The organism is Haladaptatus sp. T7, from assembly GCF_026008575.1.
In the GTDB taxonomy this organism is placed as follows: Archaea; Halobacteriota; Halobacteria; order Halobacteriales; family Haladaptataceae; genus Haladaptatus; species Haladaptatus paucihalophilus.
The window spans coordinates 454314-508867 of record NZ_BROP01000001.1 but is presented as its reverse complement, the minus strand read 5'-3'; the positions used below and the strand labels follow the sequence as shown (position 1 = coordinate 508867).

At 63.9% G+C, this 54554-nt stretch carries 57 protein-coding genes and 1 tRNA gene (2 of these 58 cut by a window edge); 33 read left to right on the top strand and 25 right to left on the bottom strand.

Annotated elements, in window-relative coordinates; genetic code table 11:
- Positions 1–573 carry the 3' portion of a histidinol dehydrogenase gene (gene hisD / locus OPC11_RS02825; protein ID WP_264780944.1) on the top strand. 696 nt of this gene lie to the left of the window's left edge, so the window shows 573 of its 1269 coding nt (coding positions 697–1269); the start codon falls outside the window, past its left edge; it ends in the stop codon at positions 571–573.
- A gap of 23 nt (positions 574–596) precedes the next feature.
- Here hisD and OPC11_RS02820 read toward each other — a convergent pair whose 3' ends face one another.
- Complete coding sequence (locus OPC11_RS02820) at positions 597–1769, bottom strand: ABC transporter substrate-binding protein (protein WP_264780943.1); 1173 nt, start codon at positions 1767–1769, stop codon at positions 597–599.
- A 160-nt stretch (positions 1770–1929) separates the two neighbouring features.
- Between OPC11_RS02820 and OPC11_RS02815 the strand changes: the two genes are divergently transcribed.
- Entirely contained in the window at positions 1930–2970 is a 1041-nt protein-coding gene (locus tag OPC11_RS02815; RefSeq protein ID WP_264780942.1) for a DUF4352 domain-containing protein, read from the top strand.
- Between the two features lie 51 nt (positions 2971–3021).
- On the opposite strand, the gene OPC11_RS02810 is transcribed toward OPC11_RS02815, so the two are convergent.
- Complete coding sequence (locus tag OPC11_RS02810) at positions 3022–4206, bottom strand: alanine--glyoxylate aminotransferase family protein (protein ID WP_264780941.1); 1185 nt, start codon at positions 4204–4206, stop codon at positions 3022–3024.
- A 194-nt stretch (positions 4207–4400) separates the two neighbouring features.
- On the opposite strand from OPC11_RS02810, the gene OPC11_RS02805 reads away from it, so the two are divergent.
- The 6 genes from OPC11_RS02805 to OPC11_RS02780 all read left to right on the top strand — a co-directional run bounded on the left by OPC11_RS02805 (position 4401) and on the right by OPC11_RS02780 (position 8492).
- Positions 4401–5042, top strand: a complete 642-nt coding sequence (locus OPC11_RS02805) for a four-helix bundle copper-binding protein (protein ID WP_232423733.1) — start codon at positions 4401–4403, stop codon at positions 5040–5042.
- Between the two features lie 171 nt (positions 5043–5213).
- Positions 5214–5771: a hypothetical protein gene (locus OPC11_RS02800; RefSeq protein ID WP_264780940.1), complete on the top strand. Its 558-nt coding sequence runs from the start codon at positions 5214–5216 to the stop codon at positions 5769–5771.
- A gap of 116 nt (positions 5772–5887) precedes the next feature.
- Positions 5888–6847: a metal-dependent hydrolase gene (locus OPC11_RS02795; protein ID WP_026177754.1), complete on the top strand. Its 960-nt coding sequence runs from the start codon at positions 5888–5890 to the stop codon at positions 6845–6847.
- A gap of 87 nt (positions 6848–6934) precedes the next feature.
- Positions 6935–7546: a hypothetical protein gene (locus OPC11_RS02790; RefSeq protein WP_007977732.1), complete on the top strand. Its 612-nt coding sequence runs from the start codon at positions 6935–6937 to the stop codon at positions 7544–7546.
- Entirely contained in the window at positions 7543–8190 is a 648-nt protein-coding gene (locus OPC11_RS02785) for a hypothetical protein (protein ID WP_007977730.1), read from the top strand. Before OPC11_RS02790 ends, OPC11_RS02785 begins: the two co-directional genes overlap by 4 nt.
- A gap of 101 nt (positions 8191–8291) precedes the next feature.
- Complete coding sequence (locus OPC11_RS02780) at positions 8292–8492, top strand: dodecin (protein WP_007977727.1); 201 nt, start codon at positions 8292–8294, stop codon at positions 8490–8492.
- Between the two features lie 66 nt (positions 8493–8558).
- Here OPC11_RS02780 and OPC11_RS02775 read toward each other — a convergent pair whose 3' ends face one another.
- The 4 genes from OPC11_RS02775 to OPC11_RS02755 form a co-directional block, all read right to left on the bottom strand.
- A complete protein-coding gene (locus OPC11_RS02775; protein WP_007977725.1) occupies positions 8559–8927 on the bottom strand; it encodes an iron-sulfur cluster assembly accessory protein in 369 nt (122 codons plus the stop codon).
- A gap of 81 nt (positions 8928–9008) precedes the next feature.
- Complete coding sequence (locus tag OPC11_RS22095) at positions 9009–10469, bottom strand: PHB depolymerase family esterase (protein ID WP_306421001.1); 1461 nt, start codon at positions 10467–10469, stop codon at positions 9009–9011.
- Positions 10470–10477: 8 nt separating this feature from the next.
- Positions 10478–11470: a PHB depolymerase family esterase gene (locus OPC11_RS02760; protein WP_264780939.1), complete on the bottom strand. Its 993-nt coding sequence runs from the start codon at positions 11468–11470 to the stop codon at positions 10478–10480.
- A gap of 80 nt (positions 11471–11550) precedes the next feature.
- Complete coding sequence (locus tag OPC11_RS02755; protein ID WP_264780938.1) at positions 11551–12774, bottom strand: glycoside hydrolase family 18 protein; 1224 nt, start codon at positions 12772–12774, stop codon at positions 11551–11553.
- Positions 12775–12952: 178 nt separating this feature from the next.
- Between OPC11_RS02755 and OPC11_RS02750 the strand changes: the two genes are divergently transcribed.
- From OPC11_RS02750 to OPC11_RS02740, 3 genes are all read left to right on the top strand, one after another.
- Complete coding sequence (locus tag OPC11_RS02750) at positions 12953–14545, top strand: lipopolysaccharide biosynthesis protein (protein WP_264780937.1); 1593 nt, start codon at positions 12953–12955, stop codon at positions 14543–14545.
- Between the two features lie 192 nt (positions 14546–14737).
- Positions 14738–15013, top strand: coding sequence for a hypothetical protein (locus tag OPC11_RS02745; protein ID WP_264780936.1), 276 nt, complete (start codon positions 14738–14740; stop codon positions 15011–15013).
- Positions 15010–15438: a type II toxin-antitoxin system VapC family toxin gene (locus OPC11_RS02740; RefSeq protein ID WP_069450208.1), complete on the top strand. Its 429-nt coding sequence runs from the start codon at positions 15010–15012 to the stop codon at positions 15436–15438. The genes OPC11_RS02745 and OPC11_RS02740 overlap by 4 nt, the downstream gene beginning before the upstream one ends.
- A 718-nt stretch (positions 15439–16156) precedes the next feature.
- Here the strand turns inward: OPC11_RS02740 and OPC11_RS02735 are convergent.
- On the bottom strand, positions 16157–17524 hold the full coding sequence (locus OPC11_RS02735) for an NAD(P)/FAD-dependent oxidoreductase (RefSeq protein ID WP_264780935.1): 1368 nt from the start codon (positions 17522–17524) through the stop codon (positions 16157–16159).
- Positions 17525–17632: 108 nt separating this feature from the next.
- Here OPC11_RS02735 and OPC11_RS02730 point away from each other — a divergent pair, with 108 nt between their 5' ends.
- A complete protein-coding gene (locus tag OPC11_RS02730; RefSeq protein WP_264780934.1) occupies positions 17633–18412 on the top strand; it encodes an enoyl-CoA hydratase/isomerase family protein in 780 nt (259 codons plus the stop codon).
- A 147-nt stretch (positions 18413–18559) separates the two neighbouring features.
- Complete coding sequence (locus tag OPC11_RS02725; protein WP_264780933.1) at positions 18560–18748, top strand: hypothetical protein; 189 nt, start codon at positions 18560–18562, stop codon at positions 18746–18748.
- Positions 18749–19656: 908 nt separating this feature from the next.
- Here the strand turns inward: OPC11_RS02725 and msrB are convergent.
- Positions 19657–20058, bottom strand: a complete 402-nt coding sequence (gene msrB / locus OPC11_RS02720; RefSeq protein WP_264780932.1) for a peptide-methionine (R)-S-oxide reductase MsrB — start codon at positions 20056–20058, stop codon at positions 19657–19659.
- 97 nt (positions 20059–20155) lie between these two features.
- Between msrB and OPC11_RS02715 the strand changes: the two genes are divergently transcribed.
- Complete coding sequence (locus OPC11_RS02715; protein WP_175424075.1) at positions 20156–20308, top strand: HVO_A0556 family zinc finger protein; 153 nt, start codon at positions 20156–20158, stop codon at positions 20306–20308.
- 87 nt (positions 20309–20395) lie between these two features.
- Here the strand turns inward: OPC11_RS02715 and OPC11_RS02710 are convergent, their stop codons facing one another.
- A complete protein-coding gene (locus tag OPC11_RS02710; RefSeq protein WP_264780931.1) occupies positions 20396–21421 on the bottom strand; it encodes a D-2-hydroxyacid dehydrogenase in 1026 nt (341 codons plus the stop codon).
- 108 nt (positions 21422–21529) lie between these two features.
- The gene (locus OPC11_RS02705) at positions 21530–23320 is read right to left on the bottom strand and encodes an SLC13 family permease (protein ID WP_264780930.1); all 1791 of its coding nucleotides are present in this window, start codon (positions 23318–23320) and stop codon (positions 21530–21532) included.
- 247 nt (positions 23321–23567) lie between these two features.
- Between OPC11_RS02705 and OPC11_RS02700 the strand changes: the two genes are divergently transcribed.
- The 4 genes from OPC11_RS02700 to rqcH all read left to right on the top strand — a co-directional run bounded on the left by OPC11_RS02700 (position 23568) and on the right by rqcH (position 27586).
- Positions 23568–24434, top strand: coding sequence for a universal stress protein (locus tag OPC11_RS02700; RefSeq protein WP_264781326.1), 867 nt, complete (start codon positions 23568–23570; stop codon positions 24432–24434).
- A 43-nt stretch (positions 24435–24477) separates the two neighbouring features.
- A complete protein-coding gene (locus OPC11_RS02695) occupies positions 24478–25062 on the top strand; it encodes an SHOCT domain-containing protein (protein ID WP_264780929.1) in 585 nt (194 codons plus the stop codon).
- A gap of 119 nt (positions 25063–25181) precedes the next feature.
- On the top strand, positions 25182–25421 hold the full coding sequence (locus tag OPC11_RS02690) for a hypothetical protein (RefSeq protein ID WP_007977697.1): 240 nt from the start codon (positions 25182–25184) through the stop codon (positions 25419–25421).
- Positions 25422–25504: 83 nt separating this feature from the next.
- Positions 25505–27586 (top strand): ribosome rescue protein RqcH, encoded by a 2082-nt coding sequence (gene rqcH / locus OPC11_RS02685; protein ID WP_264780928.1) that lies wholly within the window; start codon positions 25505–25507, stop codon positions 27584–27586.
- Between the two features lie 2 nt (positions 27587–27588).
- On the opposite strand, the gene OPC11_RS02680 is transcribed toward rqcH, so the two are convergent.
- Positions 27589–28038 carry a hypothetical protein gene (locus tag OPC11_RS02680; protein WP_264780927.1) on the bottom strand — a complete coding sequence of 150 codons (450 nt, stop codon included), beginning with the start codon at positions 28036–28038 and terminating at the stop codon, positions 27589–27591.
- Between the two features lie 166 nt (positions 28039–28204).
- Here OPC11_RS02680 and OPC11_RS02675 point away from each other — a divergent pair, with 166 nt between their 5' ends.
- Positions 28205–28897 carry a DUF4013 domain-containing protein gene (locus OPC11_RS02675; protein WP_264780926.1) on the top strand — a complete coding sequence of 231 codons (693 nt, stop codon included), beginning with the start codon at positions 28205–28207 and terminating at the stop codon, positions 28895–28897.
- 72 nt (positions 28898–28969) lie between these two features.
- Here the strand turns inward: OPC11_RS02675 and OPC11_RS02670 are convergent, their stop codons facing one another.
- A complete protein-coding gene (locus OPC11_RS02670) occupies positions 28970–29476 on the bottom strand; it encodes an RDD family protein (protein WP_007977692.1) in 507 nt (168 codons plus the stop codon).
- A gap of 173 nt (positions 29477–29649) precedes the next feature.
- Here OPC11_RS02670 and OPC11_RS02665 point away from each other — a divergent pair, with 173 nt between their 5' ends.
- The gene (locus OPC11_RS02665; protein WP_007977691.1) at positions 29650–30735 is read left to right on the top strand and encodes an mRNA surveillance protein pelota; all 1086 of its coding nucleotides are present in this window, start codon (positions 29650–29652) and stop codon (positions 30733–30735) included.
- 73 nt (positions 30736–30808) lie between these two features.
- Complete coding sequence (locus OPC11_RS02660) at positions 30809–31345, top strand: hypothetical protein (protein ID WP_264780925.1); 537 nt, start codon at positions 30809–30811, stop codon at positions 31343–31345.
- A 15-nt stretch (positions 31346–31360) separates the two neighbouring features.
- Here OPC11_RS02660 and OPC11_RS02655 read toward each other — a convergent pair whose 3' ends face one another.
- Complete coding sequence (locus tag OPC11_RS02655) at positions 31361–32095, bottom strand: MBL fold metallo-hydrolase (protein WP_264780924.1); 735 nt, start codon at positions 32093–32095, stop codon at positions 31361–31363.
- 222 nt (positions 32096–32317) lie between these two features.
- On the opposite strand from OPC11_RS02655, the gene OPC11_RS02650 reads away from it, so the two are divergent.
- The 3 genes from OPC11_RS02650 to OPC11_RS02640 all read left to right on the top strand — a co-directional run bounded on the left by OPC11_RS02650 (position 32318) and on the right by OPC11_RS02640 (position 37543).
- Complete coding sequence (locus OPC11_RS02650) at positions 32318–32728, top strand: SRPBCC family protein (RefSeq protein ID WP_264780923.1); 411 nt, start codon at positions 32318–32320, stop codon at positions 32726–32728.
- A 73-nt stretch (positions 32729–32801) separates the two neighbouring features.
- Positions 32802–35510, top strand: a complete 2709-nt coding sequence (locus tag OPC11_RS02645) for an ATP-dependent helicase (RefSeq protein ID WP_264780922.1) — start codon at positions 32802–32804, stop codon at positions 35508–35510.
- Between the two features lie 410 nt (positions 35511–35920).
- On the top strand, positions 35921–37543 hold the full coding sequence (locus OPC11_RS02640) for an SLC13 family permease (protein WP_264780921.1): 1623 nt from the start codon (positions 35921–35923) through the stop codon (positions 37541–37543).
- Between the two features lie 19 nt (positions 37544–37562).
- Here OPC11_RS02640 and OPC11_RS02635 read toward each other — a convergent pair whose 3' ends face one another.
- Positions 37563–38792, bottom strand: a complete 1230-nt coding sequence (locus tag OPC11_RS02635; RefSeq protein WP_264780920.1) for a lactate racemase domain-containing protein — start codon at positions 38790–38792, stop codon at positions 37563–37565.
- 33 nt (positions 38793–38825) lie between these two features.
- The gene (locus OPC11_RS02630; RefSeq protein WP_264780919.1) at positions 38826–41633 is read right to left on the bottom strand and encodes an AAA domain-containing protein; all 2808 of its coding nucleotides are present in this window, start codon (positions 41631–41633) and stop codon (positions 38826–38828) included.
- A 162-nt stretch (positions 41634–41795) separates the two neighbouring features.
- Between OPC11_RS02630 and OPC11_RS02625 the strand changes: the two genes are divergently transcribed.
- On the top strand, positions 41796–43820 hold the full coding sequence (locus tag OPC11_RS02625; protein WP_264780918.1) for a prolyl oligopeptidase family serine peptidase: 2025 nt from the start codon (positions 41796–41798) through the stop codon (positions 43818–43820).
- A 1-nt stretch (position 43821) separates the two neighbouring features.
- On the opposite strand, the gene OPC11_RS02620 is transcribed toward OPC11_RS02625, so the two are convergent.
- Positions 43822–45012: a DHHA1 domain-containing protein gene (locus OPC11_RS02620; protein ID WP_007977680.1), complete on the bottom strand. Its 1191-nt coding sequence runs from the start codon at positions 45010–45012 to the stop codon at positions 43822–43824.
- Positions 45013–45044: 32 nt separating this feature from the next.
- The gene (locus OPC11_RS02615; RefSeq protein WP_007977679.1) at positions 45045–45560 is read right to left on the bottom strand and encodes a multiprotein-bridging factor 1 family protein; all 516 of its coding nucleotides are present in this window, start codon (positions 45558–45560) and stop codon (positions 45045–45047) included.
- A 108-nt stretch (positions 45561–45668) separates the two neighbouring features.
- Between OPC11_RS02615 and OPC11_RS02610 the strand changes: the two genes are divergently transcribed.
- Complete coding sequence (locus tag OPC11_RS02610; protein WP_007977678.1) at positions 45669–45872, top strand: TOBE domain-containing protein; 204 nt, start codon at positions 45669–45671, stop codon at positions 45870–45872.
- Between the two features lie 43 nt (positions 45873–45915).
- On the top strand, positions 45916–46269 hold the full coding sequence (locus OPC11_RS02605) for a VOC family protein (protein WP_264780917.1): 354 nt from the start codon (positions 45916–45918) through the stop codon (positions 46267–46269).
- 17 nt (positions 46270–46286) lie between these two features.
- Here OPC11_RS02605 and OPC11_RS02600 read toward each other — a convergent pair whose 3' ends face one another.
- A complete protein-coding gene (locus tag OPC11_RS02600; protein WP_264780916.1) occupies positions 46287–46481 on the bottom strand; it encodes a hypothetical protein in 195 nt (64 codons plus the stop codon).
- A 218-nt stretch (positions 46482–46699) separates the two neighbouring features.
- Between OPC11_RS02600 and OPC11_RS02595 the strand changes: the two genes are divergently transcribed.
- Positions 46700–47098 carry a thioesterase family protein gene (locus OPC11_RS02595; RefSeq protein WP_007977675.1) on the top strand — a complete coding sequence of 133 codons (399 nt, stop codon included), beginning with the start codon at positions 46700–46702 and terminating at the stop codon, positions 47096–47098.
- Between the two features lie 45 nt (positions 47099–47143).
- On the top strand, positions 47144–47479 hold the full coding sequence (locus OPC11_RS02590) for a DsrE family protein (protein WP_264780915.1): 336 nt from the start codon (positions 47144–47146) through the stop codon (positions 47477–47479).
- 130 nt (positions 47480–47609) lie between these two features.
- On the opposite strand, the gene OPC11_RS02585 is transcribed toward OPC11_RS02590, so the two are convergent.
- A tRNA-Leu gene (locus tag OPC11_RS02585) sits at positions 47610–47694 on the bottom strand.
- A gap of 310 nt (positions 47695–48004) precedes the next feature.
- Here OPC11_RS02585 and OPC11_RS02580 point away from each other — a divergent pair.
- Both OPC11_RS02580 and OPC11_RS02575 read left to right on the top strand, forming a co-directional pair.
- The gene (locus OPC11_RS02580) at positions 48005–48565 is read left to right on the top strand and encodes a DUF420 domain-containing protein (protein WP_007977670.1); all 561 of its coding nucleotides are present in this window, start codon (positions 48005–48007) and stop codon (positions 48563–48565) included.
- Positions 48566–48666: 101 nt separating this feature from the next.
- Positions 48667–48843, top strand: a complete 177-nt coding sequence (locus OPC11_RS02575; protein ID WP_007977669.1) for a hypothetical protein — start codon at positions 48667–48669, stop codon at positions 48841–48843.
- A 34-nt stretch (positions 48844–48877) separates the two neighbouring features.
- Here the strand turns inward: OPC11_RS02575 and OPC11_RS02570 are convergent, their stop codons facing one another.
- The 5 genes from OPC11_RS02570 to OPC11_RS02550 all read right to left on the bottom strand — a co-directional run bounded on the left by OPC11_RS02570 (position 48878) and on the right by OPC11_RS02550 (position 52598).
- Positions 48878–49429: a hypothetical protein gene (locus OPC11_RS02570; protein WP_264780914.1), complete on the bottom strand. Its 552-nt coding sequence runs from the start codon at positions 49427–49429 to the stop codon at positions 48878–48880.
- Between the two features lie 59 nt (positions 49430–49488).
- Entirely contained in the window at positions 49489–50952 is a 1464-nt protein-coding gene (gene purF / locus OPC11_RS02565) for an amidophosphoribosyltransferase (protein WP_264780913.1), read from the bottom strand.
- Positions 50953–51114: 162 nt separating this feature from the next.
- Positions 51115–51291, bottom strand: a complete 177-nt coding sequence (locus tag OPC11_RS02560; RefSeq protein ID WP_007977666.1) for a 50S ribosomal protein L37e — start codon at positions 51289–51291, stop codon at positions 51115–51117.
- A complete protein-coding gene (locus OPC11_RS02555; protein WP_007977665.1) occupies positions 51288–51470 on the bottom strand; it encodes an LSM domain-containing protein in 183 nt (60 codons plus the stop codon). Before OPC11_RS02555 ends, OPC11_RS02560 begins: the two co-directional genes overlap by 4 nt.
- A gap of 60 nt (positions 51471–51530) precedes the next feature.
- Positions 51531–52598: a M20/M25/M40 family metallo-hydrolase gene (locus tag OPC11_RS02550; protein ID WP_264780912.1), complete on the bottom strand. Its 1068-nt coding sequence runs from the start codon at positions 52596–52598 to the stop codon at positions 51531–51533.
- A gap of 112 nt (positions 52599–52710) precedes the next feature.
- Here OPC11_RS02550 and OPC11_RS02545 point away from each other — a divergent pair, with 112 nt between their 5' ends.
- Both OPC11_RS02545 and OPC11_RS02540 read left to right on the top strand, forming a co-directional pair.
- Entirely contained in the window at positions 52711–52938 is a 228-nt protein-coding gene (locus OPC11_RS02545; protein WP_264780911.1) for a hypothetical protein, read from the top strand.
- A 42-nt stretch (positions 52939–52980) separates the two neighbouring features.
- Positions 52981–53928 (top strand): zinc-dependent metalloprotease, encoded by a 948-nt coding sequence (locus OPC11_RS02540; RefSeq protein WP_007977661.1) that lies wholly within the window; start codon positions 52981–52983, stop codon positions 53926–53928.
- Between the two features lie 10 nt (positions 53929–53938).
- Here the strand turns inward: OPC11_RS02540 and OPC11_RS02535 are convergent, their stop codons facing one another.
- A protein-coding gene (locus tag OPC11_RS02535; protein WP_264780910.1) for a PfkB family carbohydrate kinase crosses the window boundary here: on the bottom strand, positions 53939–54554 show its 3' portion. The gene runs 401 nt beyond the window's last position; the window shows 616 of its 1017 coding nt (coding positions 402–1017); its start codon lies beyond the right edge, outside the window — the gene reads right to left on this strand; its stop codon occupies positions 53939–53941.

The following is a 54554-nucleotide window of genomic DNA, read 5'->3' as shown; positions in this document are numbered from 1 at the left end:
GTGCTGGCCGACGACTCGGCGGACCCGGCGTTCGTCGCCAGCGACGTGGTGGCACAGGCGGAACACGACGAGAACGCCTCGTCCGTCGCGGTGACGGACGACGCCGACTTCGCCGAACAGGTCGCGGAAGAGGTCGAGAAGCAGGCGGGCGAACGCGAACGCGAGGACGTGATTCGGGCGGCGCTCGACAACGACGCCAGCGGGGTGTTCGTCGCGCGCTCCATGAGCGAGGCGCTCCTCTTCGCCGAGGAGTACGCCGCGGAACACCTGTCGATTCAGGCCGAAAACGACGAGGACCTCCTCTCGCGCATCGACAGCGCAGGAAGCGTCTTCCTCGGACCCTACACGCCCGTCGCGGCGGGCGATTACGCCTCCGGGACGAATCACGTCCTGCCGACGACCGGCGCGGCGAAAATCACGGGCGGCCTATCCGTCGATACCTTCCTCCGCTCGACGACGGTCCAGCGGTTGGACGAGGACGCGCTCGATTCCCTCTCGGAGACCATCACGACGCTCGCGGAATCGGAAGGGTTGGACGCCCACGCGGAGAGCGTCCGCAAGCGATTCGAGTAGTCGATAATCGAATCTGAGGGGTTTCAGAAGTCGCCGTTGACGATATCCACGACGCGCTGGGAGTCGTAGAGCGGCTTTTCGACGCCGTACAGCAGTTTGGCGGTTCGCTGGGTAAGGACGAGATTCGTGATGGGGCCTTGGTACAGGCCACCGGCGCGGTAGACGTCCCCGTTTTTCACGGCGGTGAGTTTGCTGGCCGTGTTGTCGTTTTCGAGGAACTTGATGACCGTGTTCTCGAACTCCTTCCGGGTCTTGTCCTCGTAGCCGCGAAGCAGGAGGACTTCCGGGTCCACTTTCAGCAGCGTTTCGAGGTCGATGGCACCGCGGCTTCCGTGGAAGTCCTTCACGTCCGTTTTCGCCAGCGCGTCGCTGACGCCGAGGTCGTTCAGGTGTTTGAACCCGGTCCCCTTCCCGATGATGTAGGGGTAGAACTTCGTCGGTTGGTCGCCGACGCCCCAGACGACGGCCGCCGACGGGCGCTCGCTTTTCTTCGGAACGACGTCGGTGATGTTGGATTGGAAGTCGGCGTGGAGCTTCTCGAACGCCTCGTAGCGGTCGTGTCGCTTGAACACCTTCGACAGCTTTTCGAAGCCCTCCATGAGGGTGTAGTACCGGTAATCTTCGTGCCACGGATAGTGCTGGGCGTAGATGCAGTTGCCGAACAGCGGCGCGATGTTCTGCTTGATTTCGTCCACGTCCTTCTGTTCCCATCCCTTGAACCGGTTCATCAGGAAGTTGGGGTCCATCACGTGCACGTCGGCGTCGAGTTGGTAGAACAGCTCCTTGTTGACGCCATCTTGATACAGCGACTTGATGTCGCTTTTGTCCACCGAGAGGCCGTCGATGGCGTCGTAGTACTGCGTGTGGTATCGGCTCGCCATCCAGACGGCTTTCGGCGGTTCGAGGCCGAGCGCGATGCCCATGTCCGCCCAGCTGCCGTTGTTGGCGACCCACGTCTTCGGGACGCTCTCGAACTCCACCTCGCCGACCGGCGCCATCGAGACGGAGTACGGTCCGTCCGTCGTGGTCGTCTCCTCTGCCGCGGTCGTGGATTCGCCCTCGCTCCCGGTCGTCGTGTCCGTCGATGGAGATCCGGAGTCGCTGTCGCTGGTACAGCCAGCGAGGAGACCGCCTCCCAGAACCGCTCCAGTTCCTTTGATAACCGTGCGCCGCGTGCGTCCTTCGTTCCGATCCATGGTTTTAGGCTCGCCTAAACCATTATAGTCGTTTCGAAATTTAGGCAGGCCTAAATGCAGAGGAGGTCGCATCCGGGAGTCCGACGGGCGCTCGTGTCGCTTCGGAACGTGTCGTCTCGATAGCGCGTCCTTTTAACGGGCGAGACGCGGGTTCACTCTCATGGAGAAACGAAGTCTCGTCGGACGACGCTCGTTCATCGCGTCGAGCGCGATGGCGGCGCTCGCCGGCTGTGCTAGCGAAGGACGCGACAAAACGGATACGACCACTTCGTCGCGCGACGGGACCGACCGGTCGAAGACGGGGGCGTCCACGGGTGCCGAAATGGGGTCGGAAGACGGAACGGAGGAACCCGGAAAGACGACGACCGTTCCGGTCGGTACGGTCGTGAAGGACGACTCCCTTGCGATGGTCGTCCGCGGGGTGAAACGGGAGGAGAAACGGAGCGAGTTCCGCGAGGCACGGAACGGTCACACGTTCGCCGTCGTCCGGATGGCGGTCAAAAATACGAGCGGCACGTACGTGGGTCTCGACGACTTCCTCCACGCGACCCTCGAGAGCGGGTCGGGCGAGAGTTACGACCCCTCGTTCAGTTCCCCCCGACATCCGATGAAGACCGGCGTCCTCGCGCCCGGTGAAGTCGTCCGTGGCGATGTCGTCTTCGAAGTGCCGAAAAGCGCGGCGAGGTTGTCGCTTCGCTTCGACTTCGAGGCGTTCAGTCGCTTCGAGTTCGAACGAATCACCGTCTCACTCGCGGAAACGGCGGACTCGGTCGCAGATCTGAAACAGTCGCTCGGCGACGCCGTGCTGTCGCAGGGAACGGAAGCGTCACGCGACGGCGTTTCCGTCGTCGTTCACAGCGTCCGAACGACGAAGAAACTGGACGAGTTCATCGAGGCCGACGACGGGTACGAGTTCGTGGTCCCGGACATCGAAATAACGAACGACGGGGACGAACGACTGTTCGTCTCGACGCTCCTCCAGATGCGCGCGAAGACGGGAACCGGCCTCGCGTACACGGCCGACATCAGCGCGAGTTCGGCGCTGAAACGTCCGGTCAACGAGAATTCCGACATCGAAGCCGGGGCTTCTCATCGCGGCGAACTCGCCTATCAGGTCGAGACGGGGACGGCACCGCTCCGGTGGGTGTTCAATTTCCTCGACGCCGAGACCGCGTACAAGGCGTTGTGGAACCTTCGCTAAGCGGCGGCTGGTCGTTCCGACCGGCCGCGATACAAAGCGGTTTCGTCGGGCCTACCGTCCGAGCGCTTCGCTGGTCGCCGCCAGTCCGGCCTCCACGTCCACGTCCGCACCGTGTTCCCGGAGCGCGTCGCCGAGCGCGCTCACGAGATACGAGACGGTTTCGGGGCGGGCGGAGTAGCCCATACAGCCGATGCGGAAGATTTCGCCGTCCAAATCGCCCAGTCCGGTGGCGATTTCGAGGTCGTACTGGTCGAGCAGATAGCTCGTGATGTCGGTATCCGTGACGCCCTCGGGGACGCGAACGGCGTTGAGGCTGGGGAGCCAGTACTCCTCGGGCGCGTTCATTTCGAGTCCCATCGCCTCGACACCCGCCTTGAGCGCGCCCGCGATTTCGCGGTGGCGCTCCCAGCGCGCTTCGATGCCCTCTTCGCTGACGAGGCGAAGCGCCTCGCGGAGCGCGTAGACGTTCGTGATGGGTGCCGTGTGGTGATACGCCCGGTCGTCGCCCCAGTAGCCTTCGAGGAGGGAGAGGTCGAGGTACCACGAACGCGGGGCTTCCTCGCGGGAGAGCACCTTCTCCATCGCGCGGTCGTTGAGCGTCAGCGGACTCGCACCCGGCGGACAGGAAAGACACTTCTGCGGCCCGGAGTAGGCCACGTCGATGTCCCATTCGTCCACCTTCAACTCGACGCCGCCGAGCGACGTGACCGAATCGGCGATGACGTACGCGTCGTGGCCGTGAGCGATGCTCGTCAGTTCGGAAACGTCGGGTTGAACCACCCCGGTGCTCGTCTCCGCGTGGACGAAGCCGAAGATATCGGGTTGGTATTCCTCGAACGCCAGCTGCACGTCGGCGGGGTCGAGGGGTTCGCCCCACGGCGCATCGACGTGGACGACCTCCCCGCCCGCTCGCTCCGCCATCGACTCCATCCGACCGCCGAAGTAGCCGTTAGTCGGAACCAACATCGTGTCGCCGGGTTCCACCAGATTGCCGATAGCGGCCTCCATGGAGGCGGAACCGGTCCCCGACACGGGAATGGTCCATTGATTCTCCGTTCTGAAGGTGTATCGAAGGAGGTCCTGAACCTCGTTCATGATGTCGATGAACGACGGGTCTAAATGGCCGACCAACGGCGTGCTCATCGCCCGGAGCACGCGCGGGTGCACTTCGCTCGGGCCGGGACCCATCAGCGTTCTGTCTGGCGGTGTCAACTCGCCTACCGTGGGGTTCTCCATGTCGCCCCGTAGCACTCGGGGTGACAAAAATCCCGCCTTCGCGGCATCCCGTACCCAACGACCCGTTGATTCGCGCAACGGGGCGTTTCTCGCAACAAATACTTCTCGAACGGTCGAAACGGTCGCCTCTGTTTATTCGGTCTATCGCTGTATGCGGGGATAGCCCAGTTCGTTGCTGGGTGGAGGAATACATAATGACACAACAGGGACCCATGGAGCACTCGCAAGCGGGAATCAGTGGCGGTCGGTACGGACAATCACAGGAGTACGGACGAATGGGCGCCCGCCAGCGGGGCGGGATTCCACCGCAACGCGGCCAGCAGACTGCCCCACAGGAGTATGGCCAACAGGGAATCTCCCAGCAGGGAGTCGGCCAGCAGATGGGGCAGGGAACGAGCACGAGCGGCGGCCAGCAAATGACACAACCTGGCGGCCAGTTCGACGATCAGTTGCCCGGCGAGATGCGCGTCGCACTCGAAGACTTCGAGAAGGCCGCGAAAGTCTGTGATTGGTGTGCCGACCAGTGTATCGACGAGGGACCGCAGATGGCCGAGTGTATTCGGCTCTGTCGGGACGTTGCCGACCTCGGAACGCTGAACACGAAGCTCATCGCCCGCGATTCCGTCTTCGGACCGGAACTCGCGGAAGTGTTCGCGACCGCGGCCGAGGAGTGTGCGAGTGAGTGTATGCGACACCAGAACGCACACTGTCAAGAGTGTGCGTCCGTTCTTTCCCGAGCCGTCGATTCTACCTACCGATTGCTCGACAAACTCCAGACGACGGAGGGGGGAGTCTCGACCCAGCAGGGGATTCCCACGCAGCAATCGCAGTTCTAACTCGCACTTCTCGGTCGTCGCAAGGGTGTGTTCCCGAGCCGAAACGGACCATACCCGGCACCAATTCCACCTTTCTCGAACGGTCGGGCGTGGTCGCCTTCGAACGGTCGGTCCGGTTTATCCCGACGACGAGTGAAGGGCAATTGCTCCGACGGGGAGCGAGGAACGACCATGACACAACGGTATCGACGACCACGAGAGGAATCGTTCGAACGGGGACCGCGACCGTCCGGTGGGCCCCACGTCCGACGGCAGCGACCGCCACGGTCGCACGGGACGATGGGCCAGCAACCGCGAACCCGACAGGGGACGAGTCAACGGTCCGAACGCCGCCGAATGGGAGGGGAAGTCGGTCCGAAGTCGGAGTTCGAGGACCTCCTCACGAGCGAAGTCCAGATGGTCCTCCACGACTTCCAGAAGCTCGAAACGACCGCCGAATGGTGTGCCAACGAGTGCATCGAGCGCGGATCGGAGTTGGCGACGTGCGCGCGGACCTGTCGAGATATCGCCGACATCGCGCACCTCGGCGTCCAACTGCTGTCGCGGAACCCGTACCGACGCACCGACGTGGGGGACGCGATTCTGAACGCCTTCCTCGACGCGCGTGATGAGCTGCAACGGTATCGTTATCCTCCCGTGATGGACACCGTTCAGGCCCTCGACCGGGCGGTAGAGTCCCTCTCGAAGGCTATCGAAACCGTCCAACGACGAGGCGCGGGAACCCAGTGAGGAGACGCTCGCCGTCCGGAAGGGCCGGTGAGCCGCGATTTCATGATATAGGTTAACATCAGCCATTATCGGAGTCGGGAAGAAGCTTATGAGGACTGAACGCGAAGTTGCGTTCGATGATGGTCGGCCACGCGCTGCTCGCCTTCGGGCTCGCGGCGCTCGTCGCCCAGCGATTTTGGTCCACGGAGCGCGCGCTGGCGTTCGGGGTCGTCGCGGGCGTCTTCGCTACGGTTCCGGACGTCGATATGACCTACGCGGTCATCGGCCTCGCACAGGCGGGGTTCGGCGGCGTCTGGGAGATGACCGCCGCGTTCTGGGGTAGTTCACACCTCGTCCATCGCGCCGTGACTCACTCGCTCGTCGTCGCCGCTATCGCCGGTCCCGCGTTCGTCCTGGCGACGCGGAACTGGTGGCAGAAGTCGCTTTCCGCGGGCCTGCTTTCGGCGCTCGTCTGGGTTTCCTTCGTAACGAGCGGCTTCCTCGGCGCGGGCGTCATGCTCGTCTTCGTCGTCGTCGGGACGGTCGCCGCGCTCGTCGCCGACTCGCGCACCGACCTCGGTCCGGGTGCGTTGTTGCTCGCCGTCGTCTTCGGACTCGCGTCCCATCCCTTCGGCGACGTGTTCACGGGGGCGCCGCCGCAGTTTTTCTATCCGCTCGACGTGACGTTGCTTCACTCCCGAATCACGTTGCTCCCGGACCCGACGCTGAACCTGCTCGCCATCTTCGGGTTGGAACTGGTGCTTGCGTGGTTCGCCGTTTCGGTGTACTTCCACCTTCGCGTCGGAGACGTTCGGAAGCAGTTGCGCGAACACGTCCATCCCCGCGCCGCGTTGGGTGCCGGGTACGCGCTTGCCGCGCTGGTGATTCCCGCACCGACGCTCTCGGTGTCCTACCAGTTCGTGTTCTCGGTGCTCGCGGTCGGTGCCGTCGGCGTCGGCCCGCAACTCCACCCCGAACGACCGTTTCCACCTGTGCGCTTCCGCCCCGTGCGCACCCCCGCCGCGTGGTTGTGTACCGGCATGGCCGCGGTGACGCTCGGGGTCGTCGCGTACGCCGGAATGTATCTCTTCGCTTAATCGCTGTTCACCTGACTGTCGCGTTCCGCAACCAGTGAGCCCTTCGTGACCTATCCATTCTTACGGCCCCCGACCGTACCCCCTCGCATGGCACAGCGGGTCAGTCAGTTGGACGCGCTCGTCGAGGACAAGCGAGTCAACGCCGGACTGGCGTGGCTACTCGTCGGATTCCTGCTCATCGTCGCGGCCGGAAGCCTGTTGCAGGACGACCTGTTGTGGGCGCTGTTCGCCGGGGCCGTCGCGGCGCTCGCGCTCGTCCCACCCGTGTCGTACCGGAACACAGAGGCGATGCTTCCGTGGGAGGTGCTCGTGCTCGCCGCCCTCCCCGTCCTCGGGCGGGAACTCGCAACCCTCGCGCTCACGACGCGAGTCGCGACCTATCTGTCGGTGGCCGCGCTGGCGCTCATCGTCGCCGTCGAGTTGCACGTCTTCACGCCCGTTCGGATGACACACTGGTTCGCCGTCCTCTTCGTCGTCATCGCCACGATAGCGACGGCGGGCGTCTGGGCGGTCGTTCAGTGGCTTTCGGACGTGTACCTCGGAACCCAGTTCCTCGGCAGCGAGTACCGACTGATGTGGGATTTCGTCTACGCGACGGTCGTCGGCGCGTTCGCCGGAATCGTTTTCGAGCTGTACTTCCGACGGGTCATCCCGGCGGAGGAGCGCTTGCCCATCGACGTTCAGGAGCAGCTCCGATGAGAATCCGCGAACGACTCGGCATCTCCGAGCACAGCCAACGGCAGTTGACCCGACTGATGGAGTTGAGCCTCATCGGCATCTTCTTCGTCGGGATGGACCGAGGGAACCTCGGAATCATGATAAATAGCGCGCTGGCGTTCGCCATCACGCTCGTCCCCGCCGTACTCAAACGCGACTACCAGATTCCGATGGACGCGGGACTGACGCTGTGGATTACCACCGCCGTCTTCCTGCACGCGGTCGGTACCCTCGGACCCTACCAGAACGTCTGGTGGTGGGACCACGTGACCCACATGCTCTCCGCGTCCCTCGTCGCCGGAGTCGGATATGCGACCGTTCGCGCGCTCGACGCATACAATCCCGACGTGTACCTCCCGCCCCGCTTCATGTTCGTCTTCATCCTCATGTTCGTCGTCGCGTTCGGCGTCATCTGGGAAGTGACCGAGTTCGCGGTGAGCGGTTTGGGAAGCATCCTCGGCGGGAGGGCCGTCCTCACCCAGTACGGTCTTGAAGACACGATGCTCGACCTGCTGTTCGACACCGCGGGCGGCCTCATCACGGCGGTGTGGGGAACCGCGTATCTCACCGACGTCACCGGTGCGCTCGCCGACCGACTCGACACCCGGATGCAAGGCTCGGAGTAGACCGGTCGAAATCGTCGCGTCGACGACCGCGCGCACCTACCGAAACCGCCCCGCAACGGCCGATGCGATTTTTACCGGTGACGGGGTATCACAGAGACGTCATGGTGTTCAAGAAGATCACCCTCATCGGAACGAGCGACGAGAGTTTCGACGCGGCCACCGAAAACGCAATCGACCGAGCGGAGGAAACCATCGATAACGTCAAATGGGTCGAAGTGGACACCCTCGGCGTCGAAGTCGCCTCGGTCGAAGGACGCGAATATCAGGCCGAAGTAACCGTCGCGTTCGAACTCGAAGAGTAACGGGAAGCGAAAAGAAGCGAGACCGCCGGAAAACGGACGAAAAACGGATTTTCTTTCTTCCTCGAATCAGGTTCGGAAGCTCTCTCCACAGCCACATTCCGACACCACGTTGGGGTTCTCGACGTGGAAGCCCGCACCCTGCAGGCCGGTCTCGTAATCAACGACGCTTCCCTCGATGTAGTTCATGCTCGCCGGGTCCACGAACACGCGCAAGCCGTAGTGTGTGAAAATCGTGTCGTCGGATTCCGGTTCGTCGTCGAATCGCATGCCGTACGAAAGTCCCGCACAGCCGCCCTGCTGAACGAACAGGCGGAGACCGGCGACCGAACTGTCGAGTCCTTCGCTGTCCAACAGGGATAGCGCTTGCTCGGCCGCGTCCTCCGTCACCTCGATTTGCGGGCCGTCCTTCCCGTTCGGTGCGGCATCAGTACTCATGCGTATCGGTTGTCGTCCGAGCCTCATTAACGTTGGCCTGCCCGAAAAAGACGGGGGGTTGTCCGAACGCCCGGAACCGCGTCAACACGAACTGACGGTCTCGTAGTACCCCTCCGAGGTCTCCTTCAGCGTGCTGGTGTAGGCCGGGAAGCCGAGGTAGTCGTCGGAGCCGACGGCGTAGTAGGCACCCGTCGAGGTGTCCTGATACGCCCTGCCTGCGTCCCCGTGCTCGTAGTTGTACGCCGTGCCACAGTACCCGGAGAAGCCGGACCCGACCGTGACGGTCACCGAGTCGGTCGCCGTGGCTCCGTCGTCGTCGGTGACGGTTACCGTGACCGTATACTCGCCCGACGACCCGTAACTGTGGGTTACCGTCGCGCCGCTCGCGCTCGCGCCGTCTCCGAAGGCCCAATCGTAGCTCGCGATCGAGCCGTCCGAATCGCTCGACTGGCTCGCGTCGAACGTGACCGTCTCGCCGACGGCTGGCGAACTCGGGGTCGCACCGGCGGCGGCGGTCGGTGCGGTGTTTCCGTCACCACCGCCGCCACCGTCGCCACCGCCGTCGCGCGGATGGTCCGCGAAGAAGTTCCAGATGATTTGGCTGGCGTCCGGACCGCCGGGAGCGGTGTACGAACCGCCCTGTGCGCCGCCCGACCACGCGTGGCCCATGCTATCGACCGTCCACTTTTCGACGACGGTGTTCCCGTTTTCGTCGTGGTACTCCGAAACGGTGTAGCTCAGGCTCTCGGCCTGCCCGTCGCGCGTGGCGTCGGCGGTGTAGTCGATGCCGTCGTCGTCCGCCCCGTCGGCGGCGAGGTCGTTGGTCTGGGTGGCCTGCTCCGCGGCCTGCTCTCCGTTCTCGGGGTAGACGGTGTAGTCGCTGGTGCCGTGGAAGACGATGGTCGGAATCGTGTCGGTGACGCCGTTCGATTCCATGGCCTGATACGCCGCGGTCCCCTGCTGCTGTGGGTCCGGGCCGCCCTGCGTCATGGCGGTCGTTCCGCCGGTCACGCTGTCGGCGGCGTCGTACTCCAACCCGGAGTGGACCGCACCCGCGGCGTACACGTCGGGATAGGCGGCGAGCAAGTTGGGAACCATGCCCGCTCCGGCGGAGAACCCGGCGAGGAAGACCCTGCTCTCGTCCACCGCGTTCGTCGCCATCACGTCCCGTGCCATCCCGGTGATGAGTGCGGCTTCGCCGTTGCCCCGCGTCGTGTTCGCGTCCTCGAACCAGTTCCAACACTCGTTGGCGTTCGCGCTCGTCGTCTGGTCTGGGTAGATGGCGATGAACGTCTCGCTTTCGGCCACCTCGTTCATCTTCGTCTCGTCCTTGAACTGGTCGGGACTCTGGGTACAGCCGTGGAGCATGACGACGAGCGGAATCGCCGACCCGTCCGCGCCAGTCGGGACGTACTTCGTGTAGGTCCGCCCGCTGTACGTTTCCGACGTGTACGACCCCGCGGCCGCGCTGCTCGCACCCGAGAGCAGCGCACCCGCGCCGACCGTCGCGCCGACGGATTTCAGAAGCGTGCGTCGTTTCATCGTCACGCTCACTCACCCCTCGTGTATCCCGAGACGAAATCCCAGATGATCTGGCTGGCGTCCGGACCGCCGGGGGCGGTGAACTCGCCGCCCGAAACGCCGCCGGACCACGCGTGGTCCATCCCGTCCACGGTCCAGTGCTCGACGAGCGAGTTTCCGTTTTCGTCGTGGTACTCCGAGACGGTGTAGTCCAAACTCGGTCCCTGCCCGCTGTACGTGCGGTCGGCGGTCGTGTCCACGTCGTCGTCGTTCGATCCGTCCGAGGCGAGGTCGTTGGTCTGAATCGCCTGTATCGTGGCTTGCTCGCCGTTTATCGGATAGACGGTGGTGTCGGCCGTGCCGTGGAAGACGATGGTCGGCAGTTCGCTCGTGATGCCGTAGGACTCCATCGCGTCGTAGGCGTCGATTCCCTTCTCGTAGGGGTCCGGCCCGCCGTACGTCATGGCCGTCGTTCCACCCGTCGCGGTGTCGGCGGCGTCGTACTCCAACCCGGAGTGGACTCCGCCCGCCGCGTACACGTCGGCGTACTCCGCGAGCAGGTTCGGGACCATCGCGGCACCCGCCGAAAGCCCGGCGACGTAGACGCGCTCGGGGTCACAGCCCTCGGCGTCGATGGTCGTTTGGGTCATTCCGGCGATGACGGCCGCTTCGCCGTAGTCCCGCATCGTGTTCGCGTCGTAAAACCAGTTCCAGCACTCGGCCGCGTTCCGCGCGTTGTACTGGTCGGGGTAGATGACGACGAACCCCTCGCGGTCCGCCACGTCGTTCATCCGCGTCTCCTCGCGGAACTGGTCCGCGTTCTGTGAACAGCCGTGGAGCATCACCACGAGCGGGGGGTTCGACCCCGCGGAGTCCGGGACGTACTTCCAGTAATCGAAGCCGTCGTAGTAGTGATTCGTGTAGCTACCCGCCGCCGCAGCGGTCCCCGCGCTTCCCAGTACGCCCGCCGTCGCAACCGTTCCACCCACGGAACGCAGGAGCGTTCGCCTGTCAAGTTTCATGCTATGACGTGACGTACCAATGTCTTCGAACAAAATCTAACGACGGGTTAATATGTAAATATATTCTGCTGGGGCGGAAATTATGGCCGGTGCGAGCAGCCGAGTACGGCGTGAATCGAACTGATGAGTGTGTTGCTGGGGTCGTGGGAGAGTTCCCAACACATCATCCCGCCGAAGTCGTTGTCTCGGACGTACCGCGACTTCTCCATGACCGAGTGTCTGTCGTCGTAGGTGACGAAGACGTCGTCCGCTCCGGAGTACAACCACGGGACGCGCGCCTCGTGATGCCAGTGGTACTGGTAGTGCGGTTCGGTCTTGAGCCGTCGGATGTCGTCGTACGATTTGGTGTCCGCGCCGTCGAACGGTTGAAAGAGGCCCCGGTTCTCGTTCTCGACGTTTTCGAAGGCGAAGCCGTAAAACGGCGTGCCGAGGACGAGCTTGTCCCGCGAAATCGGCTGGTCGGCCCAGTACCGCATCGCATTGTCCACCGTCAGGAGCTGTTGCCAGTACGTCGGGTCCTCGTAGGGGGCGTACAGCGGCGCGTTGAAGTTCGTCGCGGAACTCCAACTCCCGTAGAAGTTGTAGTTCATCACGTTGACGAAATCCAGATAGTCCGCGATTTTCTCCACTTCCAGCGGGTCGATGTTCGACGGAATCGGTGCCGCCGCCATGCTGAGTTCGTAGTACCGGCCGTCCGCCGCCCCCGCTTCGTCCAGTTTGCTACGCAGTTCCTCCAACAGCAACGTGAAGTTCTCCGGGTCGTCCTCGCGGACCGACCCGTCCGGGTACTCCCAGTCGATGTCGATGCCGTCGAAGTTGTACCGTCGGAGCTGTTCGACGGCGGTTCGCGCGAACCGCTCGCGGGCGTCGGCGCTCGCGGCGACGGCGGACATGTTGCTCCCGAAGTCCGCGATGGAGAGCATGAACGACGTGTGCTGTCGTTCGTGGGTTATCGCCTCGAACTCCGCGAGTACTTCGGGGGCCGAGTCCCCTGTGACGGCGAGTTTGACCTCGCCGTTCGCCTCCGTTTCGAGGAAGGCGTAGTTCAGGTGGGTCAGTTTGTGGTACGGCACGTCGTGGGGCGTATAGTCGCCCGCCCACGAGGGGTAGTAGCCGACGATTCGCTTGTCGGGTCGCCGTCCGTGATGGTGATGCTGGTCATCCCCTCGGCTCTGATGGCGATGTCCGCGGTGGTCCCGCTCGCTCGCTTCGGCCGTGTTTCCGAGCAACGCCATCGTCGTCAGTGCGCCCGCGCCTCGAAGGTATCGTCGCCGTCCCACGCTGCTATTTTGGAGTCTCATCATCGTAGCAATAATTAGTACAATAGATAAATACATACTCTAGTTTTGTAATTCGAGCGTATTACTGTCGGAACGAATCTCGCCACACCGTCGGTACCCCCACGGATTTTAGCCACGGAACCGGACCACACGAACCTCACGGTCGCGGCCATCGGCGGGGAGAATCAGGCGACTTATCGGCGTGCAACGAGCAGACAGTGACGCGACGATGGTCTCCGAGACATCCAACGACGGGATTCCCGAAGACGAGCGCGAGGCGCTGTTGACCATCGGTCACGGTGCGGTCGTTACTTCCGGCGGACAGTCCCTCCAGCAGGTGCTGAAGGCGGCGACCGAGTACGCGCTCGCACAGGGACTCGGCCCGGTCGTCTACGGCGTCTACGCCTTCGCGTGGCGAATCACCCAGTTGCTGTTTCGACTCGTGAACTTCGGGTCGGTTCAGACGCTCCAACGGTACCTTTCCGCCTACAGTGGCGATTCGGACCGGCAGGGCCGAGTGGTTGGACTGGCGTACCTGACGACGCTCGTCGTCGGCCTCGGACTCGCCGGTGGGATGATTTTCGGCAGCGAGTGGCTCAACAGCGCGACGGTCTCGCATCCCGACTTCCCGCCGACGATACGGCTGTTCGCGGCCCTAATCGTCCTCGTCGGACTGGTCAGGGTTCACGCCGGAGTCCTCAGAGCGGTGCGGTCGGCCCAAGGAGAGGTGTTGTTCAATCGCGTGCTCCGCCCGGCCGTTACGCTGGCGGGTGCCGTGGGTGCGATGGCACTGGGATACTCGGTGGTCGGCGTCGCCGGCTCGTTCGTCGTCGGGATGGCCGGACTCGTGCTCGTAGGGTTCCCGATTGTCGTCTCGACGACCGGTATCCGGCCTCGCTTGGGCGGCGTCCGTTCGGAGGCCCGGCGGTTCTACAACCACTCGGGCCCCATCGCGCTGAGCAGCCTCGGCAAGGTGTTCCAGAACCGCGTGGACGTGATGCTCGTGGGCTTCCTGCTGACCGCGAGCGCGGCGGGGGTCTACAACGTCGTGCTCGTTTTGGTGGCGCTGGCGTGGATTCCGCTCCTCTCGTTCAACATGCTCCTGCCGCCGGTCGCGTCGGGACTGTACGCCGACGACGAGATGGAGACGCTCAACGCGGTGTACACGGCGGTGACGCGGCTCATCGTCACCTGCGTCGTCCCGATTCTCGCCGTGCTGGTCGTCTACGGTCGGACGATTCTGTCCGCTTTCGGCCCGAACTTCACGGCGGGTTACGTTCCGCTCGTGGTCTATCTCGGCGGCGTCTTGGTCGGCAGCGCCGTCGGTGCGACGGGTTGGCTGCTCATGATGACCGACCACCAGTACGCCCGGATGGCGCTGGACTGGCTGCTGGCCGTGCTGAACACGCTGCTCACGTTCGCGTTCATCCGAGCGTTCGGCCTGCCCGGAGCGGCACTCGGCACGGCCGTCGCCATTGCCGTCCAGAACTCCATCCAAGTCGTCCTCCTCCGGCACTTCGAGGGATTGTGGCCCTTCGACGCGACGTTTCTCAAACCCCTCGGGGCTGGCACCGCGACGATAGGTGTCATGGTTCTCGTCCGCGAGACGCTCACCGGGGTCGATGCGGTCGCAGTCGGCCTCGCGCTGGGCGCTGTGACGTACGTCGGCACCCTCGTTTCGCTCGGCGTCAACGACCGCGACCGCCTCGTGGTGACGACGCTGGCCGCCCGATACCGCCGCGGTATAACCGCGACCATCGACGAACGTCGCTCCGAACGGTCCGGAGACGGGTAGGACGTTCTGGCAGGCGTCTTCGCGGTCGCTCGGACGAAGCGCGCCGTCGATACACTGAGACGTATCTTCTACGACGGTAGAATGTACGCCCGGAACGCTACCGCCCGAGTTTCTACTAGTAAAACGGAAGCGACCAATCTGGTCGATATTTCGGTAGTAAACGTTATCCAGTAGAAGATTCTACCCACGATTATGGCAACGTCGGTGAAGATGGACGACGACACTAAATCTCGTCTCGAACGATTACAGGCCGAAATTCGGCTGAAAACTGGGCGCAAAGTGACCCAGCAGGAGATATTAGCACGACTCGTCGAGAACGCCATCGAATCGAAAACAGATCTCGTAGATTCGTTCCGGGAAAAACGTGTTCCCATCTCACAAACCGAGCGAGAGACGTTTCACGGGGGAATGGTTTCGTCCGGCACCACCACATCCGAAGAAGACATCGACGACGTACTGTACGGATGAGCGTCTTCGTGGACACCGGTGTCCTCTTTGCGCACCACGATACGGACGCAGAGCGCCACGAGCAAGCAGTTGCCGCGTTCGACGAGCTGCTGGACGGTACGTATGGGCAGCCGTACACGAGCGACTACGTACTGGACGAGACGGTGACACTCACACGCGTTCGAACGGACTCGTTCGAGGCCGCGGACACCGTTGCCAGTCGGATTCTCGGCGAGGATCCGTTCCCAAACGTTTTGGAACTGCTCCATGTCGAACCTGACGACGTCAGTGCCTCACTAGAGACGTTTCGCCGATATAGCGACCAAAACCTCAGTTTCACGGACGCGACCATCATCTATCTGTGCGAGTCTCGCGGTATCGATGCAGTGTTGAGTTTTGACGACGACTTCGACGGCCTCATTGAGCGAATCGCACCAAGCCGCTGAGTAGGGACTACCAGAATGTGAGGATATACGTCCGGTACCGGACGAGTTTCGATTAGTAGGCTCGGTAGAAGTAGAGTCGGCAAGCGTTCGGCGACCGAGAGGTCCGAAGGACCCGTCGGTCGCCGATTCGCTCGCGCGAACGGACGTGAGTGAGAGGCCGACGAGCGACCGATGCGAGGCGCGAAGCGGCTTGGTAGGCGAACGGTAGTGTGCCGTGAGCTAAGGGAGCGAGAAGTGCTTTTGGTCGAGCTTTTGCAAGCGAGCGTAGCGAGCGCTGTAAAAGGTCGATGTACGCCCGGAACACTAACATCCAGCCTCATTCCGTGGCGGCGTGCCGAGTCGGCTGGCAAACCCTCGTGCCGGGCGGGCGAGTAAATCGCCGACTTGTGACGGCCGAACCGTCGAAGCGGGTCGCGTCAGTAACCGCAACCGACTTCGGAGCCAGTGGTCCCTGACTCGGGGCGGTGATTTTGGAGTTCACCAACTCGTACTGTCGCACACCCGGGTTCTCCGCGCGGTCATCGCTCCCGAAGTGGGATTACTCCGGCGGGGACTAAGGTGTGCACGAAAACGTAGACGGACGCCGGATAAGGGCCTTCCGGGTTCGCGGGGAGAGAACACGAGGGCGAAGAAACGAGACGAACGATACGAAACGGGACGAGAAGAGCCGAAACGAGAGGGGAGACAAAACGAACGAGAAGCGTCGAAACGGGAGAAATCAGTAGACGTAATCGGATTCGGCGACCTGCACGTAGCCCTTCCGGTAGCCGAACTTCGCCTTCTTGTAGCGCGCGACGAGTTTCGCGCCGCGGACGCCGGAGGAGAAACTCGACTTGTTCAGGCCCTTGCCGTCCTCGCCGAGGAGGTTATCGACCATGGCGAAGGTCTTGTCCCAGTCGTCCGGGCCGTACTCCGCAACGATGTCGGCGAACGCGATGTTGCGGAGGAGTTCGTCGCCGATTGCGGCCTTCCACTCGTCGTTGTACGATTCGATGTCGTCGGTCGCGGCGAGTTTCCCGGCGATTTTGCCCGACCGAATCGCGACGTGGTAGCCCCCCTCGTGGAACGCGCTGGTCGTCCCCATCGCGCCGCCAGCGACCGCGATGCCCGCTTCGACGGGCGAGTCGATGGGTCGCGTCGAGGAGATGGGGTACGTCTCGGTACCCTTCGATTTGCCCCGGTCCTCCACGAGCGGGAAGTCCGTCTCGATGTCGTACTCGTCGCCGTACTCGCGTTCGAGGAGGCGGCGGATGTACTCCCCGGCGCGGGGGATGCCGTCGTCGTCCGACCGGAGGAGGGCGTAGGAGTCGGGGTCCTCCACGTCGTCCAACGTCATTCCGATGGGCATCGTGAGGCCGACGCGGGCCACCGTGCCGTCGTTCGGGAAGACCCACGGGTAGGCCGTCTCGCCGGGGATGATGCCCCACCAGAACTTGAGCGAGGATTTCTCGAAGACCTCCTCGGGGAACTCGCGGTACTCCTGATACGCGATGTGGTTCGCCGTCGGCGGGCTGAGGAAGTCGCTGACCGAACTGCCCTCGGGCATGAACTGGTCGAGCGTGCCGAGCGTGACGCGGCGCTGTGGCCCGTCGGCGAGCACGAGGTATTTCGCCTCGATGTCCTCGCCGTCGGCGAGGTGGAGGGTGTGGCGGTACTCGGCGTCGAGGTCGGTTTCGGCGCGCCTGACGCCGACGCCGACGCGGTACTCCGTCCCCGCGTCCTCGACGCGCTCTCGGAACCAGTCGTCCATCCGCGCGCGGTTGAAAGTAAAGCCCATCTCGGGGTACGACGAGTCGATGCCGGTGCCGCGGAGGGTCGCGGCCTCGTTCGGGCCGAGGAAGTCCACCGCATCGAGTTCCTGGAGGACGACGTGGTCCGGGATGTCCCGATAGTCCTCGTCCATGATGTCCACCCAGTAGTCGAGCATTCCGGCGGCGTCGGTCGAATCCGGGCCGAGGAACTCTCGGTCTTCGCGTGGGACGCCCTGTTCGAGGACGACGGCGCTCGCGCCGTGTGTCCCGGCCTGTTCTCCGGCCGCCATCCCCGCGGGGCCCCCGCCCACGATAGCAACGTCGAATCGCTCCATGTTCCTACGCTACTCAAGGAGGGATACTAAATTCTTAACCTTCTGATGTGGGAATCGTTTTCCGAACCGTCGCGGTATCGTTTTCACGATTCCGCTCGGATAAATCGTATGGCAGAGTTCGACCACCTGACCCTCGAACGGACCGACGACGTGGCGCGCGTGACGATGCACCGGCCGGAGACGCACAACGCGATGAACCCCGCGATGGCGTCCGAACTGCGCACGGTCACGGCCGACCTGTACGAGGACGATTCGCGGTGTATCGTCCTCACCGGGTCCGACGGCGCGTTCAATACGGGCGCGGACCTGTCCGTGCTCTCGGGCGACGCGAGCGACGGCAGAACGCTCAGGAGCATCGCCTCCTCGCTTCACCGCGCCATCGAAAACCTCTCGCGCGCACCGAAACCCGTCATCACCGGCATCAACGGCGTCGCGGCGGGCGGCGGGTTCGGCCTCGCGCTGGCGGGCGACATCGTTCTGCTCGCCGAGGACGCGCGGTTGGAGTTTGCCTACCCGCGCGTCGGATTGACGGGCGACGCCGGTTCGACGTTCCTCCTCCCGAAACTCGTCGGCTTGCGCCGGGCGAAGGAGATTGCGCTGCTGGACGAGACGATTTCACCCGAACGGGCGGTCGAGATGGGACTCGCCACGGAAGTCGCCTCGGAGTTCGACGACCGATTGGCCGAACTCGCCGCGGAACTCGCGGACGGCCCGACCCGCGCCTACGGAGCGACGAAGCGCCTGTTCAACCGGAGCGCAGGGCGCGACCTCTCGGCCCAGATGGCCGCCGAAACCGACACCATCGCGCGGATGACCGCGACCGACGACTACCGGCGCGGACTGGACGCGTTCTTCGGCGACGAGGAACCCTCGTTCGAAGGAGAGTAGACCGGTTTTCGCCCTCTCTCACGGTCCACCGAACCAATAGAATTAACTAGTCGGAATTTGATATGTCGGACGAAGCAAACCGGGGTACTCGCCGAAAGGCCAGTGTTAGAGCACTGACCCCGTTTGCTTCAGGCAGCTACCCAAAGCATGTCGAACAACGAACCTTCTTCGGAAAAACGTATCGCCACCGAACAGACCCTGCTCCGCCTCGGCGCGGTGTCCCCCGAGGACGTGAGCGAGGAGTTGCTGCTCGACATTCACGATTTGTTCGAGGAGCACGACATCCCCATGCACAGCGTTTCGGTCGAACGCTGGCGCACTGGGTACGTGTGTTGAGCATCGGGGTTGCGGGGAATTTTTGAGCAGGTTCGATACGAGTTGGTGGTTTTTCTGTGACTGCAACACGAGTTAGTGATGCTTCGGTGACTGCAACGACAGACGTCACTGAAACCGCACCCGCACCGCCTCAGCCCACTCCCTCCCCAACCGATTGCGCGCTTCGCTCCGGAAGAGCGACGCTCTTCCGTGCTCTCGTTCACTTCGTTCACGAGAACTCCGCTCCAGTGCTCATCCCTCGCGTGATAACCAACCAACCCCTCGGACGGAGCGTCCTCGGGGTTGTTGGTGCACGCGCCGGAAGAGTCGATTCAGCTTCACGCTACTGGATTTCCATCGTGGCGCGCGCTGGCGAGGCGACGAGGACAACACGTCCGAGTCGCCTCGGAAAAACGTGCGAGGGATGAGGCTTGCGAGACGCGTCACGTCTCGCTGACCTGCGGCCGCGGCCCGCAGGTATCGGAGGCCGACGGCCGAGAAACGCAATCGGTTGGGGAGGGTGTGGCGTGCGAGGGTTCGAAGAAACCTCGAAATGCGAGCGGCAACGCCGCGAGCACGCGGTGCTGTGCGGAACCGGTTTGTGGTTGGGACTGAAAGGGGCCGCTCGGTCGCGCTTGCGTGGTTGCTTCAGCGGCCCCTCTCGATGAGGTGTGCGAGTTGCACCGAATCGAGATGTCGCTGAAGCAACCGCGAGCGGGCGGGGGCTTTCGGGGACTTTCTCATAGCGAGTACAGTCACAGCAAAATCAGCGTTTTCTCGTACCGATGACAACCACTACAAAACCAGTCTCACCTCGTAGCGGGCGTGGCGACTCTCCTTGCATACCAGGCGGGACGAAAACTATGAGGCGTACCGGATGCACGCGCGGCCCTCGTAGTGGACTGCCGTTCGGCGACCGACCCGGCGGATTACTCGTCCTCGAAGTCGAGCGAGACGCTGTTGATGCAGTAGCGCTTTCCGGTCGGTTCCGGGCCGTCGTCGAAGACGTGGCCGAGGTGGCCGCCGCAGTTCGCGCAGACGACTTCGGTTCGGACCATGCCGTGGCTGGTGTCCTGTCGCGTCTCGACGTTCTCCGTCGGCACGTCGTAGAAACTCGGCCAGCCGCAGTGGGAATCGTACTTCGTGTCCGAATCGAACAGTTCCGCGCCGCATCCGGCACAGACGTAGGTGCCGTCGTCCGTGCGGTCCAGATGCTCGCCGGTGTAGGGCCGTTCCGTTCCCTGCTCGCGGAGGACGCGGTACTCCTCGTCCGTCAGTCGATCGCGCCACTCCTCGTCGCTCTCCGGTGGGTCGGATGGCTGTTCGCTCATGGTCACACCTAGCGACCGCTGGGGGATAAACTACCTGTACGACGAACCGGTGGGGCCAGCAAATTCATAGCACGGCAGGGGGAATATGGGAAACGGAATGAGTTTGACGACCGAGCAGGGCGTCATCGGACGCCTCGAAGGAGAAGAATGCCACTGGTGTCCCGACGGAGAGTTGGTTCGAGACACGTACAAAGGAAACGAGGCGGTCGTCTGTGACACCTGCGAGACGCCCGCCGCCCAAATCTGGTAGTTCCGCACGCACCGAACGCGATTGCGGACCCCCGCTTTTGCCATCCATTTATTTCTACGAGTGACGGACGACCCCGAGAATCGTCCCTCAACGAACCCGATTCCGGAGGTCGTCGTAGGAACCCGTCTCGGTCACGTGCGCGACGTTTTCGGCCACGATATCCGCCAAGCGGGAGTAGTATTCGGGCGTGTGTCCCGCCATGTGCGGCGTGATGAGGACGTTCTCGAAGGTCCACAACGGGTGGTCCTCCGGCAGTGGTTCCGGGTCGGTCACGTCCAGTGCCGCCCCGCGGATGTGATTGCCTCGGAGCGCCGAGACGAGCGCGTCCGTTTCGACCACCTTGCCGCGGGCGATGTTCACCAGCACGGCGTGGGACGGCAGGGTGTCGAACGCCGCGGCGTCGAGCAGGCCGCGCGTGTCGTCCGTCAGCGGGCAGGCCAGCACGAGGTAGTCCGTCCGGGCGAGCGCGTCGTGCAGGTCGTCGAAGCCGACCACCTCGTCGGTCGGGCCGCCCTTTTCGGGCGAGTAGCGGACGCCGACCGTTTCGACGCCGAACCCGTCCAACCGCTCCACGATGGCCTGGCCGATCGCGCCCAACCCCACCACAGTCACGGTACTCCCCTGCAGTTCGTGGGCCTGAAAGTGCCGCCACTCGCGGCGCGACTGCTGTCGCCCGGCGCGGAGGAACTTCCGCGTGAAGGTCAACATCGCGCCGACGACGTGCTCCGCGATGTTCGGACCGTGGACCCCCGAGGCGTTCGTCACCGCGACACCCCGCGATTCGAGCGCGTCGAGCGGCAGGTGTCCCGTTCCGGCGTAGGCACACGCGAACAGTTCCATGTTTTCGGCGTGGGCGAGCAGGGACTCGTCGATGGTCATCCCGGTCACGATTTCGGCGTCGGCGATGTACTCGCGCTCCTCGTCGGGGGTCGTCGCGTGCAGGATTTCGTGATTCGGCAGGCGCTCGCGGAGTTCGTCGGCGTAGTCCGATACCGGCATGCCGTGGGTGCCCCGGCGGAGGACGAGCACCGTCGGGGAGTCGTTCGTCCGCGCGTCGTTCGAATCGGTCGCCGAGTCGGTAGTGGGGGACGAGTCGGTCGCGTGGTCGGTCATACGCCCGGGTTCTCGTCGGAGGGAAATAGAGGTGGTCGTTCAGGCAGTCCGTGGGGTCCTCCCACGACCGCGACGACAGCGCCCCGTCAAAGACCGAAGTAGACACCATCAGAGGCCGAAGTAGACCGCAATCGTGATCGGCGTGACGACGGCGAGTATCAACTGGAGCAGGATGCCGACGCGGGCGAAGTCGGTGAAGCGGTAGCCGCCCGGCCGGTAGACGAACAGGTTGGTCTGATACCCCACGGGACTCATGAACGCCGCGCTGGCGGCGAACATCACGGCGAGCAGGAAGGCGAGCGGGTTCGTCCCGATTTCGCGGGCGGCGTTGATGGCGACGGGGACCATGAGCGCGACGGTGGCGTTGTTACTGACGATGTTGGTGAGGATGACCGTCGCCACGTAGAACACGCCGAGAACGGCGACGGTCGGGAGGTACTGCGCCGTCGTGGCGACGAGCGCGCCGAGGAGCGCGGCGGTGCCCGTGTTCTCCATGGCGATGCCGAGCGGAATCACGCCCGCGAGAAGAAAGATGACGGTCCAGTCTACGCCCTCGTAGAGTTCGGTCGGCGCGAGGGTGCCGGAGAGGACCATCCCCACGACGCCCGCCAAGGCGGCGACCTGAATCTCCAACAGACCGAGCGCCGCCGACCCGACGACGGCCGCGAGGATGGCGACGGCGACGGGAATCTTGTCGTACCGGTAGTCCTCGCGGGGGATTTCCCGGGCGACGATGAGGTCGCGCGTCTCGGCCACGCGTTCCAGTTCGTCGGCGGGGAGTTGGAGCAACAGCAGGTCGCCGACGGTGAACTCGGCTTCGTGGACGCGCGGCAGTCGAACGTCGCCGCGCTGGAGGGCGACGAGCGTCGCGTCGTACCGCTGGAGTATCGTGCTCGTCTCGATGGTCTCGCCGATGAGCGCCGAATCGGTCGGAACGACGACTTCGATGAGGACGCTTTCCGCGTCGTCGCTCCGGGCCGGTTCCTCCGTGACCGCCGGTTCGCGGCCGACCGTTGGGAGCGGGTTCAACGCCTCCTCCTCGATGAGCGAGGTGAGGTCGGGCCGACTCGCAGAGATGAGAAAGTGGTCGTTCGGCTCCACCAACTCGTCCGAAAACGGCGACAGCACGGCGTCCTCGCGGAGTACTTCCTTCACCTCGCCGCCGAATCCCGCTTCGGCCGGAATGTCGGAGATGGGCGTCCCCACGAGCGGCGACGTTTCGGGCGCGACGAGTTCGGCGAGGTACTCCTCGACCTCGTACTCTTCGAGGAGCGTCTCGCGCGGCCTGACGCGCTCGGGAAGCAACCGCGGCGCGACGAAGACGAGGTAGAGCACGCCGGTGACGAGGACGACGACGCCGACGGGGGTGAACTGGAAAATGCCGAGCGAGCGCCCGAGCAGTTGCTGTGCGAGGCCGCTCGCCAGCAGGTTCGTGGACGTGCCGATGAGCGTGAGCGTCCCCCCGAGCATGGCCGCGTAGGAGAGCGGAATCATCAGCTTCGACGGCGACGTGTTGCCTCGGTGGGCGAGGTCGGAGGCGAACGGGACCAGCAACGCGACGACGGGCGTGTCGTTGATGAATCCGGAGACGGACCCCGCGAGACCGACCGTTGCGAAAACCTGTTTGAACTGGCTGTCACCGACGAGTCCCGCCACGCGATGGCCGAGCAGTTGCACCGCGCCCGTCCGCCGGACGCTCTCGCTGAGGATGAGCATGGAGAGCACCGTGATGGTCGCCTCGTTCGAAAATCCCGAGAGGCCGTCCGTCGGCGACACCTTCGTCCACGGCCCGAGCACCATGAGGAGGACGAGGACGATGAGCGCCGTCACGTCCACGGGGAACAGTTCCGTCACGAACAGGACGAACGCGACGAGGACGATTCCGAGGACGACGAGCATACTGTTCGTTATCGGTGGAATCGGGACACCTGTTTGAAGCGGAATCACCATTCGTACCCCCGTGGTCACGCGTCGCGCTGCTCACGTGCCACCCCACCGTTCATTCAGCGGTGGATGACAAATGGCTACCTCAATAGTTCGAGCGCTCCCGACAAAATCCATCGCGTCGTCGGATTGTCCTTTCCCCCCTCCGACCGGCGGCGGGGAAATCGATTGAAGTCCGTGCTCGTCGAACGCATCGGTGACGATGTTCGACTCGATTCTCATTCCGACGGACGGCGGGAAAGCAACGGCGGGGGCCATCGAACACGGCCTTCGAATCGCCGAGAAAACCGGCGCGACGGTCCACGCGCTGTACGTCATCGACACGCCGCAACTGCAGGTGGGCAACGCCGACGAGGGGCTGTCCACGCTCGTCGACCTGCTCGAAACGGAAGGGCAACGGGCGACCGCGGCGGTGGCTGAACGGGGGCGCGAGCGCGGCATCGACGTGACGGAAGCGATGACGTCGGGACTCCCGTTCCGGGAAATCCTCGACTACGTGGAGGAGCACGACATCGACGGCATATCGATGGGGACGGGACACCGCGGCCGCATCGAACGCCACTTCGTGGGGAGCACGGCGCGCAAGGTCAACCGACTCGCCCGCGTTCCCGTGCTGACGGTTCGAAACGGGGACGACGTTCCCACGCCGGAGTACGAGAACGTCCTCTTGGCGGTCGACGGGACGCAAGGATCCGAGCGCGCCATCGAAGTGTGCGCCGCGCTCGCGGCGGCGTACGACGCCTTCGTGCACGTCGTCTACGTCGTCGATTCGCGCATCGCCCGGTCGGGGTCGCTGGCAGAACTGATGGAGAGCGAGGGAAACGAAGCGTGTGCCGATGCCGTCTCGCGGGTTCGGAGCGCGGGTGCGGACGCGAGACGGGAACTCCTCCGCGGACGACCGGCCGAGCAACTCCTCGACTACGCGGAGGACCACGACATCGACCTGCTCTCGATGGGGACCCACGGTCGGACGGGTATCGACCGGTTCGTGATGGGGAGCGTCGCGGAGACGGTGATCCGTCGATCGGAGACGCCCGTGCTCACCGTGCGGGATTTGGGAGAAGAGTAGCGCTGTCGATTGGTTTTTGTGCTATCACCTCGACCGTTCGATAATGGCCGATTCGGGAGTTCGAATCCTGCTCGACGGCTTCGCGCTCGGCGCGTTGCTTCTCGCGTCTCTTGGATTCATCGCGTTCCTCAAGGGCAACCTACTATTCGCGGTGTCGCTCTGGGCCATCGTCGTCTTCGCGGCCGTATTGCACGTCTCCCTCGACCCCGAGATGCACGAAACCGACGACTCGCCCACTCGCCGAACCGACGACTCGTCCTCGTCGCCGATGCGAGACGATAGCGATACGAACTCGACCGTCTCCACCGACGAACCATCCTCAACGTCGATTCGGGACGATAGCGATACGACCCCGACCGTTTCCACCGACGACGCCCTTTCGACCCTCCGCCGTCGCTACGCCGACGGCGAGGTCAGCGAAGCCCAGTTCGAACGCGGCGTCGAGCGATTGCTGACCGTCGAGTCCGACAGGGACGAGGCCGTCGTCGCGCTCCGCAATCGGTACGCCCGCGGCGAACTGACCGACGAGCAGTTCGACCGGAAGTTCGAACGATTGTGCGCGACTCGCACCGTCGAGAACGCCGAGGAGTCGGTCGAACGGGGCGAATTCGCGTCCGAAAACGGGTGAACGGCTGACGGGTCGTCGAAAACGAGTGTTCGATGAGCCGTCGAAACCGAAGTCGGACGTCCCTCCGAAAATGAGAGTTGGACGACAAGATACTTAGCGGCGTCCTCTGAACTGCCGCCATGGCCGGAATCCATATCGTCGTCCCGTGGTTCCTCGCGATTCCGCTCGCCCTCCTCTGTGCGGCGTGGGTGTACCGAGATGCCAAAGAGCGCCGGATGGACACCGCCGACATGTGGGCCGTCGGGATGTTCATCGGGTTCTTCATCCCGCCGTTCATCGGTGCTATCATCGTCTACGCGGTCTACCTCCGGAAGCGGAACCGGCGGCGCGGCGAACCGTACGCCGTTCCCGCGGAGTGACGAACTGTTGATTTCCGCCGAATCGTCCCGTGACCGTCGCGTCGAACGACACGCCTTTCCTCCCGCCCGAGAAACCGTGGGATATGGATAGAAAGCGAGAGCTTTCGAGCATCGACCTCGCCGCCATCACGCGGGAGTTGAACTCCTTCGAGGGTGCGAAGGTCGATAAGGCGTATCTCTACGGCGACGACCTGTTGCGCCTCAAGATGCGCGATTTCGACCGCGGTCGGCTCGAACTGCTCGTGGAAGTGGGCGAGGTGAAACGCGCCCACACCGTCGCACCGGAACACGTCCCGCCCGCGCCGGGCAGGCCGCCGAACTTCGCCATGATGCTCCGCAACCGCCTCTCGGGGGCTGACTTCGCGGGCGTCGAACAGTTCGAGTTCGACCGCATCCTCCAGTTCCACTTCAAACGCGAGGACGGCGATACGACCATCGTCGCGGAACTGTTCGGACAGGGCAACGTCGCCGTGCTGGACGAGAACAACGAGGTCATCGACTGTCTGGACACGGTTCGGCTCAAATCCCGAACCGTCGCGCCGGGGTCCCAGTACGAGTTCCCCAGTTCGCGGGTGAACCCGCTTGAAATCGACTACGAGGAGTTCGAGTATCGGATGAACGACTCGGACACCGACGTGGTTCGGACGCTGGCGACGCAACTCAACTTCGGCGGGTTGTACGCCGAGGAGGTCTGTACCCGCGCCGGTGTCGAGAAAGTCACGGACATCGCGGACGCCGACGAGGACGAGTACGAACGGCTGTACGCGGCCATCGAGCGCCTCCGCGAACCGCTCGAAACCGGTGACTTCGACCCGCGGGTCTACTACGAGGACGACGTTCGGGTTGACGTGACGCCCTTCCCGCTCGAAGAGTACGAAGGGTTGGATTCCGAGGCGTTCGACTCGTTCAACGCGGCGGTGGATGACTACTTCACCAACCTCGACGTGTCCGAAAACGAGGGCGCGGGCGAACCGCAGAAACCCGACTTCCAAGCGCAAATCGAGAAGCAACAGCGCATCATCGACCAACAGGAGGGCGCTATCGAAGGCTTCGAACGGAAGGCGGACGCCGAGCGAGAGAAGGCGGAACTCCTCTACGCCAACTACGGTTTCGTGGACGAAATCCTCTCGACGGTTCGGAACGCCCGCGCCGAGGACACGCCGTGGGCGGACATCGAAGCTCGATTCGAAGAGGGAGCGGAGCGCGGCATCGAGGCGGCGGAAGCCGTGCAGGGAATCGACCCGAGCGAAGGGACCGTCACGGTCGAAATCGACGACACCGACATCACGCTCTTCCCCGACGACGGCGTGGAGAAGAACGCCAATCGCCTCTATCAGGAGGCCAAGCGAATCGAGGAGAAAAAGGAGGGCGCGCTGGCCGCCATCGAGGACACCCGCGAGGAGTTGGAGGAAGTCAAAAAACGCGCCGAACAGTGGGAAGAAGAACCGGAAGAGGAGCGGACGGAACCGGAGAACATCGATTGGCTGTCGCGGGCGTCGATTCCGGTTCGGAAGCAGGAACAGTGGTACGAGCGGTTCCGCTGGTTCCGCACCTCGGACGGGTTTCTCGTCCTCGGCGGGCGCAACGCCGACGAGAACGAGGAACTCGTTAAGAAGTACATGGACAGAAACGACCTGTTCTTCCACTCGCAGGCACACGGCGGTCCCATTACCATCCTGAAGACCTCCGACCCGAGCGAACCGTCGAAGGACGTGGACGTGCCCGAACAGAGCAAGCAAGAGGCCGCCCAGTTCGCCGTCTCCTATTCGTCGGTGTGGAAGGACGGCCGTTTCGCGGGTGACGCCTACATGGTCACGCCCGACCAAGTGTCGAAGACGCCCGAGAGCGGCGAGTATCTGGAGAAGGGCGGGTTCGCCATCCGCGGCGACCGGACCTACTTCGAGGACACGCCCGTCGGCGTCGCGGTCGGAATTACGGTCGAACCGAACACCCGCGTCATCGGCGGCCCGCCGTCGGCCATCGAGAAGCAGGCCGAGACAGTCATCGAAGTCGAACCGGGGCAGTACGCCCAGAACGACGCCGCGAAACGCCTCTACCGCGAGTTCCGCGAGCGCTTTGCGGACACCTCGTTCGTCCGCAAGGTGGCGAGTCCCGACCTGATTCAGGAGTTCCTCCCGGCGGGCGGGAGTCGGATGGTGGACTGAGTTCAGTTTCGTTCGGTGAGCGTTTCCGACCGAATGTCGATGGAATCGGTTCGGATGTCGATGGTCACGGACAGCGCGCCGGGTTTTGCAGGTTTGCTGTTTTTCAGGCCGTTCCGGGTTTCGGCCGTAATTGGCTGGTTGGAACTGCTGACCGAGGAGATCCGTTTTCGCTCTCCCGCTTCGAGGGTGAAGCGCTTCGATATGACTTCCTTACCACCGGAAATAACGACGGAGAGGTCCTGTTTCTCGTCGGTGTGATTGACTGCGTAAACCGGAATTGCGTCCCGCTCTGATTTCGAGGTCGGACCGTGTGCTTTCGATCTACCGTTCGTTTTCGTCGTACTGCTCGTTTCTCCGTTCGAATCCGAGAGGGCGTTACAACCCGCGAACGTCCCGATCACTGCCGAACAGCAACAGCGACCGAACCGCCGCCTCGACGCGGACCAATCCATGCGCAAACGGTTGTCGGTTCGGTGTTGTGAGCTTTCCGACACGCCGTCGATGTTGGTCTGTTCTAACATGTTCTCTTTTCCGAGCAAACGGTTAAGCTCGCAGGCGTCGTCTAGAGCACTGTATCGGGCGAATCTGCGGGATTCGACCCGAGGGGGGGGGACACAAATGTTCAACGAAAGTATCCGGTACCTGAAGGACAGTGACGACGCCGCGATGACGATACTCGTCGGCGGCTTACTCATCATCTTCGGGTTCCTCATCATCCCCGCACTCATCGTGCAGGGATACGTGATTCGCGTCCTGCGCCGTGTTTCGGACGGAGACACCGACGCTCCGGGATTCGGCGACTGGACGAAATTAACGGTAGACGGACTCAAGGCGGTCGTCATCATGTTCGTCTACGCGCTCGTACCGGCGGTGTTGGCCGTCGTGTTCGTCGGCGGCGGCGTGGCGCTCGCCGACAACGCGCCCGCGCTGGGCGGCCTCGTGGCCATCCTCGGCGGCGTGCTGACGCTGGTGGTCGGACTCGCGGTGTGGTACGCCCTTCCCGCCGCGCTCGTTCGGTTCGCCGAGAAGAACACCATGGGGTCGGCGTTCGAGTACGAATCGCTCATGCCCATCCTCCGCGACGGGGAGTACGGAACGGGCTGGTTGCTGGCGCTGGGCGTCCTCGTCGTGGCCGGTGTCATCGCGAGCGCCGTCGGCGCGGTCCCGCTCCTCGGCTGGCTCGCGGCCGTGTTCGTCGGCTTCTACGCGGAAGTGACCGCGGCGTACATCTACGCACGAGGGTACGCCGAAGCGGACGAACACAGACTGCAGAAGGGGTCCGAAGTCGAGGACGGGCAACCCGCGGTCTGATTCTCTTTCGTTTCCGTCGGGACGACTCGTCGCTATTGGGGGAGCTATGCTTCCGGGAAAACAGCGACGTTGTCAGGGTGCCATTTTCGGTTCGGTCGGCGTTTCGGTCGTGGAACCGACGTTCTGTGGTTGCTCTTTGACGACGACGGTTCCCGCAATGCGGTCGCCGAGGCGTTGACGCATATCACCGCTCGCCATGAAGATGAACCCGACGACGTAGTAAAACAGTCCGTCGATGATTTCGAGGAGGTTGCGAAGCAACGCACTGCCGTAGGTGCAGGGACTACCGTCTTCCTTCACGACTTTGATTCCGAGGAGTTTCTTGCCGACGGTGTATCCGTCCCAGTAACCTTCGAGGAAGAACCCGTAAAACATGCTCGCGCAGAATCCGATGAGTAAGCCGAGGAAGCTAAATCCCGTGGCGGCGCTGTCACCGCCGACACTGCCGAGTACTCCGAAAACAAAGAATGTAACGAAGAAAATGACACCCATAACGATGGTATCGATGATCTGTGCGCCGATTCGTGCACCGATAACGTCGGTGTCGTCTCGCGTGGGTTGCTTTGAGTATCCTGACATCTTCTACACGGTAATAGCAGAATAGGATAAATGCTCCGTTAATGAACTATGAGAAATAAAAATTAATTATATGATTCATATATTTTAAACTCGGGGTGAATATCGAGATAGTGGTCGATTCCGTCGCCAAAGGAATAGCAGGGCACTTACCGCCGGAAAACACACTTCTATTCATGCAGATACACGACCGAACGTCCATCGACGGGACCCGAGAGCGCATCACGCTCGTCCCCGAGAGTCTGGACGACCTCTGGCATCTGACGTATCTCCTCGAACCGGGCGACGACGTGTCGGGTGATACGACCCGGCGCATCCAGCGCGCCGACGACCAGATGCGGGATACGGGCGGCGAGCGCGAGCACATGCACATCACGCTCCGGGTGGAGGACGTGGAGTTCCACCGGTTCGCCAACCGCGTCCGCGTCGGCGGGGTCATCACCGACTGCTCGCGGGAGGACCAGTTGGGCCTCCACCACACCCTCAACGTCGAGGAGCGCGAGAAGATAACCATCGAGAAGGAGTGGAAACGCGACCAACTCGACCGACTGGACGATGCGGTCGAAGCCACGGACAACCCGGACGTGGCCATCGCCACCGTCGAGGAGGGCGAAGCCTACATCCACACCGTCGCCCAGTACGGTGCGGACGAGTACACGTCGTTCACCGGAACGACCGGAAAGGGCGAGTACGCGGGCGGCCGAACCGAACTGTTCGACCAGTTGGGGTCGGCGCTCTCGCACCTCGACGTGGACGCCATCATCCTCGCCGGACCGGGGTTCACGAAACAGGACGCCTACGACCACATCGCCGAGGCGTACCCCGACCTGACCGAGAAGATAACGACGGTGGACGTGAGTTCCTCCGGCGACAGGGGCGTCCACGAGGTACTGAAACGCGGTGCCGTGGACGACGTGCAGGCCGAGACGCGCATCGCCGAGGAGGCGGAACTCATCGACGACCTGATGAAGCGAATCGGGGAGGGCGCGAAGGCCGCCTACGGCATCGAGGAGGTCAAGCAGGCGACCGATTTCGGCGCTGTCGAACAGTTGCTCGTGTTGGACGAACGGCTTCGGAAGGAACGCGGCGCGCTCGGCGAGGACGAGGCGGGCGGCGAGTGGGACATCGACGTGAACGAGATAATCACCGACGTGGAGCGAAAGGGCGGCGACGTGACCGTCTTCTCCCACGAGTTCGCGCCGGGAGAACAGCTATCGAACCTCGGCGGCATCGCCGCGCTGCTGCGCTATCGGCTGAACTGAGTTCGAGCGTCGGACTATATTCCGTCCGTTCGGCAAGAACGCTTACCAGCGGTCCCGCCGAAATTTCGAACGGATGTTTCTGTATCTGGCGGGGAAGTTGGCTATCGTCGCGGTGTACTACTTCGTCAGGCTGGTTCCGGTCGTCGGCTTGAAACTCTCGGAGCGGTACGAACAGCAGGTGTTCGGCCCGCTGGTCGAGGACGTTTCGATCGTCGAGACGGCCGCCGAGCGGTCGGGGGAGTCCGTCACCATCGAACTGACGCTGGACAACGACAGTACCCTCGACGCGCACGTCGTCGGCGGGAGCGTCCGCGTGGGGCACTCACGGGACGGAGAGACGGTCTGTTCGTTGGTCTGGACGAAACACTTCGAGACGCCGCCGAAGAACGTCGAAGTCACGAAAATCGAGAGCGGAGAGCGGGGGACGATTCGACTCGAACACTGCATCGGCGGCGACGAGTTGTGGGTGGACGGAGCGTTGCGACTGCGGCGGGTGTTCACGGTTCGAGGTCGGGAGCTACCGCTCGGTATCGCCAACTTCTCGCTTCCCGAGGAATCGGTTTCGGTCGAAACGGGCGACCCCGCGAAACGAACGACTGCAGACGGGTAGAACGGCGGTCGAAGGCTATATTTCGACCGACAGCAGGTCCTCCGCGAACCCGACGTCGCCGTCGTAGTGTTCCGCGATGGATTTCAACATCGCCTCGTGGTTGCCGTCCGTGTGCGGATAGAGGTGGGTCAGATAGACGCGACCGATGTCGGTCCCCGACAGCGCTTCGCCCAGTTGCGACGGGGTAGGATGGTTCGAAACGTCCACCTCGTCGGGGAACGAACAGTCGTGGACGAGCACGTCGCTCCCGTCCGCGAAGTTCGCCAACCCTTCGAACGCCTCGCTGTCGCCGCTGAACGTGAACGCGTCCCCGAACCGGTAGGCGAGACAGTCCATCGAGTGGCGCGTCTCGAACCCCTCGACGTCGAAACCGGCGACGGAGAACTCTTCGCCGGGGACGACTTCGCGCACTTGGAGGTCCACCCGACCGTCGAGGTAGTCGTGGACGGAGAGCAGGCCCTCGATGAAGGCCTTGGTCCCGGTCGGACCCACGACTTCGAGTTGTTCTTCGCCCGCGAGCCAGCGGGCTTTCAGGAGGGCCATGAGGTCGGAAACGTGGTCCACGTGGTGGTGGGTGAGGAGGACGGTCGAGACGTTCTCGTAGCCCACGCCCGACTGCTGGAGACGGTGGAGGACGCCGCTGCCACAGTCCACGAGAACGCGACGGCCGTCGTCCTCGACGACGATGCCGGTCTGGAACCGACTGCCGGTCGGCATCGCGCTTCCCGTGCCGAGAAACGTGATTCGCATGTGTAATTCCCCGTGCGGGAGGGTGAAAAAGGTTCAGTCGTGCAGTGTGCTGGCGGTCGTCGTGGCGGTCGCCGCGGGAGGGTTCGGTGGTTCGGGTTCGGTAGTCGATGGTCAGTCCGTGTTCGGTAGTCGGTGGTCGCCGGACGACGGAGCGAGGGCGGCCGTCGTCGAACCGCCGGTGTCGGGCAACACCGATTTCGCCCCTCGTCGCGTCGTCCCGGTATGCAGAGCGAGGTTCGAGTCGAACGCGGACCCGACGGACGTCACATCGCCGTCTCGCGGACGACCGCCGCCCCGCCGGAACGCGTCTGGACCGTGCTGACGGATACGACCGCGTGGCCGTCGTGGGGACCGTCCGTCACCGACGTGGAGTGTTCCGACCGCGTGATTCGAGTCGGCTCCACCGGCCGGGTTCGGACGCCGCTCGGCGTCTGGGTTCCCTTCGAAATCACGACCTGCGAGGAGTTCCGATGGACGTGGACTGTAGCGCGCGTTCCGGCGACCGGCCACCGCGTCGAAGGTTTCGAAACGGGGAGTCGCGTCGTCTTCGAACTTCCCCTTCTCGCGGCGGGCTACGTTCCCGTCTGTCGGCGTGCGCTCGACGCCATCGACCGCCTCGCGGCCGAGGAGTGATAGGTTCGTTTCGAATTTCACTTTCACTCCGCTGGCATAACCCTCTTTGCCGCCCGATACCAACGCGGAACAAATGGACGCGAGAGGGCTGTTGGCCCGCGAGGAGTTCGATTTCGACCCGGAGACGGTCGCAATCGAAGACGAGGCGACGTTGGACCTCCTCGAACCCGCAGTGCGCGAATGGTGGGTCGAGCAGTTCGGCGCGTTCGTCCCCGAGAACGGCGGCTTCTTCACGCCGCCACAGCGCGAGGCCATTCCGCTGATTCACGGCCACGACAACGCCCTCATCGCGTCGCCGACGGGGAGCGGGAAGACGCTCGCGTCGTTCACCGCGATTCTCAACGAACTGTTTCGACGGGAACAGGAGACCGGACTGGAGAATTCGGTGTACTGTCTGTACGTCTCGCCGTTGAAGTCGCTGGCCAACGACATCCACCGCAACCTCGAACTGCCGCTGTCGGGGATTCGGGAGAAGATGGACGACGTGAGCGAGATCCGTCACGCCATCCGACACGGGGATACGGACAAGACGGCGCGGCAGAAGATGCTGCAGGAGACGCCGCACATCCTCAACACGACTCCCGAGACGCTGGCCATCCTGCTCAACTCGCCGAAGTTCCGGGACAAACTCAGGAGCGTCGAGTACGTCATCGTGGACGAAATCCACAGCCTCGCCGATGGCAAGCGCGGGACGCACCTGTCGGTCAGTCTCGAACGATTGGAGAACATCGCCGACTCGTCGCCGACGAGAATCGGCTGTTCCGCGACGGTCGAACCGCTATCGGACATCGCGGAGTTCCTCGTCGGCAGGGCGGAACCGGGCGGGGAGAGTCGCCCCTACGAACTCGTGGACACGCGATTCGTCCGCGAGTTCGACCTCGAACTCCGGTGTCCGACCGACGACCTCGTGCACACGCCGCGGGCCGTCGTGCAGGACCGGTTTTACGACCAACTGCACGACCTCATTCAGGACCACACGAACACGTTGGTCTTCACGAACACGCGGTCGGGGGCGGAGCGAGTCCTGCAGAACCTCCGTGAGACGTTCGCCGAGTACGACGAGGAGAACTCGGGCTGTCACCACGGGAGTCTCTCGAAGGAATCCCGCCAGCGTATCGAGGAGCGCCTGAAAAACGGGGAAGTCGATGTAGTGACCACCTCGACCAGCCTCGAACTCGGCATCGACATGCCCCACGTCGATTTGGTCGTGCAGGTCGGTTCGCCGAAGAGCGTCGCGTCCCTGCTCCAGCGCGTCGGCCGGGCCGGCCACCGTCTCGGGCAAACCGTCACCGGCCGCGTCGTCGCGCTCGATAGGGACGAACTGGTGGAGTGTGCGGTCATGCTGAAGAAGGCCGAGGAGGGCTTCGTGGACCGCGTATTCGTCCCCGAGAACGCACAGGACGTGGCGGCCCAGCAGGTGTACGGGATGGCGATAAACGAGGTTCGCCCGGCGGACGACGTGAAGGCGACGCTCCGGCGAGCGTATCCGTACCGAAACTACTCGGATTCGGAGTGGGATTCCCTCCTCCGGTATCTCACCGCGGACTACGACGGGATGGAGGATAGAAACGTCTACGCGAAGGTGTGGCACGACGAGAACGATCCGTCGGACGGGGAGTACCACTATCCCGATTTTCCCGTCGGCGAGCCGTTGATGGGAAAGCGCGGGCGACTCGCCCGCGTCATCTACATGACCAACATCGGGACGATTCCCGACTCGTTCACCTGCGACGTGCTCACCCGCGCGGACAACGAGTGGGTCGGGGATTTGGACGAGAGCTATCTCGACACGCTGGAGAAGGGCGACGTGTTCGTCCTCGGCGGCCAGCACTTCGAGTACAAATATCGGCGCGGGTCGAAGGTGTACGCCGACCGTACCAGCGCCCGCCCGACGGTACCGTCGTGGTTCTCCGAGCGCCTGCCGCTTTCCTACGATTTGGGGCGGGAAATCGCGGCGTTTCAGGGCGAACTCCTCTCGCGGTTGACCGACCGCGGCAAACCCGCTGTTCGGGTGTGGCTTCGGGAGTTCCCGCTGGACGAGAACAGCGTCCGGGCCATCGCGCGGATGTTCGACGAACAGGTCCGCTACGCGGGAGAAGAGAGCGTCAGCACGGACGAACGGCTCACCGTCGAAATCGAGATGGACCGCGAGGAGTACGAGCGCCACTACTACGTCCACTCGAACTACGGGCGGCGGTTCAACGACGGCCTCTCGCGGGTCGTCGCCTACCGCTGTGCGCAGGCGGCCAACACGAACGTCGGCGTCGCCGTCGCGGACAACGGCTTTACCGTCTCGATGCCGTTGAATCGGAAGGTGGACGTCCCCGGCATCATCGCCGACATCGACCCCGACGATGTACGCGGGGATTTGCGCGACGCGCTCTCGGGCACCGACCTCCTCCAGCGCTACTTCCGCATCAACGCGACGCGCTCGCTGATGATTCTGAAACGCTACAAGGGCTACGAGAAGTCGGCCAGCGAACAGCAGGTGTCCAGCGAGATGCTGCTCGGCTTCGCCGACGAATTGGGCGAGTTCGCCGTCATGGAGGAAACGTACCGCGAAATCGTGGAGGACAAACTCGCGCTCGAAGCGGTCGAGGAAATTCTCGGCGAGGTGCGAGCGGGCGACATCGACGTCGTGCAACACCGCGTGAAATCGCCGACGCCGCGGGCGTTCGGACTGGCGACGTTGATGGCGAGCGACGTGGTGCTGGCGGAGGACGAGAGTGCGGTCTTACAGGAGTTCCACGAGCGTGTTATGGAGTCGATTTCGGAGGAATGACTTCTTCTTATCCCTGTCTTCGGCTCAAGATAGTGCCGAGCGCGATACCCGCTGCCGAACCGATGGCCATCCACAGGGCCAAATCCCCGGTGATAATTCCGACACCAGTTCCAAGCGGGAGGCCAACGCCGATGCCCCTCCACAGTTCGTTTCGATCCTCGTCGTCTAACGCCATTCCAATAGGAAGTTTCTGTCTCTAACGGACATAAATTTCACCCAACCAGAGTGAATTCGATGGTCGATTTTCGAGTACGTTGTAGAAGATCATTTGCGATAGCAATGGCACACATATCTGAAACGTCATGTATGGACGATAAAATCGAAAATACATCCGTAAATTCCCCATCTATTATAACTTCCTCACAATATAGAAAGAACTATTCGTGGCGAATTCATGCGTCTGTCTGCCAATGACACAGACGGATCCACGCAGGCGACTCGTTCTCTTCGTTATCGCGCTTATCGGGACGGCGGTGATCGCCGCCGCCCCGACGCCCGCCGGGCTTTCCGTCCGCGGGCAGTTCGCGTTCGCAACGATGTTCTTCGCGGGCTTTCTCTGGGTGACAGGGACGCTCCCGCTCGCCGTGACGGCGCTGTCGATACCCGTCGTGCTCACGATATTTGGCGTCTACGCCGACCTCGATGCGGCGCTGGCGGGTTTCGCGAACCACCTCATCTTCCTGTTCATCGCCGGGTTCATGCTGGCGAACGCGCTCCAGAAGTACGACATCGACCGGCGAATCGCCCTCTGGATCATGTCCGTGATGGGGTCGTCGCCGCGCCGTCTCGTCCTCGCGGTCATGCTGGCGACGGCGTTCCTCTCAATGTGGGTGTCGAACACGGCGACGGCGGCGATGATGACACCCATCGCGCTCGGCGTGCTGTCGCAAGTTCTGGGTCGGGAAACGGTGGAAGCGGCGAGCGCGGCGACTACGGCGGGGTCGTCCGACTCGTCGCCCGCCCCCGACGGCGGGACCGTCGCGGTCGAGGACGGAGACGAACCGTTCACCAACCTCCACGTCTCGATGCTTCTCGGAACCGCCTACGCGGCCAGCGTCGGCGGCGTCGGGACGCTCATCGGGACGCCGCCCAACGCGGTGCTGGCCTCGCAACTGAACGAGATTCTGGGCTACGAAATCGGCTTCGCCCAGTGGTTGCTCATCGGCGTCCCCATCGTCGCTATCACCCTCCCGCTCGTCTGGTACGTCCTCACGTATCTCCTCTATCCGCCCCAAATCGACGACGTGAGCGAGGCACAGGAGATGGCTCAGCAGTACCTCGAAGAGGAAGGCGAGTTGAGTCCGCGCGGAAAACGCGTGGCGCTCATCTTCACCGGCACAGCCCTCCTGTGGGTGGTCGGCGGGTTGGGCGATTTCATCGGTCCGTACCTGCCGTCCGCGTGGGCGGTCACGCTGTTCGGCGGCGAGGGAACGAGCGTCTTCGGTATCGACGGCCATCAGGGAATGCTCTACTACGTCGTCGTCGGCCTGCTCTCGGTTCCGGCGCTCGTGCTGGCGGACACGATGGAGTGGGACGATTTGGTGGACATCGACTGGGGGACCATCCTCCTGTTCGGCGGCGGCATCGCCCTCGCCGACGCGCTGGCGACCACCGGCGCGACGGAGTGGATCGCCGACTCCGTGTTCACGTCGCTCACCGGCGCGCCCATCGTCCTCGTCGTGGGCATCGTCGTCCTCCTCGTCATCTTCCTGACCGAGATGACCTCGAACACCGCCACGGCGACCATCATCATCCCCATCCTCATCAGCATCGGGAGCGTCTTCGCGGCCACGCTCGGCCTCACCGACGTCGCCGCCGCCGTCTTCCTCTCCGTCTCGGGGGCCATCGCCGCGAGTTTCGCGTTCGCGCTCCCCGTCGCCACGCCCCCGAACGCCATCGTCTTCGGGAGCGGGTACCTGAAACAGGAGCAGATGATGCGTGCGGGCGTCGTGTTGAACCTGATAATGACCGTCGTCCTCACCGGCCTCATCTGGCTGCTGTTCCAGTTCGTCTGGCCGCACGTCCTCTGGTAGCGACTCCTCCCACCCTTTCTCACTCCGGCCGAACCAACAGCGTATCGAGCGCGTTCGGAACGACCAGCACGTCGCTTCCGGGTTCGATGGCGTCCTCGACGGATTCACGGCAATGCATCAGACAATCCTCGACGATTGCCGGATGCTCGCTTCCGGTCACGAACACGTCGTGGTCGCGGAGGACGCGGGCCACGACGAAGGCCCGCTGTGCGCCCGGTTCGTAGCCGGTTCGCATCTCGTCGTAGAGGCTCTCGGGGTCGCTCGCGCCGTCGAGTCTGTCGTAGAATCGTTGTTCTCCTTTTCCTTCGCCCGCCCCCTCGGGCATGGCGGCGGGAACGACGATCCGACCTCCCGGCCGGAGCGGGTTTCGGTCGCCGAGAACGACGTACGTCGCGGCGCGGGTCGCCTGATAGAGGTTCGCGGCTTTCGCCTCGGGAACGCCCGCGACTACCGCGTCGTACTCGCCTTCGACCGCGACCGACAGCGACTCCTTCGCGGTTTCGGCGAGGTCGGCGACCACCGCGCGGTGGTGTCCGGCGCTCGCCCCGAGAATCCCCTGCGGGCCGTGCGTGACGTTCAGACAGAAGTCGAGTCCGGCCACGTCGCCCGCGTCGTTCAGCAGTTCCCGGAACGGGTTGTCCTCGATTCGGCCGAGTCTGACGCCCTCCCGCGAGAGGAGGTCCGGGCCATGCGTGTATCGGATGAGCGACTCCCCGCCCGCGCCGATGACGACGGTTTTCGCGCCGCCCGAGAACCCGGCGTACTGGTGCGCCTCGACCATCCCCGTCGAGAGCACGCGGTCCGCGTCCGCGACGGTCGGATTCAGTTCGACGGGTACCGCGTCACCGTCGGTCGTTTCGGCGGTTCCGACTTCGATTGCGGCGTCCGCGTCGTGGTTCTCCGCGAGGTCCGCGTGCTCGCCGAGCGCGTCGGCTATCTCCTCGTCGGTCATCGGACGGTGAAGGCCGAGTCCGAGCACGACGGAGACGTGCTTTCGGGGGACCCCGGCGTCCGCCAATTCCGCGAGGAGCACGTCCAACAGCACGTCGTCCGGCGTGGCCCGCGTCACGTCCGTCACGACGATTGCGACCGTCTCGTCCGGGGAGACGAGTTCGGCGAGGGGCGGGCCGTGCGGGTCCGCCATCGCGCGCTCAGCGGCCTCCCGCGGCGGGACGGCGGTTCCGCCCGGTGGCGAGAGAACGGTCACGTCACGGTCGGGAAGATGGTAGTCCGGGAGGGAATCGTTCATGAACCGAGGTACGGACGACGGGGACGAAAGCGCTTAGGTCGCCCACTCGACCATCCGGTCGTAGAGCGGCGAGGAGCGAAGCGCGCGCTCGTCGCCGACGAGGACGAGCGACTTCTTGGCACGGGTCAGCGCGACGTTCACCCGGCGGTAGTCGTCGAAGATGGGGCTGTCCAAGTCGCCCGTGGCGACGAACGAGACGATGATGACCTCCTTGCTCGACCCCTGGAACCGGTCCACCGTATCGACCGCGACGGATTCGTGAACGCGCCGGGATATCTCCGCGACCTGCGCGCGGAACGGAGCGATGACGCCGATGTCCTCGCGGGCGACGCCCGCCTCCACGAACCGGGAGACGAGTTCCGTGACGCGTTCGGCTTCGACCGGATTCGTGTTGCCCGCCGTCTTCCCGTCCGGGTCGACGAAGGCGACGCCGGTGCGGAGCGTCGGCGGCAGGGATTCGGGTTCGACGTTCGGCAAATCCTCGATTTTCTGGGCCGCGACCTCGCCGTTCGCCGGGCGGAGCGCGCCGTCGTAGAACTCGCGGGACGAGAACGCCTGAATCCGCTGGGCCATGCGGTACTGACGGTCCAGCATGACCGACGCGTCGGGATACAGGTCCACGAGTCGCTGGAACAACGAGGTCGAGAGGTCGCCGCCCGCGCCGTCACCGTCCGCGCTCTCTTCGGAGTCCGCCTCCGCGTCGTTCGCTTGGACCACGGGCGGCAGTTGGTGGTGGTCGCCCACGAGGACGAACCGCTCGGCGAGGTTGATGGCCGCGAGCGTGGCGGGTTCGGTCAACTGCGAGGCCTCGTCCACCAGCGCCACGTCGAACGCCTGTTCGCGCATGATTCGTGACCCGCAGGTCGCCGTCGTGGCGGCGACGACGCTCGCCCCTTCGAGTTCGGCGACGCGCGCGCCGGGGTCGCCGCTCCGCTCCAGACGAACGTCCTGCATGTCCTCGCGGACGCCGCTCTCGGTGCCGACGCGAACGATTTCCTCTTCTTCGAACCCTTGCTCCCGGAGCGCCTCCAGCGCGTTGTCCACCGCGCGGTTCGTGAACGCCGACAGGAGGACGCGGTTGCCGCCTCCGGCGGTTTCTGCTCGCGGGCCTTGCCCGCTCGCACCGCCCGAGGCTCGATGCGCCTCGCTGTCACCGCCTCCGTTTCGAGACGATTCCGTCGCCTCGCTCCCCTCCACCAGCGCCCGGATGGTCCGCGCGATGGTGTAGGTCTTCCCCGTTCCGGGCGGGCCGTGGATGAGCGCGCAGTCCTTCGCGTTCACCGCGAGGTTGACCGCCGCATTCTGGGCGTCGTTGTTCCCGATGAACGTCCGTTCATTCGACTCGAACTCGGGTTCCCGTCGTCCGAACAGCACGTCCTTCCGTCGTTCGTCGCCCTTCAGGAGGGCGTCGTGGAGCGCGGTCAACATTCCGTCGGCGGAGAACTCCGAGGGGTAGACGTCGAGTCGCCGGAGTTCGACGGGTTCGTCCGTCATGACGACGATTTCGTCGCCCAGTTGCCGAACCCGCGCCAGTTCCGCGTGGCCGCTGACGGGATTGCCCTTGCTGGCCAACACGACGTCGCCCTCCCGAATCTTCGACACGGCGTCGTCGGTCCGTCGGGCGCGGAGTTCCCAGCGCCCGCCCTCTATCTGCGTTTGTCCCGTCGGTTCCAAGCCGATGAGCGCCCGGTCGTCGTCCGCCCGTTCCTGGGCCGTCTGCTCCCACAGCTTTGCGTACTCGCGGTGGGTCGCCCGCCGTTCCCGTTCTATCTGCTCGTACTTCTCCTGGAAGTAGGCGCGCTCTTCCTCGGGAATCGGCCGTCCGATTTGTCCCGCCTTCGACTCCTGATTCAGGCGACCCGAGACGACCATGCAGGTGTCCTTCTCGAAACAGTATTCGCACTTGGCGTTCGCCTCGTAGCCCGTCGGCACGTCCATGTCGAACTCCGCCGCGGCGATTTCGTTGCGGGTCCTGACGACGAATTCGAGCAGGCCCTTGCCGATGGAAAATTCCTTCGCGGGCGAGAGGTCGCCCGTCTCCTCGGTGCGGTCCAGCGCGGAGTTCTTCGTGTAGAGGAGCGTGCCCGTGTCCGCGGGAACGCCGCGTTCCTGCAGGAGGAGGGCGTAACAGGCCGCCTGAATCTTGTCCTGAAATCGCGGGTCGCGGTTCGTGTTCTTTCCCGTCTTCAGTTCGACCGGCATCCCGCGTCGGAGCGCGTCACAGCGTCCCTTGATGCCAAACTGTTCGCTGATGAGCGTGTACTCGCTTCGCCAGTCGTCCGTGTCGTCGAGGACGCCCTGTTCGAGCCAGCCCTCGATGGCGCGGGCGTTCTGGCGCACCTCGCCCGCCACCTCGTCCGTCTCGCGTCCGAGCAGGCCGAGTTGCAGGCCGACCTCCTCGACGCGCTCCTCGATGGAGTCGTCCAATTCCCGACCGCGGAGCAGGTCGCCGAACACCTCGTGGACGATTGTCCCCTTCACGACGGGGTAGTTCAGCGGAATCGCCGACAGTTTGTTCAGGTAGTACATCCGGGGACACTGCACCCACGAGCGGACGTCGGTCACGTTCACGAGGAACGAGGGTTCGACCACGACGTAGGATTCCTTCCCCGTCGCGTACGTCGTCTCGCCGTCGTACTCGGACTCCTCCGCGTCCGTCACCAGCAGTTCCATCCCTTCTTCGAGGTAGTCGGCGGTTTCGGCCCACTTGCCCCACAGCGTCACCGTCTGCGGCACGTCGTCGTCCGGTCGCACGACGACCTCCGCGAGGTCGCGTTCGCCGTACCGCGTGGTCACGGTTCGTTGCTCGCCCGGTGCCGTGACGGTCCCCCGTATATTCACGAGACGTTCGTACCCGCCCTCGCGGAAAAATACTGTCGATTACCGTACGCCTCTGCAGGTCGATTACCGGACGTCTTCGCGGCCCGCCAACTCGGCCCCTCTCCTGTCGTCGCGTTGCCGCTTCCCGACAACGTATTAGCCGCGGTTTCCACTATCGACGGTATGCCACGGACTCCCCCACCCACCGAAACGCGCGATGTCGTCGAAACGCTTCACGGCGAGGAGATACGCGACCCGTACCGCTGGCTGGAAGGCGACGAGGAAGACGTTTCGGCGTGGGTGAGTGCGCAGAACGAGTACGCGGAGTCGTTCCTCCACGGCGAGACGCGCGACGACCTCGAACCCCGGTTTCGGGCGCTGGCGAACTCCGCGGCCTACTTCCCCGTCGTTCCGACGCCGAACGGCTACTTTCAGCGGTACACGCCCGCCGACGAGGACTTGCCGCTGTTGACCGTTCGGAACGACCTCGACGGCGAGCGCCGCGTCCTCGCGGACCCGAACGAGTGGAGCGACGACGCCACCCTGACCCTCGACTGGTTCGTCCCCTCACCCGACGGCTCGCTCGTCGCCTACGGCGTCACGGAGGGCGGCACGGAACAGTACGACGTTCGCGTCGTGGACGCGGAAACGGGCGACCTCGTGGACGAACTCCGCGAGACGGGTCGGACCGGGGAGCGGTCGTTCGCGTGGACCGACGAGGGATTTTACTACGGCCGAACCGGCGCGCTCGAAGACGGCGGACAACTCGACAAATCGCTCGCGTATCACCGACTAGATGGGGGCGGCGAGGACGACGCAGACGACGAACTCCCGATCGAACTCGACGAGCAGACGTGGGCGGGCCTCCACACCGACACGGACAGCGACTACCTCGTGGTCGAGCTCACGCGGGGGTGGGAACGCACCGACGTCTACGCCGAGCGGGACGGCGAGTTCGAACCGCTCGTGACGGGCGAGGACGCCATCTTCGAGCCACACCTCCGCGGGAGTCGGGCCTTCTTCCTGACGAGCCTCGACGCGCCGAACTACCGAATCGTCGCGGCGGAGTTGGCGGACGCCGCCGGGGACGGCGCACCCGAGACGTTCGAATCCGTCGTCCCGGAGCGCGACGACGCCATCCTCCGGGATTTCGTGCTCGCGGGCGACCACATCGTCGCACACTACGAACGCGATGCGGTTTCGGAACTCGTCGCTTTCGACCTCGACGGCGCGCGCGTCGAAGACGCGTCGCTTCCCGAGTTAGGGTCCATCGACGAGGGGAGTCTCCACGGTTCGACGGACGAGGACGAGTGTTTCTTCCGGTACCAGTCGTTCGACCACCCCCCGACCGTCTACCGCTACGTCGTCGGCGAGGGCGTGACGAAACTCGACGCACCCGAGGTTCCGGTCGAGGCCGACCTGCAGGTCGAACGGGAGCGGTACGAGTCGGCGGACGGCACCGAAGTCCCGCTGTTCGTCGTTCACGCGGGCGTCGAACCGGACGGCGACAACCCGACGCTGCTGTACGGCTACGGCGGGTTCGAACTCAGCCAGACGCCCGCGTTCCGACGCTACGCCGTCCCCTTCCTCGAACGAGGCGGCGTCTTCGTCGTCGCCAACGTCCGCGGCGGCGGCGAGTTCGGCGAGGAGTGGCACCACGCGGCCCGGAAGGAGCACAAACAGAACACCTTCGACGACTTCATCGCGGCGGCGGAACACCTCGTCGAGCGCGGCTACACGAGTCCCGAGCGCCTCGCCATCGACGGTCGGAGCAACGGCGGACTGACGGTCGGCGCGAGCATCACCCAGCGCCCGGATCTGTTCGCCGCCTGCCTCTGTATCGTTCCGCTCCTCGACATGCTCCGGTTCCACCGGTTCCTGCTCGGCGCGTCGTGGACGGCGGAGTACGGGTCGCCCGACGACCCGGAGGCGTTCGAGTACATCCGCGAATACTCGCCGTATCACAACGTCGAGGAGCGGGAGTATCCCGCCGTCCTGTTCAAGACGGCCGAGGGGGACACGAGGGTCCATCCGGCCCACGCCCGGAAGATGGCCGCCAGAATGCAGGCGAAACACACCGGAGACGCGCCGATTCTCCTCCGCGAGGAACGGGACACGGGCCACGGCGTCGGCAAGCCGACCGAGATGATCGTCCGCGAGAAGTTGGACGAGTGGACGTTCGTCTTCGAGCAGTTGGGCGTCGAGTAACTCAGTCTCGCAAGTACGCCACCACGTCGTCGGGGTCCGCCGAGAGGCCGCCGCCCTGTGCGAACGTCGGGCTACCGCCACCGCCGCCGCCGAACTCGGCGGTCACCTCGTCCACCACGTCGCCCGCTTCGACGTCGCCGTCGGTCCCGACGACGAGGAACGTCGACCCCTCTTTTCCGGTGAGCGCAACCACGTCCGCCGTTTCGCCCGCCAGTTCTCGCACCCTGTCGCTGAGTTCGTTCGGCCCGACACCGTCGATGGTGCCGACCAACCACTCGTGGCCGTTTCGGGCGACGGTTTCCTCGGCGAGTTCGTCGATGGTCGCGCCGACGAGCCGTGATTTCGCGTCCGCCAACTCGGTTTCCAGCGCGTCGATTTCGCCGGTGAGCCGGTCGATTTCGTCCGGTAAATCCTCGACCCCTGTTCCGGCGATTCGCGCGGCCGCCAGCGCGCTCCGCTTTTCGTCCGCCCGCGTTCGGATGGCCGGCGGGCCGACGGCGAACTCGACGCGCGTCATTCCCTCGCCGGGGTTCGACCGGTCGACGATGGTCACCGGCCCGATTTCGCGCGTGTTCTCGACGTGCGTGCCGCCACAGGCCGCCACGTCCCATCCCTCGATATCGACGACGCGAACCGTCTCCGAACCGCTCAGCACGCCTTCTTCCGTCTTCGTGTTGAATGCGATATCCTCTCGCGCCAGCGCCTCCTCCTTCGGGACCGCTTCCCACGAGACGGGCAACGAATCCCACACCGCCCGATTCGTCAGGCGTTCGAGTTCGACGAGAACGTCGTCGTCGATGTCCGTCGAGGTCTGGAAATCGACGCGAATCTTCTCCTCGCCGATGTCGAACCCGCCGTAGCCGAGGTCGTCCAAAATCAGTCGTCCCGCCCCGTAGAGGACGTGGCTCGCCGTGTGCGACCGCATGCAGTAGGTGCGGAACTCCTCGTCCACCTGTCCGCGAATCTCCTCGCCCTCCTCGAACTCGGGGTCGGTTTCGAGCGTGTGAACGACGTCGCCGTCGCGTTTCTGCACGTCGACGACGGAAATCCCGCCGAGCGTTCCCCTGTCCGCCGGTTGGCCGCCGCTCTCGGCGTAGAAGTACGTCTCCGAGAGGGAGACGTTCCTCCCGTCGATTGCCGCGACGGTCGCGTCGAAACTCGTCCGATATGGCTCTGCTGGCGCGCGGGTCATACCCCGTTCTCCGAAACGGGCGGACAAAAACGCTACGCCGACTCCGACAGCGTAACGCCGAGACGCTCCTCCAGCGCTTCGATGACTGACCCGCCGACGCCCGCGCGGTTCGCTCGGTTCTGTTCGACCGCGAGGAGGTCGTTCTCCTGAACCTCGAGTTCGTCGGCGAGTTCGCCGCGCTGGAGACCTTCCTCCTGTCGCGCGTCGATGACGCGCTCGCCGTAGTCGGAGACGAGGTACGGCAGCGGGTCGCTGTCGTAACTCGTTCCCTCTTCCTCCCAGTGGCTCGCGTCGCCCTTCCGGGCGTCGTCCATTCGGGCCGTGCGCTGGGCCGCCCTGCGCTTGCGGTCCTGTTCGCTCATCGCGTTGCCTTCGCTCTTCGATTTCGTCGGCTGTGCGGCGTCGTTGTGGCTCGCACAGTCCGGACAGACGTGGAGCGTCGCGCCCGCGACGCTCGCCTCGGTCAGCGAATCGGACGCCTTCCCGCAGAGTTCACAGGAACCGCCGCTGCCGCCGCCGGACGAGTTCCCGGTCGAATATTTTGCCATACCCTCGCTATGGGGGGCCTACATTTCAATATCGCGTTTGTTCGCCGGAGCAAAGTCCGCCCGAACGCTTATTCTCGGCCTCGTCGTCTTCGTCCCGGGGGAACCCGGATGTTAAGCGCACGAAACCGACTCGACGGGGAGGTAGTGGACGTGAAAACCGGCGACGTGACCGCCGAGGTGGTTCTCGACGTGGGTGGCGAGGAAGTTGCGGCCGTCATCACCCGCGAATCGGCCGAGAACCTCGAAATCGAGGAAGGAATGGAACTGACCGCCGTCGTGAAGGCGACCGACGTGATGCTTCGGTCGGATTGAACGGGGCGAAACCCATTTTTCTGCGCGACGTGTCGTCCCATCAATGAGCGGCATCGTCTTCTTCGCCAGCGAATCCCGCGCCGAAACCGTTCCGTTCTACACCGACCGCCTCGGTGCGGAGGTGTGGCTCGAACAGACCGACTGTACGGTGTTGCAGTACGACAACATGCGCTTTGGCTTCTGCGAGCGCGAGTCGGCCGATACCGACGGCATCCTCACGTTCGTCACGGCGGACCGCGACGGCGTGGACGTGCTGTACGACGAACTCGCCGACCGAGCACGCGACCCGCCGGAGGAGAATCCGAAATACGATATCTACCACTTCTTCGCCGACGACCCCGAGGGACGCGCCGTCGAAGTGCAGGCGTTCGACCACGAAACCGAGGCGGTTCGGTAGTGTTCGAGCGAGACCGATTACCGCTCCATTTCGTCGGCGATTCGCTCGACGGCGCGAACGAACCGCCAGAACAGGTACAGTCCGAGCAACGGAAACGCGATACCGAACCACGCCAACGGCTGGCTAGCGAGCAGGATGCTGTACAGGAACGTCAGGACGCCGACGATGACGATTCCCCAGACGACGAGCGAGTCGGTTGAGTCGGAGGGCATGGCCGATTCGTATCAGCCGACAACGAAATAGATTGTCCTCTGCAACCCGTCCCCCGTCTCTGTTACTCGCCGCCCGGCTCCGCGGTTCCGTCGCGGGCTGGCAGTGGTGCGAAACGAGCGGTGGAGACGAAGGGAGGCTCCCCTCGATGAAACTCCGGCGGGCGGAGTAGCCGGGACGGAATCGACAGATGGTTTAGCCGCTTTCCGCTACGAGTTTCATGGACGAATTCGGCTACACGACTGGTATCGAGGTGCGCTACCGTGACCTCGATACGATGGGTCACGTCAACAACGCCGTCTACGCGACGTACCTCGAACAGGCGCGCATCGCGTACTTCCGGGACGTTATCGGGATTCCATCCGACGAAATCAACGGCGTCATCGCCCACCTCGAACTCGATTATCACCGGTCGATAACCGGCGGAGACGACGTGACAGTCGGCGTGCGCGTCACCGACATCGGAACGACGAGCATCACGATGCAACACGAAATTCGGGCCGGAGACGAGGTTGCCGCCACCGGCGAAACCGTACAAGTCGTGTTCGACGAGTCGGGCGACCCCACCGAGATTCCGCCCGAATTGCGCGACCGAATCGCCACGCACGAAGGGTTCTAACTGACGAATCGGAACCGACTTTTTTGCCGAGGACGCCTTTCCGTCGTGAAAACCGTATTCCACGTTTCGACGCCGGAAGCCGCCGCAATCGCCGTGGCGAAAGTCCGAAACCTGCTCGCCGACGAGACGCTCGACGTCGATACTGTCGCCGTCCTCTTCGACGCCGGGGTCGCCATCGCGACCCTCGAACGCGGTTCTGACGTCGCCGACGACGTTCGGGGACTGCTCGACCGTGACGTCGAGTACAAGGTGTGCAGTAACGCCGTTCGAAATCCCGCGGTGGACGAATCGAAACTCGTCGCGGGCGTCGAAACCGTCTCGTCCGGTGTGGGCGAACTGACCCGCCTCCAGACCCGAGGCTACGCGTATATTCGACTCTGAGTCGTCGAACGTGCCGCAAAAGAACCAGCCTCGGCTGGTGAATGTTGGTTCGGTAGGAATTGTGCGTGGGTGATGTCCACGAAGGAGATCACCTGCATCGTTGATGTTCGCGGCGAAGCCGCGTATGCGATGCGTGGGACCGGATTTGAACCGGCGGACCCCTACGGGACAGCGCCCTCAACGCTGCGCCGTTGGCCTAGCTTGGCTACCCACGCTCGCTGTGTCTGTCTGCACTCAATCGTAGATGGTGGGATAATAAAAGGCCTTTCATTTGGCCCGGCGACGGCAGGCGTTCGCACGGACATGACAACGGGCGTCCAATACGCTAATACTTTCTGGGAACCATGCTGAATTGATGTCGCTTGGCCTCATCTCCCGGCTGAAAAATACGCGCGTCGACTACGTTTGCCCGGGGTGTGCCCGCGCGTTCGACCTGCCGTTCGACCGGTGTCCCGTCTGTGAATGCGACCGACTGTACAAAATAGTGAAATAACTGGTATACCGACCGGACTGCAAGACGCGAGTATGGAATCCTCCGTCCGAAACAACGTTCCGACGCTGACGGCGCTCCTGAGCATCGTCTCGCTGGCACTCGTCTTCGGTGCCGTGTTGGGCGTCGTCCCCGAACACGCGATTCCGCGCGCACCGCACTGGTTTCTGGAGGCGATTCCGCACCTCAACGCCATCATCAGCGTCGCCGCCATCGCCGTCATCGGCACCGCGTGGCACGCGATTCAACACGGACACGTCGTCCGCCACCGCGCCGGAATGCTGACCGGACTCGGCCTGTTCGTCTGCTTTCTCGGTCTCTACCTCTACCGCGTCTCGTTGGAGGGACCGACCGAGTTCCCCGGCCCGAAGACCGTACAACAGTACCTCTACCTCCCGATTCTGGCGATACACATGGTCCTCGCCATGGTGTGTATCCCCCTGCTCTACTACGTGCTCTTGCTCGCCCTCTCCCATCCGGTAGCGGACCTCCCGAAGACGAACCACCGTCGCGTCGGGCGCATCGCGGCGTCGCTCTGGCTCACGTCCTTCGCGCTCGGGGTGGTCGTCTACGCGCTGTTGTACGTGGTGTACTGATTCTCTTAAATCCAAAATATGGCTGTTTTAGGCCGTCTATTGCCGAACGAAACGAAATCTAGCCACACGATATTTGCGGGCCGACCCCGTACAACCTGTACATGCCAATACCGGGATACGACCCGGACGACCTGGACGAACTGCTCGCGGAGCGACTGGAGGCGCGCGATGGAGGTGTGTCCCTGACTCCTCGTCAATGGCGAGAGTACGAAAACGGTGCGAGCCTGCTCGACGTGCTGAACGACGCCGATATCGAGCGGTTGTTACACGAGGAATGACGTCGCAAAAACGAGTTCTGTAGCGGATGCGTCGTTAGTCGCCCGGACGAACCCCCGAAACGAGGAAACGGTCACAAAACAGCTCTGCAAGCCGCGGGAAGGCGGCGATTCCGACGCTCGCAATCCCCATCGAAAACGCGACGGAAACCAGCGGTAATCCCATCGCGTTCGCCACCGTTCCGCCGCCGTACGCCACGACGGCGAGAACCGCGTTGAAGTAGACGAGCCTGAAGAGCAACAGGGCGGGAGCCAACGACACCCACCCTCGCGTCTCCGTGGCCAGCGGCGGAAGCCATCCTCCGCGGATCAACGCGGTCACGACGACCATCGTCATCCACCCGACGAACGCCGAGGTTTTCAGGCCGAAAAAGCGGTTCGGCGCGCCGACTCTCACGTACCAGAGGAACGGGATGAGCGGCAGCGAAACGTCCGCGAACGCGTAGACGATATCGTCGAGAAACCGCCCGAAGCCGCTCTTCTCGGTGGACGTTATCTGTCCGTGACCGAACCAACTCTCCCGGCGGTGGCTCCGGGCGGCCCGCGTCGAGCGACAGGGATGGTCGTCCCGGCCGGACGGATTCGGCATACTACGGAGATATACACGCGAAATTCCCTAAAACTACGGTCTCGGTCGCTAGAGTGGAATCAGTCGCTCGCGCCGTCGATGACCGGGCGCGTCACGTCGCGGTCAGTCTCCTCGTCGTCGATGTCGTAGGGATACTCGCCCGTGACGCAGCCGAGACAGAGGTCGGATTGGGAGACCGAAAGCGCGTCGGCGATGGCTTCCTTCGAGAGGTAGGCGAGGCTGTCGGCGGAAATCGCCTCCCGAATCTCCTCGACGGATTTGTCGGAGGCGATGAGTTCCTCGCGGGTGGCCATGTTGATGCCCATGTAGCAGGGGGCGATGATTGGCGGCGCGCCGATTCGCATGTGAACCTCCTCTGCCCCGCAGTCCTTGAGGAGTCGAACGAGTTGCGTCGAGGTGGTCCCCCGGACGATGCTGTCGTCGATGATGGTGACGGTTCGACCCTCGACGGTGGATTTGATGGGGTTGAGTTTGAGACGAACCGCCCGCTCGCGTTCGTCCTGCGTCGGCATGATGAACGTCCGGCCGACGTAGCGGTTTTTCATGAGGCCTTCCGCGAACTCCACGTTCGACCCGTCTTCTTGTGCGGCCTCCGCATAGCCGGACGCGAACGCCCGACCCGAGTCGGGAACGGGCATCACCACGTCGGACTCGATGCCGCTTTCCTTCCAGAGCTTTCGCCCCAACTCGCGTCGCACTTCGTAGACGAGATTGTCGTCGATGACGCTGTCCGGGCGGGCGAAGTAGACGTGTTCGAAAAAGCAGTGGGCGGGTCGGTCGCGTTCGACGAGTTGGTAGGTGTCGTACCCTTCACCGTCCGGTCGGAGCACGACGAGTTCGCCGGGTCGAACGTCGCGGACGAGTTCGCCGTCGATGGTGTCGATGGCCGACGATTCGGAAGCGATGACGTAGCCGTCTTCGACTTCGCCGATAACGAGCGGGCGGTTTCCTTCCGGGTCGCGCACGCCGAGCACCGTCTCGTCGTGCATGATGGCGAGCGAGTAGGAGCCGTGAATTCGGTTCATGGTTCGCTTCACCGCGCGAACGAGGTCCTCTTCGAGGAGGTTGCGCGCGAGGTCGTGAGCGATGACCTCGGTGTCGCCGTCGGACGTGAACGCGTGGCCCTTTCCGGCGAGTTCGTCCCGAATCTCGTCGGAGTTGACGAGGTTACCGTTGTGCGAGAGCGCGAGCGACCCGCTCTTGAACGAGACGGTGAAGGGCTGGGCGCAGCTCTTGTCCACGCTTCCGGCGGTCGGATAGCGGACGTGGCCGATTCCGGCGCTTCCCTTCAGGCCGTCGATGTCCGCCTCGGTGAAGGCGTCTCCGACGAGGCCCATCGAAACGTGGTCGTGTTGTTGGAAGCCGTCGTGTGTTACGATGCCTGCCGACTCCTGCCCGCGGTGCTGGAGGGCGTACAGCGAGTAGTAGAGGGGGCGTGCCGCGTCCCGACCCGCGAGCGACGCGCCGACGACGCCACACTTCTCGGTCGGTCCGCCGAGGTCTCCGTCCCGGCCACATGACATAGCTGTCCGTAGCGCGGGACAGTAGTAAAAACCCTCGTTATCGTGCCGTATTTCCCAGCGTTTCAGACAGAAATATGCATGCTCGTGTATACTGTGGGTTCGAAATAGCCGACGCCTGGTCGAGAGAGAAGTATCGAGATGGAGAAAATCCGTAGCAGGCGGTTAGTTGTCGCCCGCTCGACTCTGCCACTCGTAGTCGCGTCGCTTGCTCGATTTACCGAAGCCGCACGACGAGCAAACGCCTTTTTTCACGTGATACGATTTCTCACCGCAACGGCGGCATTTCACGTGCGTCGTTTTGTTCTTCTTACCCTGGCTTGGAGTTCCTGCACCAGTCATGGAGTAATCGAAACGACGTTATCGCCGCGTATAATGGTTGTGTCTTCGTCTTCGATGACGAGATTCATGTGCTGGTCGTAGCCGGTCAGCGTGCCGGTGTACTCTTCGCCACCTTTCAACTGCACTGTCACCGCCGAGTTCAACGACGCTTCGAGAACGTCGAGTGGTCGTCCGCTCATATCAACAATCCCAGTGTTTGTGTTGATAAACGTACCGGAACGAGAGTCGAGTGGTTCCGTTCAGATGTCAACTTCGAAGCCGTCGCGGTCGCTCGCTCGCACCGCGAATTCGGCGAGCAAGTCGGCGGAGGCGTCCAAGTCGTCCGTATCGATGACCTCGACGGGCGTGTGCATGTACCGGTTCGGCAGTCCGAGGTTGAGCGACGGCGTTCCGCCGCGGGCCGTGAAGAAGGCGTCGGCGTCCGTGCCGGTGTAGATGCCCGCCGCCTGTAGCTGTACGGGTACCCCTGCCTCGTCCGCCGCCTCGCGGACCGCCGCGACGACTTCGGGGTGGTTCGCGCTGCCGCGGGCGACGACGGGACCGCCGCCGAGGTCGATGGTGAGGTCCGAGAAGCGCTTCTCGCCGTCCACGTCCGGGCTGTCCATGGCGTGCGTCACGTCGATGGCGACGATGGCGTCCGGGTCGAGGTCGAAGCCGACCATCTTCGCACCCTGCAAGCCGAGTTCCTCTTGGACCGTGCTCACGGCGTAGACGGTCGCGTCGGCGTCTCGCTCGGCCGCCCGGCGGAGCGCCTCAGCGGCCACCCACGTGCCGACGCGGTTGTCGATGCCCGGCCCGGCCAGTCGCGTGCCCCGAAGGTCCTCGACGGTCGGCGTGTACGTTATCGGGTCGCCCACGTCGACCAGTTCGGCGGCCTCCTCCTCGCTTTCGACGCCGATATCGACGTGTTGTTCCACGATGTCGTCGAACTCGTCGTCCTCGGTGTCGCGCAGGTGAATCGCTCGCTGGCCGACGACCCCGTTGACGGTGCCGTCGTCGGCGTGAATCACGACGTGTTGGCCCTTCGTGACGGTGCGGTCCGTCCCGCCGATTCGGTCGATTCTGATGAAGCCGTCGTCGTCGATTCCGGCGACGATGAACCCGATCTGGTCGGCGTGGCCCGCGAACGCGAGTTCGGGACCGTCGCCCTCGACGACCGCGACCGCGTTCCCGTACTCGTCGGTTCGCACTTCGTCCGCGAACTCCGAGACGTACTCGACCCAGACGCGCTGGCCCGGAACCTCGAATCCGGACGGACTGGGCGTCGTCAACAGCGTCTCCAGAAACGTGCGTTGTTTCTCGTCCATAGTCGGAAAGGAGCGACAGTGCGCCTTCAAACTCCCGAAGATGACGAAAAATAATAAACTAACAGACACGTCCCCCAGAATCGATAAGGGGACGACCGTCGATTGCTGTTGCATGGGTGTTTTCGAACTACATCTCCACGAACCGGACTTCACGCTCAACACGGGCGAAACGAAATCGTCGACCGGATTCGGTTCGAAGTCGGAACCGGAATCGGAACCGGAAGGCGAACCCGGTGAACGGGAGACGGAACCGCCGTCCATCGCCGGGAAACTCGGACCGCTCATCGTTCTCGCGGTCATCATCGCGCTGGCGAAACGGGTGAAGCGGCGACGGGAGTGACCGGACAGAAGGATTTTGTCGGCGTGACTCCAACGTAGTGCTGTGAATCTCTACCGTAGCGTCCGTGCCGTCACCGGCGCGTCCGGCAGCGGCCCCATCGACTGGACCGCGGTGGCCGACGCAGCGAAGGCGGCGACGGACCCCGGGTCGATAGACCTCTCTCCGGCGGAACAGTCCGGCTATGCGACCGACGTGCGCGACGCTCGCGCCCGCGTCCGGGAGGTCTCGGGCGTCTCTTTCGACGTCCCGAAGACCGTGGAAATCCAGAACCGACACCACTGGATGGACGCGAACATCGCGACCTTCGAGCGCGTGATGGAACCCATCGAGGAGTACGGCCCGGACGTGCTCCCGGGCGTCGCCCGCGTCCTCAACACGGGAACGATGTCGTTCATGCTCGCCCTCCTCGGCAACAACGTCCTCGGGCAGTACGACCCGCTCTTGCTCGCCGAGGGCGACGACCACGCGCTCTACTTCGTCCACCCGAACATCACCCGCATCACCGAGGAACTGAACGTGGACCCCGACCGCTTCCGCCGCTGGATCGCGTTCCACGAAGTGACCCACGCCGCGGAGTTCGGGGCCGCCCCGTGGCTGTCGGACTACCTCGAACGCGAGATGGAGTCCGGCATCGAGGCGCTCGCCCACGGCGAGGTGGACCGCGAGGCGTTCAAGGAACTGGACACCGCCATGACCGCCGTCGAGGGATACGCCGAACTCCTGATGGACGAGGCGTTCGACGACGAGTACGAGGACCTCCGCGCGAAGATAGATGCACGACGGAAAGGGATGAACCCGCTGTCGAAACTCGTCCGGCGCATGCTCGGACTGGGCATGAAACGGCGACAGTACGAACGCGGGAAGGACTTCTTCGAGCACGTCGTCTCCGCCAGTGACGTCGAGATGGCGACCCGCGTGTGGGAGAAACCGGAGAACCTGCCGACCGACGACGAACTCGACCACCCCGAGCGGTGGTTGGCCCGCGTGTAGTCGCCCGACGCTATTTCGTCCACTCTTCGCTCAGTACCGCCTCGACATCGACGGTCGTCGCCGTTTCGACGTACCGCGACGTACAGACGTTCGCCAGCGCCAGCGTCGGTTCCCAGTCCCACCCGCTCGCGCGGCCGAACGTCAGTCCGCCGGAGAACCGGTCGCCCGCCCCCGTGGTTCGCTCGACGGTCGAAACGGTGTAGTTGGGAACGGTGAGGGTCCCGTCGCGGGTCGCGGCGACCGCTCGCTCCGTGCCGTGATACACGATTGCCGAGACGGCCGCCTCGTCTCGGATTCGTTCGAGCGAGTCGGATTTCGACTTCCCCCGACCGCCGACCACCTCCGCGAGGCGGTCGGTTTCGAGGTCGTTCACGCTCAGGACGACTTCGAAACGGTCGTCGAGGTCGGAGAGCACCGAGAAGTAGTCCGCTATCGTCTCGGCTGCCACGTCGGTCAGGTCGCCGGGGTCGAGGACGAACGCGCCACCGTCGCCGTCCCCGTCCGTCGAGGCGAGCGAGCGAAACACGTCGAGGAGGGCCGGGAACGACGCGATGTTTCCACAGCACGCCCCGTCGGCGTCGCGTATCGGCGCGAAATCGCCGCCCATCGCGGTTCGTACGTCGGCC

What these genes read in the sequence shown, in the direction of transcription:
- OPC11_RS02820 (WP_264780943.1), bottom strand. Translation starts at nt 1,769, where the DNA reads ATGGATCGGAACGAAGGACGCACGCGGCGCACGGTTATCAAAGGAACT.
- OPC11_RS02815 (WP_264780942.1), top strand. Translation starts at nt 1,930, where the DNA reads ATGGAGAAACGAAGTCTCGTCGGACGACGCTCGTTCATCGCGTCGAGC.
- OPC11_RS02810 (WP_264780941.1), bottom strand. Translation starts at nt 4,206, where the DNA reads ATGGAGAACCCCACGGTAGGCGAGTTGACACCGCCAGACAGAACGCTG.
- OPC11_RS02805 (WP_232423733.1), top strand. Translation starts at nt 4,401, where the DNA reads ATGACACAACAGGGACCCATGGAGCACTCGCAAGCGGGAATCAGTGGC.
- OPC11_RS02800 (WP_264780940.1), top strand. Translation starts at nt 5,214, where the DNA reads ATGACACAACGGTATCGACGACCACGAGAGGAATCGTTCGAACGGGGA.
- OPC11_RS02795 (WP_026177754.1), top strand. Translation starts at nt 5,888, where the DNA reads ATGATGGTCGGCCACGCGCTGCTCGCCTTCGGGCTCGCGGCGCTCGTC.
- OPC11_RS02790 (WP_007977732.1), top strand. Translation starts at nt 6,935, where the DNA reads ATGGCACAGCGGGTCAGTCAGTTGGACGCGCTCGTCGAGGACAAGCGA.
- OPC11_RS02785 (WP_007977730.1), top strand. Translation starts at nt 7,543, where the DNA reads ATGAGAATCCGCGAACGACTCGGCATCTCCGAGCACAGCCAACGGCAG.
- OPC11_RS02780 (WP_007977727.1), top strand. Translation starts at nt 8,292, where the DNA reads ATGGTGTTCAAGAAGATCACCCTCATCGGAACGAGCGACGAGAGTTTC.
- OPC11_RS02775 (WP_007977725.1), bottom strand. Translation starts at nt 8,927, where the DNA reads ATGAGTACTGATGCCGCACCGAACGGGAAGGACGGCCCGCAAATCGAG.
- OPC11_RS22095 (WP_306421001.1), bottom strand. Translation starts at nt 10,469, where the DNA reads ATGAAACGACGCACGCTTCTGAAATCCGTCGGCGCGACGGTCGGCGCG.
- OPC11_RS02760 (WP_264780939.1), bottom strand. Translation starts at nt 11,470, where the DNA reads ATGAAACTTGACAGGCGAACGCTCCTGCGTTCCGTGGGTGGAACGGTT.
- OPC11_RS02755 (WP_264780938.1), bottom strand. Translation starts at nt 12,774, where the DNA reads ATGATGAGACTCCAAAATAGCAGCGTGGGACGGCGACGATACCTTCGA.
- OPC11_RS02745 (WP_264780936.1), top strand. Translation starts at nt 14,738, where the DNA reads ATGGCAACGTCGGTGAAGATGGACGACGACACTAAATCTCGTCTCGAA.
- OPC11_RS02740 (WP_069450208.1), top strand. Translation starts at nt 15,010, where the DNA reads ATGAGCGTCTTCGTGGACACCGGTGTCCTCTTTGCGCACCACGATACG.
- OPC11_RS02735 (WP_264780935.1), bottom strand. Translation starts at nt 17,524, where the DNA reads ATGGAGCGATTCGACGTTGCTATCGTGGGCGGGGGCCCCGCGGGGATG.
- OPC11_RS02730 (WP_264780934.1), top strand. Translation starts at nt 17,633, where the DNA reads ATGGCAGAGTTCGACCACCTGACCCTCGAACGGACCGACGACGTGGCG.
- OPC11_RS02725 (WP_264780933.1), top strand. Translation starts at nt 18,560, where the DNA reads ATGTCGAACAACGAACCTTCTTCGGAAAAACGTATCGCCACCGAACAG.
- msrB (WP_264780932.1), bottom strand. Translation starts at nt 20,058, where the DNA reads ATGAGCGAACAGCCATCCGACCCACCGGAGAGCGACGAGGAGTGGCGC.
- OPC11_RS02715 (WP_175424075.1), top strand. Translation starts at nt 20,156, where the DNA reads ATGAGTTTGACGACCGAGCAGGGCGTCATCGGACGCCTCGAAGGAGAA.
- OPC11_RS02710 (WP_264780931.1), bottom strand. Translation starts at nt 21,421, where the DNA reads ATGACCGACCACGCGACCGACTCGTCCCCCACTACCGACTCGGCGACC.
- OPC11_RS02705 (WP_264780930.1), bottom strand. Translation starts at nt 23,320, where the DNA reads ATGCTCGTCGTCCTCGGAATCGTCCTCGTCGCGTTCGTCCTGTTCGTG.
- OPC11_RS02700 (WP_264781326.1), top strand. Translation starts at nt 23,568, where the DNA reads ATGTTCGACTCGATTCTCATTCCGACGGACGGCGGGAAAGCAACGGCG.
- OPC11_RS02695 (WP_264780929.1), top strand. Translation starts at nt 24,478, where the DNA reads ATGGCCGATTCGGGAGTTCGAATCCTGCTCGACGGCTTCGCGCTCGGC.
- OPC11_RS02690 (WP_007977697.1), top strand. Translation starts at nt 25,182, where the DNA reads ATGGCCGGAATCCATATCGTCGTCCCGTGGTTCCTCGCGATTCCGCTC.
- rqcH (WP_264780928.1), top strand. Translation starts at nt 25,505, where the DNA reads ATGGATAGAAAGCGAGAGCTTTCGAGCATCGACCTCGCCGCCATCACG.
- OPC11_RS02680 (WP_264780927.1), bottom strand. Translation starts at nt 28,038, where the DNA reads ATGGATTGGTCCGCGTCGAGGCGGCGGTTCGGTCGCTGTTGCTGTTCG.
- OPC11_RS02675 (WP_264780926.1), top strand. Translation starts at nt 28,205, where the DNA reads ATGTTCAACGAAAGTATCCGGTACCTGAAGGACAGTGACGACGCCGCG.
- OPC11_RS02670 (WP_007977692.1), bottom strand. Translation starts at nt 29,476, where the DNA reads ATGTCAGGATACTCAAAGCAACCCACGCGAGACGACACCGACGTTATC.
- OPC11_RS02665 (WP_007977691.1), top strand. Translation starts at nt 29,650, where the DNA reads ATGCAGATACACGACCGAACGTCCATCGACGGGACCCGAGAGCGCATC.
- OPC11_RS02660 (WP_264780925.1), top strand. Translation starts at nt 30,809, where the DNA reads ATGTTTCTGTATCTGGCGGGGAAGTTGGCTATCGTCGCGGTGTACTAC.
- OPC11_RS02655 (WP_264780924.1), bottom strand. Translation starts at nt 32,095, where the DNA reads ATGCGAATCACGTTTCTCGGCACGGGAAGCGCGATGCCGACCGGCAGT.
- OPC11_RS02650 (WP_264780923.1), top strand. Translation starts at nt 32,318, where the DNA reads ATGCAGAGCGAGGTTCGAGTCGAACGCGGACCCGACGGACGTCACATC.
- OPC11_RS02645 (WP_264780922.1), top strand. Translation starts at nt 32,802, where the DNA reads ATGGACGCGAGAGGGCTGTTGGCCCGCGAGGAGTTCGATTTCGACCCG.
- OPC11_RS02640 (WP_264780921.1), top strand. Translation starts at nt 35,921, where the DNA reads ATGACACAGACGGATCCACGCAGGCGACTCGTTCTCTTCGTTATCGCG.
- OPC11_RS02635 (WP_264780920.1), bottom strand. Translation starts at nt 38,792, where the DNA reads ATGAACGATTCCCTCCCGGACTACCATCTTCCCGACCGTGACGTGACC.
- OPC11_RS02625 (WP_264780918.1), top strand. Translation starts at nt 41,796, where the DNA reads ATGCCACGGACTCCCCCACCCACCGAAACGCGCGATGTCGTCGAAACG.
- OPC11_RS02620 (WP_007977680.1), bottom strand. Translation starts at nt 45,012, where the DNA reads ATGACCCGCGCGCCAGCAGAGCCATATCGGACGAGTTTCGACGCGACC.
- OPC11_RS02615 (WP_007977679.1), bottom strand. Translation starts at nt 45,560, where the DNA reads ATGGCAAAATATTCGACCGGGAACTCGTCCGGCGGCGGCAGCGGCGGT.
- OPC11_RS02610 (WP_007977678.1), top strand. Translation starts at nt 45,669, where the DNA reads ATGTTAAGCGCACGAAACCGACTCGACGGGGAGGTAGTGGACGTGAAA.
- OPC11_RS02605 (WP_264780917.1), top strand. Translation starts at nt 45,916, where the DNA reads ATGAGCGGCATCGTCTTCTTCGCCAGCGAATCCCGCGCCGAAACCGTT.
- OPC11_RS02600 (WP_264780916.1), bottom strand. Translation starts at nt 46,481, where the DNA reads ATGCCCTCCGACTCAACCGACTCGCTCGTCGTCTGGGGAATCGTCATC.
- OPC11_RS02595 (WP_007977675.1), top strand. Translation starts at nt 46,700, where the DNA reads ATGGACGAATTCGGCTACACGACTGGTATCGAGGTGCGCTACCGTGAC.
- OPC11_RS02580 (WP_007977670.1), top strand. Translation starts at nt 48,005, where the DNA reads ATGGAATCCTCCGTCCGAAACAACGTTCCGACGCTGACGGCGCTCCTG.
- OPC11_RS02575 (WP_007977669.1), top strand. Translation starts at nt 48,667, where the DNA reads ATGCCAATACCGGGATACGACCCGGACGACCTGGACGAACTGCTCGCG.
- OPC11_RS02570 (WP_264780914.1), bottom strand. Translation starts at nt 49,429, where the DNA reads ATGCCGAATCCGTCCGGCCGGGACGACCATCCCTGTCGCTCGACGCGG.
- purF (WP_264780913.1), bottom strand. Translation starts at nt 50,952, where the DNA reads ATGTCATGTGGCCGGGACGGAGACCTCGGCGGACCGACCGAGAAGTGT.
- OPC11_RS02560 (WP_007977666.1), bottom strand. Translation starts at nt 51,291, where the DNA reads ATGACTGGTGCAGGAACTCCAAGCCAGGGTAAGAAGAACAAAACGACG.
- OPC11_RS02555 (WP_007977665.1), bottom strand. Translation starts at nt 51,470, where the DNA reads ATGAGCGGACGACCACTCGACGTTCTCGAAGCGTCGTTGAACTCGGCG.
- OPC11_RS02550 (WP_264780912.1), bottom strand. Translation starts at nt 52,598, where the DNA reads ATGGACGAGAAACAACGCACGTTTCTGGAGACGCTGTTGACGACGCCC.
- OPC11_RS02545 (WP_264780911.1), top strand. Translation starts at nt 52,711, where the DNA reads ATGGGTGTTTTCGAACTACATCTCCACGAACCGGACTTCACGCTCAAC.